This window comes from Tepidamorphus gemmatus, from assembly GCF_004346195.1.
Classification (GTDB): Bacteria; Pseudomonadota; Alphaproteobacteria; order Rhizobiales; family Tepidamorphaceae; genus Tepidamorphus; species Tepidamorphus gemmatus.
Genome location: NZ_SMAK01000012.1, coordinates 1 through 56820, shown reverse-complemented (window position 1 = coordinate 56820; position 56820 = coordinate 1). Strand labels below are relative to the sequence as shown.

At 68.1% G+C, this 56820-nt stretch carries 50 protein-coding genes and 2 tRNA genes; 21 read left to right on the top strand and 31 right to left on the bottom strand.

The annotated features are described in order from the left end of the window. The first annotated feature begins 255 nt into the window (after window positions 1-255). The 3 genes from secA to EDC22_RS15755 all read left to right on the top strand — a co-directional run bounded on the left by secA (window position 256) and on the right by EDC22_RS15755 (window position 6072). Window positions 256-3066, top strand: coding sequence for a preprotein translocase subunit SecA (gene secA, locus EDC22_RS15765; protein WP_132807637.1), 2811 nt, complete (start codon window positions 256-258; stop codon window positions 3064-3066). Window positions 3067-3400: 334 nt separating this feature from the next. After that, window positions 3401-4300, top strand: coding sequence for a lipid kinase (locus tag EDC22_RS15760; protein ID WP_165926942.1), 900 nt, complete (start codon window positions 3401-3403; stop codon window positions 4298-4300). Beyond that, a complete protein-coding gene (locus tag EDC22_RS15755; protein WP_132807635.1) occupies window positions 4297-6072 on the top strand; it encodes an SLC13 family permease in 1776 nt (591 codons plus the stop codon). The genes EDC22_RS15760 and EDC22_RS15755 overlap by 4 nt, the downstream gene beginning before the upstream one ends. A 115-nt stretch (window positions 6073-6187) precedes the next feature. Here EDC22_RS15755 and EDC22_RS18030 read toward each other — a convergent pair whose 3' ends face one another. The 4 genes from EDC22_RS18030 to EDC22_RS15735 form a co-directional block, all read right to left on the bottom strand. Then, entirely contained in the window at window positions 6188-7702 is a 1515-nt protein-coding gene (locus tag EDC22_RS18030) for a L,D-transpeptidase family protein (RefSeq protein ID WP_245499797.1), read from the bottom strand. A gap of 183 nt (window positions 7703-7885) precedes the next feature. Beyond that, window positions 7886-8839 carry an acetyl-CoA carboxylase carboxyltransferase subunit alpha gene (locus EDC22_RS15745; protein WP_132807634.1) on the bottom strand — a complete coding sequence of 318 codons (954 nt, stop codon included), beginning with the start codon at window positions 8837-8839 and terminating at the stop codon, window positions 7886-7888. A gap of 87 nt (window positions 8840-8926) precedes the next feature. After that, window positions 8927-9895, bottom strand: a complete 969-nt coding sequence (locus tag EDC22_RS15740; RefSeq protein WP_132807633.1) for a site-specific tyrosine recombinase XerD — start codon at window positions 9893-9895, stop codon at window positions 8927-8929. Between the two features lie 7 nt (window positions 9896-9902). After that, complete coding sequence (locus EDC22_RS15735; RefSeq protein ID WP_132807632.1) at window positions 9903-10046, bottom strand: histidine kinase; 144 nt, start codon at window positions 10044-10046, stop codon at window positions 9903-9905. 212 nt (window positions 10047-10258) lie between these two features. On the opposite strand from EDC22_RS15735, the gene EDC22_RS15730 reads away from it, so the two are divergent. Genes EDC22_RS15730 through EDC22_RS15720 form a run of 3 tightly spaced genes read left to right on the top strand, consistent with a single transcriptional unit; the run spans window position 10259 to window position 13424 of the window. Further along, window positions 10259-10849: a shikimate kinase gene (locus EDC22_RS15730; protein WP_132807663.1), complete on the top strand. Its 591-nt coding sequence runs from the start codon at window positions 10259-10261 to the stop codon at window positions 10847-10849. Then, entirely contained in the window at window positions 10834-11997 is a 1164-nt protein-coding gene (aroB, locus tag EDC22_RS15725) for a 3-dehydroquinate synthase (RefSeq protein WP_132807631.1), read from the top strand. The genes EDC22_RS15730 and aroB overlap by 16 nt, the downstream gene beginning before the upstream one ends. Further along, window positions 11994-13424: a CNNM domain-containing protein gene (locus EDC22_RS15720; protein WP_132807630.1), complete on the top strand. Its 1431-nt coding sequence runs from the start codon at window positions 11994-11996 to the stop codon at window positions 13422-13424. The genes aroB and EDC22_RS15720 overlap by 4 nt, the downstream gene beginning before the upstream one ends. A 154-nt stretch (window positions 13425-13578) precedes the next feature. On the opposite strand, the gene EDC22_RS15715 is transcribed toward EDC22_RS15720, so the two are convergent. Beyond that, complete coding sequence (locus tag EDC22_RS15715; RefSeq protein WP_132807629.1) at window positions 13579-13848, bottom strand: BolA family protein; 270 nt, start codon at window positions 13846-13848, stop codon at window positions 13579-13581. 111 nt (window positions 13849-13959) lie between these two features. On the opposite strand from EDC22_RS15715, the gene EDC22_RS15710 reads away from it, so the two are divergent. From EDC22_RS15710 to EDC22_RS15695, 4 genes are all read left to right on the top strand, one after another. Continuing rightward, window positions 13960-14595: a J domain-containing protein gene (locus EDC22_RS15710; RefSeq protein ID WP_132807628.1), complete on the top strand. Its 636-nt coding sequence runs from the start codon at window positions 13960-13962 to the stop codon at window positions 14593-14595. A gap of 76 nt (window positions 14596-14671) precedes the next feature. Then, window positions 14672-15658: a cobaltochelatase subunit CobS gene (cobS, locus tag EDC22_RS15705; protein WP_132807627.1), complete on the top strand. Its 987-nt coding sequence runs from the start codon at window positions 14672-14674 to the stop codon at window positions 15656-15658. Window positions 15659-15683: 25 nt separating this feature from the next. Next, a complete protein-coding gene (gene cobT / locus EDC22_RS15700) occupies window positions 15684-17588 on the top strand; it encodes a cobaltochelatase subunit CobT (RefSeq protein WP_132807626.1) in 1905 nt (634 codons plus the stop codon). A gap of 8 nt (window positions 17589-17596) precedes the next feature. Further along, on the top strand, window positions 17597-18643 hold the full coding sequence (locus EDC22_RS15695) for an esterase-like activity of phytase family protein (protein ID WP_132807625.1): 1047 nt from the start codon (window positions 17597-17599) through the stop codon (window positions 18641-18643). A 9-nt stretch (window positions 18644-18652) separates the two neighbouring features. Here EDC22_RS15695 and EDC22_RS15690 read toward each other — a convergent pair whose 3' ends face one another. Both EDC22_RS15690 and rpmB read right to left on the bottom strand, forming a co-directional pair. Next, the gene (locus EDC22_RS15690; protein ID WP_425385536.1) at window positions 18653-19273 is read right to left on the bottom strand and encodes a queuosine precursor transporter; all 621 of its coding nucleotides are present in this window, start codon (window positions 19271-19273) and stop codon (window positions 18653-18655) included. A gap of 286 nt (window positions 19274-19559) precedes the next feature. Beyond that, entirely contained in the window at window positions 19560-19859 is a 300-nt protein-coding gene (rpmB, locus tag EDC22_RS15685; protein WP_132807624.1) for a 50S ribosomal protein L28, read from the bottom strand. Window positions 19860-20165: 306 nt separating this feature from the next. Here rpmB and EDC22_RS15680 point away from each other — a divergent pair, with 306 nt between their 5' ends. From EDC22_RS15680 to EDC22_RS15655, 6 genes are all read left to right on the top strand, one after another. Further along, window positions 20166-21035: a DUF3108 domain-containing protein gene (locus EDC22_RS15680; RefSeq protein WP_132807623.1), complete on the top strand. Its 870-nt coding sequence runs from the start codon at window positions 20166-20168 to the stop codon at window positions 21033-21035. Window positions 21036-21471: 436 nt separating this feature from the next. After that, window positions 21472-24693: a helicase-related protein gene (locus EDC22_RS15675; protein ID WP_132807622.1), complete on the top strand. Its 3222-nt coding sequence runs from the start codon at window positions 21472-21474 to the stop codon at window positions 24691-24693. Continuing rightward, complete coding sequence (locus tag EDC22_RS15670; RefSeq protein ID WP_245499796.1) at window positions 24690-25076, top strand: RNA-binding S4 domain-containing protein; 387 nt, start codon at window positions 24690-24692, stop codon at window positions 25074-25076. Before EDC22_RS15675 ends, EDC22_RS15670 begins: the two co-directional genes overlap by 4 nt. 88 nt (window positions 25077-25164) lie before the next feature. Then, window positions 25165-25503 carry a ferredoxin FdxA gene (gene fdxA, locus EDC22_RS15665; RefSeq protein WP_132807621.1) on the top strand — a complete coding sequence of 113 codons (339 nt, stop codon included), beginning with the start codon at window positions 25165-25167 and terminating at the stop codon, window positions 25501-25503. Window positions 25504-25872: 369 nt separating this feature from the next. Beyond that, window positions 25873-26460, top strand: a complete 588-nt coding sequence (locus EDC22_RS15660) for a CarD family transcriptional regulator (protein ID WP_132807620.1) — start codon at window positions 25873-25875, stop codon at window positions 26458-26460. 150 nt (window positions 26461-26610) lie between these two features. Next, window positions 26611-27474, top strand: coding sequence for an RNA polymerase factor sigma-32 (locus tag EDC22_RS15655; protein ID WP_207903799.1), 864 nt, complete (start codon window positions 26611-26613; stop codon window positions 27472-27474). A gap of 77 nt (window positions 27475-27551) precedes the next feature. On the opposite strand, the gene EDC22_RS15650 is transcribed toward EDC22_RS15655, so the two are convergent. Next, window positions 27552-29066 carry a M48 family metalloprotease gene (locus EDC22_RS15650; RefSeq protein WP_165926941.1) on the bottom strand — a complete coding sequence of 505 codons (1515 nt, stop codon included), beginning with the start codon at window positions 29064-29066 and terminating at the stop codon, window positions 27552-27554. Beyond that, entirely contained in the window at window positions 29050-29844 is a 795-nt protein-coding gene (locus tag EDC22_RS15645; RefSeq protein WP_132807618.1) for a thermonuclease family protein, read from the bottom strand. Before EDC22_RS15645 ends, EDC22_RS15650 begins: the two co-directional genes overlap by 17 nt. A gap of 342 nt (window positions 29845-30186) precedes the next feature. Between EDC22_RS15645 and EDC22_RS15640 the strand changes: the two genes are divergently transcribed. Next, window positions 30187-30263, top strand: a tRNA-Arg gene (locus tag EDC22_RS15640). 119 nt (window positions 30264-30382) lie between these two features. On the opposite strand, the gene lpdA is transcribed toward EDC22_RS15640, so the two are convergent. From lpdA to rplU, 21 genes are all read right to left on the bottom strand, one after another. Beyond that, window positions 30383-31786 (bottom strand): dihydrolipoyl dehydrogenase, encoded by a 1404-nt coding sequence (lpdA, locus tag EDC22_RS15635; protein WP_132807617.1) that lies wholly within the window; start codon window positions 31784-31786, stop codon window positions 30383-30385. Window positions 31787-31882: 96 nt separating this feature from the next. After that, a complete protein-coding gene (gene odhB, locus EDC22_RS15630; protein WP_132807616.1) occupies window positions 31883-33124 on the bottom strand; it encodes a 2-oxoglutarate dehydrogenase complex dihydrolipoyllysine-residue succinyltransferase in 1242 nt (413 codons plus the stop codon). 40 nt (window positions 33125-33164) lie between these two features. Then, on the bottom strand, window positions 33165-36116 hold the full coding sequence (locus EDC22_RS15625; protein WP_132807615.1) for a 2-oxoglutarate dehydrogenase E1 component: 2952 nt from the start codon (window positions 36114-36116) through the stop codon (window positions 33165-33167). A 108-nt stretch (window positions 36117-36224) separates the two neighbouring features. Further along, window positions 36225-37136, bottom strand: a complete 912-nt coding sequence (sucD, locus tag EDC22_RS15620; RefSeq protein WP_132807614.1) for a succinate--CoA ligase subunit alpha — start codon at window positions 37134-37136, stop codon at window positions 36225-36227. Then, window positions 37136-38335 carry an ADP-forming succinate--CoA ligase subunit beta gene (gene sucC / locus EDC22_RS15615; protein ID WP_132807613.1) on the bottom strand — a complete coding sequence of 400 codons (1200 nt, stop codon included), beginning with the start codon at window positions 38333-38335 and terminating at the stop codon, window positions 37136-37138. Before sucC ends, sucD begins: the two co-directional genes overlap by 1 nt. 13 nt (window positions 38336-38348) lie before the next feature. Next, entirely contained in the window at window positions 38349-39320 is a 972-nt protein-coding gene (mdh, locus tag EDC22_RS15610; protein ID WP_132807612.1) for a malate dehydrogenase, read from the bottom strand. A gap of 99 nt (window positions 39321-39419) precedes the next feature. Then, entirely contained in the window at window positions 39420-40586 is a 1167-nt protein-coding gene (zapE, locus tag EDC22_RS15605; RefSeq protein ID WP_132807611.1) for a cell division protein ZapE, read from the bottom strand. A 115-nt stretch (window positions 40587-40701) separates the two neighbouring features. Then, window positions 40702-41094, bottom strand: coding sequence for a carboxymuconolactone decarboxylase family protein (locus EDC22_RS15600; RefSeq protein WP_132807610.1), 393 nt, complete (start codon window positions 41092-41094; stop codon window positions 40702-40704). A 58-nt stretch (window positions 41095-41152) separates the two neighbouring features. Continuing rightward, on the bottom strand, window positions 41153-41668 hold the full coding sequence (locus EDC22_RS15595) for an RNA pyrophosphohydrolase (RefSeq protein ID WP_132807609.1): 516 nt from the start codon (window positions 41666-41668) through the stop codon (window positions 41153-41155). A gap of 77 nt (window positions 41669-41745) precedes the next feature. After that, window positions 41746-42813 (bottom strand): divergent polysaccharide deacetylase family protein, encoded by a 1068-nt coding sequence (locus tag EDC22_RS15590; protein ID WP_165926940.1) that lies wholly within the window; start codon window positions 42811-42813, stop codon window positions 41746-41748. Window positions 42814-42948: 135 nt separating this feature from the next. Continuing rightward, the gene (locus EDC22_RS15585) at window positions 42949-44274 is read right to left on the bottom strand and encodes a S41 family peptidase (protein WP_132807659.1); all 1326 of its coding nucleotides are present in this window, start codon (window positions 44272-44274) and stop codon (window positions 42949-42951) included. Beyond that, complete coding sequence (locus EDC22_RS15580; RefSeq protein ID WP_165926939.1) at window positions 44271-45602, bottom strand: murein hydrolase activator EnvC family protein; 1332 nt, start codon at window positions 45600-45602, stop codon at window positions 44271-44273. Before EDC22_RS15580 ends, EDC22_RS15585 begins: the two co-directional genes overlap by 4 nt. Before the next feature lie 176 nt (window positions 45603-45778). Next, window positions 45779-46246, bottom strand: coding sequence for a 23S rRNA (pseudouridine(1915)-N(3))-methyltransferase RlmH (gene rlmH, locus EDC22_RS15575; protein ID WP_132807606.1), 468 nt, complete (start codon window positions 46244-46246; stop codon window positions 45779-45781). A 26-nt stretch (window positions 46247-46272) separates the two neighbouring features. Further along, a complete protein-coding gene (rsfS, locus tag EDC22_RS15570) occupies window positions 46273-46638 on the bottom strand; it encodes a ribosome silencing factor (RefSeq protein WP_425385535.1) in 366 nt (121 codons plus the stop codon). A 175-nt stretch (window positions 46639-46813) separates the two neighbouring features. Then, window positions 46814-47428 (bottom strand): nicotinate-nucleotide adenylyltransferase, encoded by a 615-nt coding sequence (locus EDC22_RS15565; protein ID WP_165926938.1) that lies wholly within the window; start codon window positions 47426-47428, stop codon window positions 46814-46816. A 15-nt stretch (window positions 47429-47443) separates the two neighbouring features. Beyond that, complete coding sequence (locus EDC22_RS15560) at window positions 47444-48736, bottom strand: glutamate-5-semialdehyde dehydrogenase (RefSeq protein ID WP_132807605.1); 1293 nt, start codon at window positions 48734-48736, stop codon at window positions 47444-47446. 23 nt (window positions 48737-48759) lie between these two features. Next, window positions 48760-49881 carry a glutamate 5-kinase gene (gene proB / locus EDC22_RS15555; RefSeq protein ID WP_132807604.1) on the bottom strand — a complete coding sequence of 374 codons (1122 nt, stop codon included), beginning with the start codon at window positions 49879-49881 and terminating at the stop codon, window positions 48760-48762. Continuing rightward, window positions 49881-50930, bottom strand: a complete 1050-nt coding sequence (gene obgE, locus EDC22_RS15550; protein WP_132807603.1) for a GTPase ObgE — start codon at window positions 50928-50930, stop codon at window positions 49881-49883. The genes proB and obgE overlap by 1 nt, the downstream gene beginning before the upstream one ends. After that, window positions 50927-51496, bottom strand: a complete 570-nt coding sequence (locus EDC22_RS15545; RefSeq protein ID WP_132807602.1) for a GNAT family N-acetyltransferase — start codon at window positions 51494-51496, stop codon at window positions 50927-50929. The genes obgE and EDC22_RS15545 overlap by 4 nt, the downstream gene beginning before the upstream one ends. A 101-nt stretch (window positions 51497-51597) precedes the next feature. Continuing rightward, window positions 51598-51870, bottom strand: a complete 273-nt coding sequence (gene rpmA / locus EDC22_RS15540; protein ID WP_132807601.1) for a 50S ribosomal protein L27 — start codon at window positions 51868-51870, stop codon at window positions 51598-51600. Window positions 51871-51883: 13 nt separating this feature from the next. Then, the gene (gene rplU / locus EDC22_RS15535) at window positions 51884-52339 is read right to left on the bottom strand and encodes a 50S ribosomal protein L21 (RefSeq protein ID WP_132807600.1); all 456 of its coding nucleotides are present in this window, start codon (window positions 52337-52339) and stop codon (window positions 51884-51886) included. 297 nt (window positions 52340-52636) lie between these two features. Between rplU and EDC22_RS15530 the strand changes: the two genes are divergently transcribed. The 3 genes from EDC22_RS15530 to EDC22_RS15520 all read left to right on the top strand — a co-directional run bounded on the left by EDC22_RS15530 (window position 52637) and on the right by EDC22_RS15520 (window position 54262). Beyond that, the gene (locus EDC22_RS15530; protein ID WP_132807599.1) at window positions 52637-53254 is read left to right on the top strand and encodes a 2OG-Fe(II) oxygenase family protein; all 618 of its coding nucleotides are present in this window, start codon (window positions 52637-52639) and stop codon (window positions 53252-53254) included. Between the two features lie 11 nt (window positions 53255-53265). Then, window positions 53266-53910: a 2OG-Fe(II) oxygenase gene (locus EDC22_RS15525; protein ID WP_207903797.1), complete on the top strand. Its 645-nt coding sequence runs from the start codon at window positions 53266-53268 to the stop codon at window positions 53908-53910. Between the two features lie 262 nt (window positions 53911-54172). Further along, window positions 54173-54262, top strand: a tRNA-Ser gene (locus EDC22_RS15520). Between the two features lie 209 nt (window positions 54263-54471). On the opposite strand, the gene pdxR is transcribed toward EDC22_RS15520, so the two are convergent. Beyond that, the gene (gene pdxR / locus EDC22_RS15515; protein ID WP_245499795.1) at window positions 54472-55962 is read right to left on the bottom strand and encodes a MocR-like pyridoxine biosynthesis transcription factor PdxR; all 1491 of its coding nucleotides are present in this window, start codon (window positions 55960-55962) and stop codon (window positions 54472-54474) included. Between the two features lie 17 nt (window positions 55963-55979). Here pdxR and EDC22_RS15510 point away from each other — a divergent pair, with 17 nt between their 5' ends. Next, the gene (locus EDC22_RS15510) at window positions 55980-56603 is read left to right on the top strand and encodes an FMN-binding negative transcriptional regulator (RefSeq protein ID WP_132807598.1); all 624 of its coding nucleotides are present in this window, start codon (window positions 55980-55982) and stop codon (window positions 56601-56603) included. Window positions 56604-56820 lie beyond the last annotated feature (217 nt).

Genomic DNA, 56820 nt, shown 5'->3' with positions numbered 1-56820 from the left:
CGCCTCGACACGATCGCGAAGCCGGCGCGGCGCCAAGCATGCCCAAACCGATCGCGTTGACAAGGCGAAATCCGACTCTTATCTCACCTCACGGTGGCCGGACGGCCGCGCCCGCGCCTGACATCCGTCGGGGCCGAGGACGGCCGCCCGGCCGTGGCGCGTGTCCATTGCGTGCGCCGCGGGCGGACGCTTCATCACATACGGGCTCCCGCGGCGCGACCACCTTCGGCGACGGGAGCCGGAGAGACCGCACTCATGATGGGCCTCAGCACCCTCGCCAGCAAGCTGTTCGGATCGGCCAACGACCGGAAGGTCAAGGGATACCGCTCGCGGGTCGACGCGATTAACGCCCTCGAGGCACAGCTCTCCGGTCTCAGCGACGAGGCCCTGAAGGCGCGCACCGCCGAGTTCCGCCAGCAACTCGCGAACGGCGCCGATCTCGACGATCTGCTGGTTCCGGCATTCGCCACTGTTCGCGAGGCGGCCAAGCGTACCCTGCGGCAGCGTCATTTCGACGTGCAGCTGATCGGCGGCATGGTGCTGCATGAAGGCAAGATCGCCGAGATGAAGACGGGCGAAGGCAAGACGCTGGTCGCCACCCTGCCCGTCTACCTCAACGCCCTGACCGGCAAGGGCGTCCATGTGGTCACGGTCAACGATTACCTGGCCCGCCGCGACGCTGACTGGATGGGCGAGATCTACAGGTTCCTCGGCCTCACGGTCGGCTGCATCGTCCACGGTCTGAACGACGACGAGCGACGCCAGCAATATGCCTGCGACGTCACCTACGGCACCAACAACGAGCTCGGCTTCGACTACCTGCGCGACAACATGAAGTACGAGCTCGCGCAGATGGTGCAGCGCGGTCACAACTTCGCGATCGTCGACGAGGTCGACTCCATCCTGATCGACGAGGCGCGCACGCCGCTCATCATATCCGGCCCCGTCGAGGACCGTTCCGACCTCTACAATGCCATAGACCGGTTCATTCCGATGCTTCGGCCAGAGCATTTCGAGGTCGACGAGAAGACCCGTGCCGCGACGCTGACCGAGGAAGGCACCGAGTTCATCGAGGCCAAGCTGGCCGAGGCGGGCCTCCTGAAGAACGGCTCGCTCTATGACGTCGAGAATGTGACCATCGTCCATCACGTCAACCAGGCGCTGCGGGCCCACAAGCTGTTCCAGCGCGACAAGGACTACATCGTCAAGAACGGTGCCGTGGTCATCATCGACGAGTTCACCGGGCGGATGATGGAGGGCCGGCGCTACTCGGAGGGCCTGCACCAGGCCCTCGAGGCAAAGGAACGGGTGCAGATCCAGCCCGAGAACGTCACCCTCGCCTCGATCACCTTCCAGAACTACTTCCGTCTCTACACCAAGCTCGCCGGCATGACCGGCACGGCCGCCACGGAGGCAGACGAGTTTCTGGACATCTACGGGCTCGAGGTCGTCGAGATCCCGACCAACGTTCCGGTCGCGCGCATCGACGACGATGACGAGGTCTACCGGACCACGAAGGAAAAGTACGACGCGATCCTGGCACTCATTGAGGATTGCAAGGCGCGCGGTCAGCCGGTGCTGGTCGGCACCACCTCGATCGAGAAGTCCGAGATTCTGGCCGATCTCCTCAAGAAGCACGGCTACCGCCAGAAAGATTTTTCCGACCCCGACGTCTTCAAGCCGCTCTATGATGGCGACCAGGGTACGCCGCAGGAGAAGGTTTTCGCGGTTCTCAACGCGCGCTATCACGAACAGGAGGCCTACATCATCGCGCAGGCCGGCGTGCCGGGTGCCATCACCATTGCCACCAACATGGCCGGCCGCGGCACCGACATCCAGCTCGGCGGCAACGCCGACATGCGCATCCGCCACGAGATCGATCCCTCGCTCGAGGGCCCGGAACGCGAAGCGGCCGAGCGCGCCATCCGCGAGGAGGTCGAACGGCTGAAGGCCAAGGCGAAGGAGGCCGGCGGCCTGTTCGTTCTCGCCACCGAGCGCCACGAGAGCCGGCGCATCGACAACCAGCTGCGCGGACGGTCCGGCCGCCAGGGCGACCCCGGCCGCTCCAGGTTCTTCCTGTCGCTGCAGGACGATCTGATGCGCATCTTCGGCTCCGACCGCATGGACGGGATGTTGCAGAAGCTCGGCCTCAAGGAGGGCGAGGCGATCGTCCATCCCTGGATCAACAAGGCGCTGGAGAAGGCGCAGTCGAAGGTCGAGGCCCGCAACTTCGACATTCGCAAGAACCTGCTCAAGTTCGACAATGTGATGAACGACCAGCGCAAGGTCATCTTCGAGCAGCGCATCGAGCTGATGTCGGGCGAGGACGTCGCCGAGACCGTCGCCGACATGCGCCACCAGGTCGTCGAGGACCTGGTGGCCAGGCATATCCCCGAGAAGGCCTATGCCGAACAGTGGGATGCGGCGGGGCTGAAGCAGAAGGTCCGGGAGATCTTGAATCTCGATCTGCCGATCGAGGACTGGGTCAAGGAGGAGGGAATCGCCGACGAGGAGGTGCGCGACCGCATCCGGAAGGCTGCCGACGCCCAATTCGCCCGCAAGGTAGCGGACTTCTCCCCGGCCCTGATGCGGCAGATCGAGAAGGCGGTCCTCCTGCAGACCCTCGACCATCTCTGGCGCGAGCATCTGATCACCCTCGACCATCTCCGGCAGGTCATCGGCTTCCGCGGCTATGCCCAACGCGACCCGCTCAACGAATACAAGACGGAGGCCTTCGCACTGTTCGAGGCGATGCTCGACCGGCTGCGTGAGGCGGTGACCAGCCAGCTGATGCGGATCGAGCTGGTCCGCGAGGCCCCGCCGCAGCCTGCACCGCTGCCGGTCATGCAGGCTCACCACATCGACCCGACGACCGGCGAGGACGAGATGGCGCTGGCCGACAGCGAGCTGGCGATGGCGAATGGCGGTCCGCCGCCCGCGCCGCGCCGCATGATGCGCGAGCGGGTCGCGGCCGATCCCGGTACCTGGGGAAAGGTCGGCCGCAACGAGCCGTGCCCCTGCGGCTCCGGCAAGAAGTTCAAGCACTGCCACGGCCGCTTCGCCTGATCTGCACAGGTCGGCCAACTGTTCGCCGGGTCGTGCCAACGCCGGCATGCCATCGGCACTGCGCCGGCGGAGGGATGCCTCGCCTGGCCGATACGGCATCTGGTGATGGCATCGGGATCGGCGCGCTCGCGGCCGGCGCAGGTGCAGTCGCCGGACCGCTGGCGTCGGTCGAGCCCTTCGGCTGGGTCGACGGCGCATCGCCCATGCTGTGATCCGGCCTGCCATGCTGTGGCGGTTGCAGCCGGGACTCGCCACCGGCGCCGCGAACCTCGCACCGTCATCGGCGTTATGCTAGGTCGCAGCTTCGCGACCCTTTCCTGCCATGGGTCTCTGCATGTCCCGACCACGCCTGCTGCTGATCGCCAATCCCAATGCCTCGCGCTGCAGGGAGGGGCTTGGACCGGCCGTCTCTGCGCTCGCAATGGCCGGATTCGACATTAATCTGCGTTGTCCCGCCTCAAGCGAGGCGATTGCCGGCGTCATCGCGAGCGAAGGCGGTGAGGCCGAGGCCGTCGTGGTCGCCGGGGGTGATGGTACGGTCAACGCGGCAGCCGATGCGCTCATCGCCTGTGGCCGTCCGGTCGGGCTGTTGCCGCTGGGCACGGCCAACGACCTCGCGCTGACACTCGGCATTCCGCAGGATCCGGTCGCGGCCGCCGCCGTCATCGCAGACGGCGCCCCCCGTGCGATCGATGTCGGGCGGGCCAACGGCCATGCCTTTGTGAATGTCGCGTCGATCGGTCTTTCGGTGAAGATTGCCGAGCGCCAGGACCCGGTCCGCAAGCAGCAGTGGCGGACGCTGAGTTATCTCATCACGACCCTGCGGGTGCTCGGCGAGGCAGATCGCTTCGCCGCACGCATCACCTGCGACGGGCAATCCGTCGACGTCGAGGCCTATCAGATCGCCGTGGGCAACGGCGTCCACTATGGCGGTGGCCTGACCGTCGCCGAGAATGCAGCGATCGACGACGGACTGCTCGACGTCTATGCGATCGAGGCAGGATCCCTGGCCGAAGTCGTCGGGCTCGCTCCGGCGCTGCTGATCGGCACCCAGGGCCGCAGCACCGCCGTGACGACCCTGCGTGGCCGGCACGTGGTGATCGAGACCGAACGGCCGATGCCGGTCAACACCGACGGCGAGGTGACGACCGAGACGCCGGTGGAGATGAACGTCGAGCGCGGCGCGCTCCGTGTCTATGCCCCGCCGGTCGAGATGCCGGAGCCCACGTCTTGAACGTCGATCAGATCGTCGTCTTCGCCATCTTCTTCGGGGTCTTCGCCCTGTTGATCTACGGGCGCTGGCGCTACGACCTCGTGGCACTCGGCGCGCTGTTCACCGGTCTCCTCGCAGGCGTCGTGCCGGTGAGCAAGGCCTTTGCCGGCTTCGGCCATCCCGCAACGATGATCGTCGCCATGGTGCTGGTCGTCTCTCGCGGGCTGATGAACTCGGGTGCAGTCCACCACATCGCCCGGCTGGTCGCCGATGGCACGCAATCGGTCAGCCGTCACATCCTGCTGCTGGGCGGCGTCGGCGCGGCGCTTTCGACGGTAATGAACAATGTCGCTGCGCTCGCCATGCTGATGCCGGTCGACATCGAATCGGCCCACAAGGCGGGCCGCAGCCCGGCGGTGTCGCTGATGCCCCTGTCCTTCGCCACCATCCTCGGCGGCATGGTGACGATGATCGGCACGCCGCCCAACATCATCATCGCCCAGTTCAGCCGCGATGCCGGCGGAACGGCCTTCGGCTTCTTCTCCTTCGCGCCCGTGGGGCTGGCTTGTGCCATCGCCGGGCTCGTCTTCATCGCCCTGATTGGCTGGCGCCTGATCCCCAAGCAGCGCGCCGCGGTGAACTCGCCGCAGGCGCTGCTCGACATGAAGGGATACACCGCCGAGGTCGTCGTCGGAGAGGAGTCGCCCATCGTCGGCAAGATGATGCCCGAACTCGACGAGGTGGCGGCGGAGGCCGGCGTCGTCGTTGCCGGCCTCGTGCGGCGCGGCAAGCGGCTCGCCGGACGGGCGCGGCGCGCAAAGGTACGGGCTGGCGACATCCTCGTGCTGGAGGCCTCCCCCGCCGCGATCGACCGGTTCGTCGGATCGCTCAAGCTCGGCTATATCGGCGAGGACAGGCATCGGCGCGAGGCGGGCGCAGATCTGTCACTGAGCGAGGTGGTGGTTCCCCGCGGCTCCCGCCTCGACGGGCGCTCGGCCGACGAGGCGCGGCTGCTCAGCTCCTATGGCATCACCCTGCTCGGCATTTCCCGCCAGGGTAAGCCGTCGCGCGAACGGGTGCGTCGGATACCGATCCAGGGCGGAGACGTACTGCTCCTGCTCGGGCCTCCGGATCGCCTCGCCGAGGTCTCGGCACGTCTCGGCACGCTGACGCTGGCCGATCGCGGCCTGACGGTCACCCGCCACGGCCGCGCCTGGCTCGCGGTCGGCCTGTTCGCCGCCGCCGTCGTGCTCGCCAGCACCGGCCTGGTGCCGCTCGCGGTGGCGCTGATCGGCGTGGTCGTCGCCTACGCCGTGACCGACATCGTGCCGCCGCGCCAGCTCTACGAGAGCATCGACTGGCCGGTGGTGGTTCTTCTCGGCGCCCTGATCCCGCTCGGCACGGCGCTCGAGGAGACCGGTGGAACGGCCCTTCTGGCCAGCGGGCTGGTCGGGCTGTCCGCCGGCTTCCCGGCCTGGGTGGCGGTCATGATCCTGCTGGCGGCAACGATGTCGCTGTCCGACGTGCTCAACAACAACGCGACCGCCCTCGTCGCTGCGCCGGTGGCGATCGAGGTGGCGCGCGCACTCGACGCCCGCCCTGACGCCTTCCTCATGGCGGTCGCGGTCGGCGCATCCTGCGCGTTCCTCACGCCAATCGGACACCAGAACAACACCCTGGTCATGGGGCCGGGCGGCTACTCGTTCGGCGACTACTGGCGCATGGGCCTGCCGCTCGAGCTGATGGTCGTCGCCGTCGGACTGCCCGCGATCCTCATCGTCTGGCCGCTGTAGCGGAACGTCGCTCGGCCCAGCTCCGGCCCGCCATGGCCCGCGATGACGGCACGACCGCGGCCCGGATGCACCGAGCCTCGCGGTGGCCGGGCGTCTCGCAAGGGCGAACCCTGGTCTATTTCCGCCCGATCTCCGCCTGCCGTACCGGCACGGCGCCCTGCGGCACCACGTCGGCCGGAACCATGTCGGCGGGCACCGACACCGCACCAACCGTCGCGAACAGATCGAAGATCGCGAATGGGTCGTCATCGTGCACGATCGGGGCAAAGGCACTGGCCGGTATCAGCCGCGGCAAGCCGGTCTCCGCCGCAGCGCTGCGGCCGGTCGGCCTGTTGCCCGGCAGCGATGCCGGCGCATCCCCCGGCACTGAACCGGTCGTCATCGGGTCGGCGTTATCGGTCTCGGCAGCGGCGGGGTCGGGATCCGGCTGCTCCTTGCCCAGAACGCGCAGACCGCCGGTGATGTCGACCAGCTTGCCCCAGACGCCCGAGAAGGCGGTCGCGACCGCGGGCAGACCGGCCGCGCCGGTCGGCTGCACCGCCACCGGCTCGACGGCCTCGGACTCTGCCGCGGTGGCGGCGCCCGTCGCGGCAGAGGCGACGGCAGCCGGCTGGGCAGCAATCGTCTCGGCCGACGCAGACAGGGTCCGGATGGGGGATGCCTCGGCGATCCGCGTCGACGCCCGTTCCGCCGGAGTCACGGCGTCATAGTCGGCCGAGCCCTGCTCCTCCAGCGAGGCCAGCATCACCGCCTGGCCGTTGGCCGTCTGCTGCTGCTGCAGGCGGATCTCGGCAAGCGCCACCTGGTAGGCGGTCTCGTCGCGCATCTGCTTGGCGGCCACGGCGACCTGGATCTCTTCAGGGATCCTGAGCGGCGGGCAGGCGGCTGTCGGTTCGAGCCGGCGGTTCGGATCGAGAGGCGAGGCGTTGAACACGTAGTCGCGACCGCACACCCCCACCTTGGGCGGGATTCCGGTCACCTCGAAGTGGTCCGAGCCTTCCTTCAGGCGGCGCCAGAACGGCATGTTCGGATTGTCGGCGTGCCTCGCCATGTTGGCGGGCGTCATCCGGAACGGAAACGCCTGGACCTGGAACTCGCGCTGGCCGCCACGAAAGGAGTCGCGGGCAAGCGCGTAGATTTCCGCGATCTGCTCGTCCTCCATCGCGTAGCAGCCAGCCGACGAGCAGGCTCCGTGCACCATCAGGTGCGAGCCGGTCCGGCCATGTGCGCGGTCGAACTCGTTCGGGAAGCCCAGATTGAACGACAGGTAGTAGTTGGAGTTCGGGTTCATCTGCGCAGGCGTGACGGTGTAGAACCCTTCGGGCGCCTGCTTGTCGCCTTCCTTGATCTTCGGGCCGAGCTTGCCGGACCAAGTGCAGATGTCGTAGCTCTTGAAATGCGCGAAACGGCCGTCCCTGGTCGGCTTCCAGATCTCGAGAACGTTCTCTTCCTTGTAGATGCGGACGAGGATCGGATCTTCCTTGCGCATCCCCTTGTCGCTCAGTTCCTTCAGCGTCGCCTGACTGAGCGGCCTGAGATGCTTGGAGCTGCTCGAGCCCTGCTCCATGCAGCCGCCGGCCAGGGCGACGCACAGGGCGAGGGCGAGAAGGCGGGCTCTTGGCAGTGCCATCATGGCTGATCCGAACATCCAAACGCGACTGATACTGCTTGTCGACATCTAGATCGACAGCGTTAAGACTCGGTTTACCGGGAACTTGCCCATCCACGACTCCCGGTGCGGAGTTTCGCCCCTGTCGGCACAATCCGCAAGAGTCAATCTCCCGCTATGATCGCGGCAATTCGACGATGTCGCTCAGAGGTTTCGCCCCATCGCGAGGAATTTCTCGCGCCGGCGGCGGCGGATCTCGTCGGCGTCGAGACCGGCGAATTCCTTGAGCGCGGCGTCGATCGCCCGTCCGGTCGCCTCGATCGCCTCGTCGGGCTTGCGGTGGGCGCCTCCGGTGGGCTCGGCGATGATGGCGTCGATCACCCCGAACCGCTTCAGATCGCTGGCGGTGATCTTCATTGCGGTGGCGGCGTCCGCGGCGCGGGCGGAATCATGCCAGAGGATCGACGCCGACGCCTCCGGCGAGGCCACCGTGTAGATCGCATGTTCGAGCATCAGCACCCGGTTCGCCGTCGCGATCGCGACCGCTCCGCCCGATCCGCCCTCGCCGATGATCACGGCGACATTGGGGGTCCCCAGCATCAGGCAGGCGTCCGTTGCACGGGCGATCGCCTCGGCTTGGCCACGCTCCTCGGCGCCGACGCCCGGATAGGCGCCGGCGGTATCGACGAAGGCGATCACCGGCAGGCCGAAACGGTCGGCCAGTTCGATCAGCCGGACCGCCTTGCGATAACCTTCGGGGCGCGCCATGCCGAAATTGTGCTTGAGTCGGCTCTCGGTGTCGGAGCCCTTCTCATGACCCATCACGACCACCGACGCGCCGCGGAACCGGCCGAGACCGCCGACGATCGCCTCGTCCTCGCCGTACTTGCGGTCGCCTGCGAGCGGCACGAAGTCCTCGATCAGCCTGCGAATATAGTCGAGCGTGTGCGGGCGACCGGGGTGGCGCGCGACCTGGGTCTTCTGCCAGGGCGTGAGCCTCGCATAGAGATCGCGCAGCGCCTGGTCGGCCTTCGCCTGCAGACGTGCGACCTCCTCGGAGATGCCGACGCCGCCCTCGCTGTCCTCGAGGACTTTCAGCTCGGCGACCTTGCCCTCGAGGTCGGCGACGGGCTTCTCGAAGTCGAGATAGGCTTTCATGCGCTCATCTGCCTCCCGGCGGACGGGGGCCGGCGGTGGAGGGATCGCGGCCGGACGGCGGGAAACTGGCCGGGCAGGGGGCGCCTGTCAAGCCGGGCCGCCCCCACCGCGCCGCGCGCCCGACAGCGGATGATGCTCGATCACGGCGCGCTTCAGCCGCTCTTCCAGCACATGCGTGTAGATCTGGGTGGTCGAGATGTCGGCATGCCCCAGAAGCTGCTGGACGATCCTCAGGTCTGCGCCGTTCTCCAGCAGATGGCTGGCAAAGGCATGGCGCAGCACATGCGGCGACAGCATCGCGGCGGGCAGGCCGGCCCGCGCCGCCAGCGCCTTGAGGTCGCGCCCGAAGGCCTGGCGGGTCAGATGGCCGTCCTGCGCGTCGGCGGGAAAAAGCCAGCGGCCCTCCAGACCGGCCGCGCGGCGCGCCAGCGCCCAGGCCTCCAGCGCCTCGATCGCCGTCGCGGTCAGCAGCACCAGCCGCTCCCGCCCCCCCTTGCCGACCACCGACAGCATCGGCCGGCCGCCGCGTGCCGCCGAGGCCGGCAGCGATACCAGTTCGGACACCCGCAATCCCGTGGCATAGAGCAGTTCGATGAGGCAGTGCATGCGGATCGCCCGCAGCCGCGCCGCCGGCCTGACTCCGGGATCGCGAGCCTCGGCCGCCGCCTGCGTCAGGAGCCGCCCGACATCGCCCTGATCGATGATCTTCGGCAGCTGCCGACCGCGCCTGGGGACATCCAGCGCCTGGGTGGGATCATCCGGGCGCATCCCGCCCTCGAGCAGGAAGCGGTGGAATTGTCTGAGCGCCGACAGGCGTCGCTGCTGCGAGGCAGGCGCGAAGCCGCGCCGGGCCAGATCGGCGGCATAGGCGGCGACGGTCTCACTGTCGGCCGAGCCGACATCGCGGCCGTGGCCGGCGACGAACTGCGCGAAATCCTGCAGATCACGCCGGTAGGCGGCGAGCGTGTTGGGTGAGGCCAATCGCTCCGCCGCGATCATCTCCAGGAAGGCCTCGACGAGGGCGCCGCGCGTGCCGCCGCGTGTCTTGGCAGCCATCGCCTTCTCACTGCTGCAGCCGTTCGGCCGGAACCCTGACCGACATTTCCCGCGGCTCCGGATCGACGAAGGTTACCAGGGCGAACATCGCGGCATAGACGATGCCGGCGATGAAGCCGATGATCACCAGGAATCGGAACAGGCTCGGCACCGCAACTCTTCTCCGTCCGGGAGCAAATCCCGCTGTCGGGACCGATGCGGCGCGGCCCGCTTGTGTCGCGTCCCGCCGCCGACTACTGAAATAGCTCCCATGCCCCGCAGCCAAGGGCACCCGGCAGTATCTAGGACAGTTTCGCCTTGCACGCCACCGAGTCCGATCCCGCGCCGCCGGCCGACTGTACAGCCGCCGATCCCCCGGTCAGCATCGCGGATTCTGTACGCCTGCGGAAGGCCCTCGGCACGCGCTCCATCGTGCTGATCGGCATGATGGGCGCCGGCAAGTCCTCGGTAGGCCGCCGGCTCGCGGCGCGGCTCGGACTGCCGTTCGTTGACGCCGATACGGAAATCGAGACGGCCGCCGGCATGACTATCTCCGACATCTTCGCCCGTCACGGCGAGGCGCATTTCCGCGAGGGCGAGCGCAAGGTGATTGCCCGCTTGCTCGGGGGCGGCCCCCAGGTGCTCGCCACCGGCGGCGGCGCCTGGATGAACGAGCAGACGCGTCGGAGCGTCGCTGCCGACGGCGTGTCCGTCTGGCTGAAGGCGGACATCGATACGCTGGTGCGCCGCGTCCGCCGTCGCAACGACCGGCCACTGCTTCACGGCGGCGACGTTGCCGCGAAGCTGCGCCGTCTCAGTCTCGAGCGCGACCCGGTCTATGCGCTCGCCGATATCGTCGTGCGCAGCCGCGACGTTCCGCACGACGAGGTCGTCACCGAGATCATCGAAGCTCTGACCGCCAGGCTCGCTGGCGCTTCACCGGAGGCAAGCCCGACACCATGCCCGACACCGTGAACGAGACCTGCCTGCTGCCCGGTCCGGCTCCGGGCGCGCTGTCGGGCGAGACCGTCAGGGTCGATCTCGGCGACCGCTCCTACGACATCCTGATCGGCGCCGGCAGCCTGGCGGCGATCGGATCGCGGATCAACGCGCTGGCGCCGGGCGCACGGGTGGCAGTGATTGCCGACAGCACCGTGGCGGCCCTGCACGGCGAGGCACTTGCCGCCGGCCTCGGCGGCATCGTGACGCTGACCACGGTCAGCGTGCCGCCGGGGGAATCCTCCAAATGCTTTGCCGAGCTCGAACGCGTCGTCGGCGCGCTGCTCGACGCACGGGTCGAGCGCGGCGACATCGTCATCGCGTTCGGCGGCGGCGTGGTCGGAGACCTCGCCGGCTTCGCGGCCGCGATCCTGAGGCGCGGCGTGCGGTTCGTCCAGGTTCCCACCAGCCTGCTCGCCCAGGTCGATTCCTCTGTGGGCGGCAAGACCGGCATCGACACCCGCCACGGCAAGAACCTCGTCGGAGCGTTCCACCAGCCTGTGCTGGTCGTCGCCGATACGGCGCTGCTCGACACACTGAGCCCGCGCGAATTCCGCGCCGGCTATGCCGAGATCGTCAAGTACGGCCTGATCGACGATCCGACCTTCTTTGCCTGGCTGGAGGGTAGCTGGCGCGAGGTCTTTGCCGGCGGCCCGGCCCGCATTCGCGCCATCGCGACGAGCTGCCGCGCCAAGGCGCGCGTGGTCGCCGCCGATGAGCGCGAGACCGGCGAACGGGCCCTGCTCAACCTCGGCCACACCTTCGGGCACGCGCTGGAGGCCGCGACCGGCTTTTCCGACCGACTCGTCCACGGCGAGGCGGTGGCGATCGGCATGGTGCTGGCGTTCGGCTTCTCCGCCGAGCTTGGCCTGTGCGCCGCCGCCGACGAGGACCGCATCGTGCGCCATCTATCGGCCGTTGGACTTCCGACCCGGCCCTACCATATCAAGGGTGGCCTGCCGGGCGCCGAGCGGCTGCTGACGCTGATCGGACAGGACAAGAAGGTCGAACGTGGCTCGCTCACCTTCGTCCTGGCGCAGGGCATCGGCAGGGCCTTTGTCCGCCGCGACGTCCCGGCCGAGCTCGTCCGCGACTTCCTGGCTCGACGTCTGACGGAACCATGACACTCACCCTCGCCATTACCATTGGCATCATCGCGGCGCTGATCGTTGCCTCGGCCTTCTTCTCGGGCTCGGAAACGGCGCTGACCGCGGCTTCGCGCGCGCGCATGCACCAGCTCGAGAAGACGGATCGTCGCGCCCGCGTCGTCAACATGCTGCTGGAGTCGCGCCAGCGGCTGATCGGCGCCCTGCTGCTTGGCAACAACCTCGTCAACATCCTCGCCTCGGCGATGGCCACAAACGTGCTCATCTCGCTGTTCGGCGACGCCGGCGTGGTCTATGCGACCTTCGTCATGACGGCGCTGCTCGTGATCTTCGCCGAGGTCATGCCGAAGACCTACGCGATCCTGCACCCCGATCGCGTCGCCCTGGCGGTGTCGACGCCGGTGCGGCTGGTCGTCCTCGTGTTCGGCCCGATCGCCAAGGCGATCGACATGATCGTGCGCGGCGTGATGCAGGCCTTCGGCGCCAAGATCGACTCGAGCCAGCAGCTGCTGTCGGCCCACGAGGAGCTGCGCGGTGCCATCAGCCTGCATCACAGCGAAGGTGCCGTGGTCAAGGAGGACCGCGACATGCTTGGCGGCATCCTCGACCTGCGCGACCTCCAGGTCTCCGACGTGATGGTCCACCGCACCGAGATGCGTACCATCAATGCCGACGACCCGCCTGAGAAGATCGTCCAGGAGGTGCTGGCCAGCCCGAATACCCGCCTGCCGCTCTGGCAGGAGGAGCCCGACAACATCATCGGCGTGCTGCACGCCCGCGACATGCTGCGCGCGCTTGCCGCGGCGAAGGGCGATGCCAGCGCCATCGACATCGCCGCGATCATGACGCCGCCGTGGTTCGTGCCCGACACCACGTCCCTTCAGGACCAGCTCAACGCCTTCCTCAGGCGCAAGGCCCATTTCGCCCTTGTGGTCGACGAGTATGGCGAGGTGATGGGCCTGGTGACGCTCGAGGACATCCTCGAGGAGATCGTCGGCGACATTGCCGACGAGCACGACATCGTCGTCCAGGGCGTGCGGCCTCAGCCGGACGGATCGATCATCGTCGACGGCTCGGTGCCGATCCGCGACCTCAACCGCCACATGGACTGGAGCCTGCCGGATGACGAGGCAACGACGATCGCCGGCCTCGTCATCCACGAGGCGCGGCAGATCCCGGAGCCGGGCCAGGCGTTCACCTTCCACGGCTTCCGCTTCCAGGTACTGCGCAAGATGCGCAACCGCATCGCCTCGCTGCGGATCACGCCGCTGGCGAAGCTGCCCAAGCCGGCGGCGGTGAAGCCGGCAGGTGCCGAGCCGGCGGAGCCGAGACCCGCCGAGCCCAGATCGGCGGAGGCGAAGCGGGTCACATCGAAACCCGCTGTCGAGCGGCCGGTGGCGGGGAAGCCCACGGACGAGCAGCCGCCGACCTCGTCCGACCGCTAGCCAGAGCGGTTCACCGCTTCACGCCACCGACGATCCGCCCTGACACTTTGCTTCGTCGCAATTCCTGACGGAGAATCCCGTTCCGCTGCTGCAGCGTTGTCCCGTGGCGCAGATCCGCGCCGCGCCCCGGCCGTTGGTCCGGCCCGCGACCGTCTCAGGGGATGGGCGGCGCCTCGGCGGAGATGGCGAGCGCATGCACCCCGCCGGCCAGCTCCTCGGCGAGCGCCGCGTTGACCATCCGGTGGCGTTCGACGCGAGTCTTGCCGGCGAAGGCGCGCGAGACGATCCTGACCCGGAAGTGGGTCTCGCCGCCCTCGCGCCAGCCGGCATGTCCGTGGTGGCGGTCGGATTCGTCGATCACCTCCAGCGCCTCCGGCGCCAGCGCCGCCGTCAACTTTTCGGCAATCCGATCTCGTATTGTCATGGTGTGTTGGTGCCGCGTCGCCGGATCGCTGTCAACGGCAGTGCTGCCATGCGCGACACGGCGGTTCGGGTCGCTTGTCTCGAGTCAGCTGCAATCCCATAATCGGTCGCGATGAAGCTGGATTCCAAATGGTTCGACAGGATCCGGGTGCGTCCCGACGCCGATCGCGTCGCCGCCGAGCGCGCCCCCGTCTGCGAGGCCAAGGGCTGCCGCCGGCCTGGACCCTACCGCGCCCCGAAGGGACGGTTGCTGGAAGGCCAGTACTACAACTTCTGTCTGGAACACGTCCGCGACTACAACAAGTCCTACAACTGGTTCTCCGGCATGTCGGAGGCCGACGTGATGGCCTGGCTCGAGTCCCGCGCGACAGGGCACCGGCCGACCTGGTCGATGGGCGCCAACGCCCATGCCCAACCCGGCGGCCCGCGCAACGGCAGACGTTTCGGCGCCGGGATGTATCACGACCCGTTCGACTTCTTCGCCGAGGCGCGCCGCCACGACCGTGCGCGCGACGAGACACCACGCGCGCCGCAGCGCCGCATTGGCAACGCCGAGCGCCGTTCGCTCGACGAACTGGGACTGGACGAAACGGCAACGGGACCCGAAATTAAGCTGAGATACAAGGAACTCGTGAAGCGTCACCATCCCGACGCCAATGGCGGCGACCGTTCAAGCGAGGATCGCCTGCGGGCGATCATCGAGGCCTATGGAACCCTCAAGGCCTCTGGCTTCTACCGCGATTGCTGATTATTGTCGCACGGCTTCACGACAGATCCCGACCTGATCGACGGACGGCTCGTGCCGTCCGTGAGCTGGAGGCAGTATGACGAGCGGAATTGCTGAGCCCCATGGCCTGCCCGACATGAAGGTTTCCGTGCGGCAGGTCTTCGGCATCGACTCCGATCTCGAGGTTCCGGCCTATGCCGAGCCCGACGAGCATGTTCCTGACGTCGATCCGGACTACCAGTTCAATCGCGAGACGACCCTCGCCATCCTCGCGGGATTCGCGCACAACCGCCGCGTGATGATCCAGGGCTTTCACGGCACCGGCAAGTCGACGCACATCGAGCAGGTCGCGGCGCGTCTGAACTGGCCGTGCGTCCGCGTCAATCTCGACAGCCACATCTCGCGCATCGACCTCGTCGGCAAGGACGCGATCGTCATCAAGGACGGTCTGCAGGTCACCGAGTTCCGCGACGGCATCCTGCCATGGGCGTTGCAGACGAACACGGCGCTGGTCTTCGACGAGTACGACGCCGGCCGCCCTGACGTGATGTTCGTCATCCAGCGGGTGCTCGAGGTCTCCGGCAAGCTGACCCTGCTCGACCAGAAGCGCGTCATTCGGCCGCATCCTGCCTTCCGGCTGTTCGCGACCACCAATACCATCGGCCTTGGCGACACCTCCGGCCTCTATCACGGCACCCAGCAGATCAACCAGGGCCAGATGGACCGCTGGTCGATCGTCGTGACGCTGAACTATCTGCCGCACGACGACGAGGTGAACATCGTGCTCGCCAAGTCGAAGCACTACCAGAGCGACGCAGGACGCGAGATCGTTTCGCGGATGGTCCGCGTCGCCGACCTCACCCGCAATGCCTTCATGAACGGCGATCTGTCGACGGTGATGAGCCCGCGCACGGTGCTGACCTGGGCCGAGAATGCCAACATCTTCGGCGACATCGGACTCGCCTTCCGACTCACATTCCTCAACAAGTGCGACGAGCTGGAGCGCGGCATCGTCGCGGAATTCTATCAGCGCTGCTTCGGCAGGGACCTGCCCGAATCGACGGTGAACATCGCACTCAACTGACGGGATTGGCAGGCGGCAGGGCGACATGACCAACCGCAAGCCCGGGATGCCAGGCCGCTCGGCCCCGACCGAGCCCTTCAAGCGCGCCGTCGCTGCGGCAACCCGTGCGATCGCCGGCAAGGCCGATATCGAGGTCAGCTTCGGCACCGATCGCGCCGGCGTGTCGGGACGGTCGGTGCGGCTGCCCGAGCCGCCGCGCAAGCTGTCGCCCGAGGAGGCGGCGGTCGCGCGCGGCCAGGCCGATGCCCTCGCCCTGCGTCTCGCCTGCCACGACCAGGCCATCCATCGCCGTCTGCTGCCGCAGGGGCGCAATGCGCGGGCCCTGTTCGAGGCCGTCGAACAGGCGCGCTGCGAGGCGGTCGGCAGCAACCGCATGTGCGGCGTCGCCGACAATATCGGCGCGATGCTCGAGGCCCGCTATTCGCGGATGAACGTCGCCGCCGCAGAATCGCGCGCCGACGTGCCTCTCGAGGAGGCGGTGGCGTTGATCGCGCGCGAACGGATGACCCGTCGCCCGGCGCCCGAGAGCGCGCGGCGCGCCGTCGAGCTGTGGCGGAGCTGGATCGAGCAGAAGGCCGGCGACGAGATGGACCGCCTCGCCGCAGCGCTCGAGGACCAGACCGTTTACGCCCGCATCGTCCGCGAGATGATCGCCGCCTTCGACATGGCCGATGAACTCGGCGCCGAGGAGGAGGATGAGGAGGAGTCCAGCGAGAGCGAGGACTCCTCCGACACCTCGTCCGACTCGCGCCAGGAGAGCGAGCAGGACTCCAGTGACGGCGCTTCAGCCGAGGAATCCATGGACGCCGCCGAGCAGGAGGAAGGCGACGTCGAGGCAACTGACACCCGCGCTGAGGCGCTGGAGCAGGAAGCGGAGTCCGCCGATTCGACCGAATCGAACGAACCCTGGCGGCCCAACTTCCCGTTCTCCAACACCACCGGCGCCAATGCCTACCGCATCTTCACCAGCCGGTTCGACGAGACCGTCTCGGCCGAGGAACTGTGCGACCCGGACGAGCTGGACCGGCTCAGGGGATTTCTGGACAAGCAACTTCAACATCTGCAGGGCGTCGTCACCCGCCTCGCCAACCGGCTGCAGCGCCGGCTGCTGGCACAGCAGAATCGCGCCTGGGACTTCGACCTCGAGGAGGGGGTGCTCGATGCGGCGCGCCTGCACCGGGTGATCATCGATCCGATGCACCCCTTGTCCTTCAAGCGCGAACGCGACACCGACTTCCGCGATACGGTGGTGACGCTGCTGCTCGACAATTCCGGTTCGATGCGCGGACGGCCGATCACCGTCGCGGCGACCTGCGCCGATATCCTCGCCCGCACGCTGGAGCGCTGCGGCGTCAAGGTCGAGATCCTCGGCTTCACCACGCGTGCCTGGAAGGGCGGACAGAGCCGCGAGGCCTGGCTCGCCGCCGGAAAGCCGCAGGGTCCGGGCCGCCTCAACGACCTGCGCCACATCATCTACAAGCCCGCCGACATGCCGTGGCGTCGCGCCCGGCGCAATCTCGGTCTGATGATGCGCGAGGGGCTCTTGAAGGAGAACATCGACGGCGAGGCACTGGCCTGGGCGCACGACCGGCTGATTGCCCGGCCGGAGCAGCGCCGGATCCTGATGATGATCTCCGACGGAGCGCCGGTTGACGATTCGACGCTGTCCGTCAATCCCGGCAACTATCTCGAGCGTCACCTGCGTCAGGTGATCGAGGACATCGAGACCCGCTCGCCGGTCGAACTGATCGCCATCGGCATCGGCCACGACGTCACACGCTACTATCGCCGGGCGGTCACGATCGTCGATGCCGAGGAACTCGGCGGTGCGATGACCGACAAGCTTGCCGAGCTGTTCGAGGAGGGTTCCGGTCCGGTGCATGCCGCGGGCCGCCGGCGCCTCCGCCGCCGGGCGGCCGCCCCGAATTGAACCGCAGCATGCACGGACGCGCGTCCGCCGCGATCGCCGCGGCCCTGTCCCTCGCCCTGTCCCTCGCCCTGTCCTTCGGCCAGCCCGCCGCCGGTCCCGCCCGGGCCGAGGAGGCCGTCACGGTCCGTGCCGCCCCCGTCGCCAGCTTCGATCCACAGCACGCCGATCAGGCCGTGTTTGGCGGGCTGCGCTATCTTGGCGGGCTTCAGCTCGATTCCTCCGACAAGCGCTTCGGCGGTCTGTCCGGCCTCGAGATCTCGCCGGACGGTCATCGGCTGATGATGGTGAGCGATGTCGGCGACCTCTTCTCCGCCACACTCGACCATGCCGGCAGGGCTCCGGCCGGTCTCTCGCAAGTGACGGTTGAGCGCCTCATCGACGAGGACGGTGCGCCACTCGGCGCCAAGTTCGGCGCCGACGCCGAGGCGCTGCGCGCCGTCGGCGGCAACGGCCTGACGAACGACGTCATGGTCGCCTTCGAGCGCGACAATCGCGTCCTGCGCTACAGTTTCGGCCCGGATGGGCGCCTCGCGCGGGCGTCGCCCGTGGCGATGCCCGCGGCGATCGCCGATCTGCCCTACAATCAGGGGCTCGAAGCACTCGCGGTCATCCCGCCCGGCGCTCCGGGCGCCGGCTCGCTGGTCGCGCTGGCCGAATCCGAGAGCACCGCGCGGCCCGGCACGATTCCGGGCTGGGTGATCGCGCCGGACGGCAGCAGCCGCGAGATCGGCCTGATCCGCGACGGCGACTTCAACGTTACCGACGCGGTGGCACTCGCCAATGGCGACGTCATCGTGCTCGAGCGACGCTTCAACGTGCTGACCGGCGTGGCGATGCGGGTGCGCCGCATAAGCGCGGCCGAACTGGCCCGTGAAGAGCCGATCTCCGGCGTGGTGCTGCTGGCCGCCGGCATGGCCTATGCGGTGGACAACATGGAGGGCATCGCCGTGCACACCGACGAGGCCGGCCGCACCGTTCTCAGCATCATCTCCGACGACAATTTCAACACCCTGCAGCGCACCCTGCTGCTGCAGTTCGAACTTCTCGACCCCTGACAGCTGCGGCTACAGCGCGGGGTACTCTCCGACCGCAGGCGCCGTCCGCCGGCGCAGCAGGTGGAACGGACCGAGCATCGCGACGGCATGCACCAGCTTGACCATCCAGTCGAAAACTGCCCAGGCGACCCAGACCGGCAGCACGAGACCCCAGTAGTCGGCCTCGCCGATGCCGGATCCGGCAAAGGCGAGCGAGAAGAACAGCGTCGTGTCGACCGTCGCGCCGATCAGCGAGGAGGCGAGCGGCGCCTGCCACCAGGCTTGCCGGCGCAGCCGGTGGAAGATCCAGACGTCGACGAGCTGCGCGGCAAGAAAGGCTGTGCCCGAAGCAAGTGCGATGCGCGGCGTCGCGAGCCAGACCGACAACGCGACCGCGATTGCGAACCCTGCATAGACCACCCGCCGCGCCGCCACCGGACCGAAGCGGCGATTGGTCAGATCGGTCACCAGGAATGCGAAGGGATAGGAAAAGGCACCCCAGGTCAGGTAATCGGCGAGGCCGAGCGGCGTGAACGGATACTGGACAAGCACGTTTGAAGCCGCGACGACCATCGCCATGGCCGCCACTGGCAACGACAGACGCATCCCCGCGCGGCCGCGCTGATCCTGGAAATCACCACCCGTCGTCATGGCAGGACCATCCCATCCGCCCGATTGCGCCAGTCACAGGGCCCGTAAGGTCCGCATGGCGGAGTCCCGCCGGCGCAGCGATTCCTGCCGCGGGCCTCACCGTCCTGCCGACCGCGAGGAGGCGCATTTGCCCTGCTCCGGCCGCCTGCCGGACCTGGATCGGAGCGCACCCTCCCAGCCGATGTTCCGCCGTTGATCCCTATCGGCCCGCGGCGGTTCGCAAGGACGGAGACAAACGGTTCATAGAAATGACGGGACGTGGCGCCTGTGGCGCCGACCGGCAGGTTCAGGCCGTCGGCGTCGCTGCCGCTGCGGCCTTGGCGATATCGCGCTTCAGACCCTGCGCCCGCTCGGACAGCTCCTCGTCGCGCGCCTTCATCAGGAAGGCGTCGAGACCGCCGCGATGTTCCACGCTGCGCAGCGCATTGGCCGAGATGCGCAGCCGGAAGCTGCGGTTCAGCGTGTCGCTCATCAGCGTCACGTTGAGCAAGTTGGGAAGGAACCGACGCCGGGTCTTGTTGTTGGCGTGGCTCACATTGTTGCCGGACATGACCGCCTTGCCGGTCAGCTCACAACGCCGGGCCATGGTACTATCCTCGAAATGCTTGCGGCCGCCTGACAGGGTCGGCGGACCGGGCGGCCTTGCCGTTCTGGGAATTCAGCGTGAGCCTATAGACAGCGCGCGGCACAGCGTCAAGTCGGCCGAGGGCGGCCGACAACCGGGCGGGGTTGCCGTTCCGACATCAACGCGCCAGATTCGGCGTCCATGCTGTCGGGTGACAGGGGTTCGCTAACCGAACCTTAACCATACCAAGCGAGCCTGCGCGGCATGGCCTGACGGAATGTCGAGGCGGTTGGCGGGTCTGGTCCTCCGGTCGATGAGGCGAGTGCGATGAAGTCGGTTGCGTGGAGCGCCAGGCTGGCGAAGCGGATCTCGGTCGCCGCGGTTGTCGGGCTGGCAGCCGTCACTGTCGCCACCGCCGACGAGGCCGATTACCGGTTCCAGCTGAACTACCGAGTCAGCCTCGGCGCTCTGCCGATCGGCAATGCCACCCTCGTCGGCACCTTCGAAGGCCCGAAATACCGGATCGACGGGTTCGGCAAGCTTACCGGCATCGCCGGCGTCCTCTACGAGTACAGCGCCAGCGCCTCGTCCGCCGGCAGGCTGCAGCACGGCAGGACGCAGCCCAGCGCCTTCTCCGTCAATGCCACCGACGGCAAGAAGACCGCGACGATCCGCATGACGATGAACAGCTCGGGTGTCCGCCAGCTCAGGATCACCCCGACGCCGACGCCCTATCATGTCAATCATCCCAATCGCGTGAAGGTGACCGAGGCCGACAAGCGCGGCATCATCGATCCGATCAGCGCGCTGTTCTTTCCCGGCGGCTACTCGGTCGACGGCTTCGACAAGCGCGCCTGTGAGCGCAGCGTACCGATCTTCAACGGCCAGGAGCGTTTCGACGTCAACCTCGAATACCGCGAGATCCAGCCCGTCTCGGGCGGCGTCGGCTTTGCCGACGAGGTGCTGGTGTGTAACGCCCGCTACCGGGCGATCGCCGGCCACCGCACCGACAAGGACGAGGTCAAGACGGCCGAGAAGATCACAGCCGAGGTGATGCTCACCCCCGTGCCCGGCTCGGACATTCTCGTGCCCTATCGCGTCACCATTCCAACGCCGCTCGGCGCTGCGGTGGTGCAGGCCACCGAGCTGACCGCCAGCGGCGCGCTGCAGACCCGCGCGGCGGCGCTCGCCGACTGACGGACGACTCGGACGCGTGCTCCAGGTCTGCGCCAGCCGGGAGAGGTCGTGACGCGGGCGGATGATGGGGACCTGCACCGGCTCCAGTTGACGGCGTCCGCGGCGACGGGGCGCGTCGCGCGCCGACGGCCTCGAACCATTCCGTTAACGGATCCCGTATCGGCATCCCGGTTCCGATTCCAGATATGGTGGACCATTTCCATTTGCACTCCATATCTCGCCGGGAACGAATCGCGAAGCGGGACGAGTCAGCGATTCGGGCGGGATTTGTTCCGTTCGCGTTCCAGCCGTGAATCGTGCCAGCGGACCTGTGCCGGATCGGGACAACCGGGCATCGCTGCGGCGCGGATACTCCGATTCCGCCTCTTTACAGGCAGCGGGTAAGATGCGACACGGCTTTGGCCCAATGGCCGGGGGCATCGCCACGGGAGGCGTCATGACCAACCTGCCGGATGTCGGCCGCCACCCCGCCGCGCGCGGGCGGACCGTGACCGCGGTGCTCGGTCCGACGAACACGGGCAAGACTCATCTTGCCATCGAGCGGATGCTCGGACACGAATCCGGCGTCATCGGGTTGCCGCTGCGGCTGCTCGCGCGCGAAGTCTACGGCCGCGTCGTGGAGCGGGTCGGCGCCGAGGCGGTCGCGCTCGTTACCGGCGAGGAGAAGATCAAGCCGGCCAATCCGCGCTACTGGATCTCGACGGTCGAGGCGATGCCGCGCGATCTCGATGTCGCCTTCGTCGCGATCGACGAGGTGCAGCTTGCCGCCGATCTCGACCGGGGTCATGTCTTCACCGATCGCATTCTGCGCCGGCGCGGCCGTGAGGAAACGCTGCTGCTCGGCGCCGGCACCATGCGCCCGATCCTGACCCGGCTGATGCCGAACCTCAACGTGGTGACCCGGCCGCGGCTGTCGCATCTGGCCTATTCGGGCCAGCGGAAGATCACCAGATTGCCGCGCCGCTCCGCCGTCGTCGCCTTCTCGGCCGAGGAGGTCTACGCCATTGCCGAGCTGATCCGGCGTCAGCGCGGCGGCGCGGCGGTGGTGCTCGGGGCGCTGAGCCCGCGCACACGCAACGCCCAGGTCGGCCTCTACCAGTCCGGCGAGGTGGATTTCCTGGTGGCCACCGACGCGATCGGCATGGGGCTCAATCTCGACGTCGATCATGTCGCCTTTGCCGCCAGGCGCAAGTTCGACGGATTCCACTACCGCGATCTCACCCCCGCGGAGATGGGCCAGATCGCCGGCCGCGCCGGGCGGCACCTGCGCGACGGCACGTTCGGCGTGACCGGCCGCGTCGACCCGCTCGCCGACGATCTGGTGGGCCGGCTGGAGAGCCACGATTTCGAGCCGGTCCATCTGCTGCAGTGGCGCAATGCCGACCTCGACTTCTCCTCGCTGACGGCCCTGCGCGCCAGCCTGGCGGCGGCTCCGCGCGAGGATGGGCTGACCCGGGCACCCGCCGGCGATGACATCCATGCCCTGGAGGCTGCGGCCTGCGATCCTGAGATCGCCGACATCGCCCGCGGCCATCATGCGGTGGAGCGGCTCTGGGATGTCTGCCAGGTGCCCGACTACCGCAAGATCGCGCCCGCCAACCATGTCGAGCTGGTGGCGACCCTTTATACGCAGCTGATGCGCCATGGACGGCTGTCGGAGGACTGGTTCGCCCGGCAGGTCGCCGAATGCGACCGCAGCGACGGCGACATCGACACCCTGTCCAACCGAATCGCCCACATCCGCACCTGGACCTTCGTCGCCAACCGACCGGACTGGCTGGCCGATCCTGCCGGTTGGCAGGAGCGCACCCACGCCGTAGAGGACCGTCTGTCGGACGCCCTGCACGAGCGCCTGACGCACCGTTTCGTGGATCGCCGAACCAGCGTGCTGGCCCGCAGCCTGAGGGAGAACGCCACAATGGAAGCCGATATCGATACCGGCGGCGACGTGACCGTCGAAGGCCATCATGTCGGCCGTCTGGACGGTCTGCGCTTCACACCCGATCCGGAAGCCGACGGCAACCATCTCAAGGCGATCTCGGCAGCGGCGCGGCGCTCGCTGGCCGGCGAACTCCAGGCGCGCGCCGAGCGGCTGGCCAGGGATGCCGACGAGGTGATCTCGCTGACCCTGGACGGCACCTTCATGTGGCGCGGCGCGCCGGTCGGCCGGCTCGAGAAGGGTGATGTCCTGCTCGCTCCGCGTATCGCCCTGCTCGCCGACGAGCAGCTCGCCGGCGCGCCGCGCGACAATGCCGCGGACCGGCTTGGACGCTGGATGGCCGACAGGATCGCCCAGCGTCTGGGGCCGCTGAAGGCGCTCCTCGAGGACGACAGCCTCGCCGGCATGGCGCGCGGCATTGCCTTCCAGCTCGGCGAGGCGCTCGGAATCCTCGAACGTTCGAGGATCAGCGACGAGGTGCGGGCGCTGTCCCAGGACGACCGTGCGGCCTTGCGCCGCCACGGCGTGCGCTTCGGCGCCCATCACATCTACCTGCCGGCCCTGCTGAAGCCCGGACCGCGCGTCCTGGCCGCCCAGCTCTGGGCGCTGCATCATGGCGGACTGCACCAGCCCGGCCTCGATCACGTCGCGGCGTTGGTCCAGAGCGGACGCATGTCAGTGGCGATCGAGCCGGGCACGGCGCGCGGGCTGTATCGCGCCTTCGGGTTCCGCCCCTGCGGCGGCCGCGCCATCCGCATCGACATCCTCGAGCGGATCGCCGACCAGATCCGCGCCGCGCTCGCCTGGAAGCCCGGCAGCGCCTCCCGGCCGCCCGGTGCGGTCGACGGGCGCGTGTTCACCGTCACCGAGCAGATGACGTCGCTTGCCGGCTGTGCCGGCGAGGATTTCGCCGAAATCCTGAAGGCGCTCGGCTACCGCAGCGAGACACGGCCAGCGCCGGCGGTGCCCACCGCCTTGGCGCGGGTCACATCTGCCGAACGCCCCGCTGCCGGATCCTCCGCAACCACCGCCGAAGCCGCCGTCGAGGCCCGTGGCGGGGATGAGGGCGGCAACGATGCCGACGACACCGATCCCGGTTCGCCCGAAGCATATGCGCCCGCGACCGGGGAGCTGTCGGAAGATGCGGCGGTCGAGGCGCCGGCGCAGGCCGCCGATGCGGACCAGCCCATGCCGCACGCCATGTCCGGCGCCGACAGATCCGAGCCGGTGCCGGTCCGGCCTGCGGTCGGCGAACCGGACGCAGCCGCAGTCGATGCACCGGGGGAAGCGCCGACGGACACAGCGGTCGACACACCGACCGGAGTGACCGCCGGGCCGGCGGTGGCGACCGAGATCATCGTCTGGCGGCCCGGTCGTCGTCCCGATGCCGCGCAGCGGCCGTGCGGGCGGCGGGACGGTCGGCCGACCGGTCCCCGCACCGGGATCGCAGCCGAGGATGGGACCGACGGCGGCGGGCTGCGCCGCCTGCGCGGACCGGACCGCCACCAGGCCGACCAGCGCGGCAGCAAGGGGCGACCCGGCAAGGGCCGGCCGCCGCGCAAGGGTGGCGAGCGCAACGATGACCGGCGGGTGGCCGCCCCACCTCCGGCCCGGTCAGGCGGGCGGCGCGAGTCTCGCGAGCCCGACCCGCTGTCGCCGTTCGCCGCGCTCAAGGGGCTTCGCGACGCCCTCGCGGAACGGGACAGGCGCGACGCTTGATCGACTGCCAGCGCATCGACCGGTGGCTGTGGCATGCAAGGCTGGTGAAGACCCGCAGCCAGGCTGCCGCCCTGGTTGCCGCAGGCCACGTGCGGCTCAACCGGATCCGCATCGTCAAGCCGAGCCATCCGGTCCGGCTGGGCGATATCGTCACCGCCAGCCTTTCCGGCGGTATTCGGGTTCTGAGGGTTGAGGCCTTCGCCGACCGGCGGGGGCCAGCGACGGCCGCGCAGGCGCTGTTCGCCGAGTTGACCTTGCCGGCGCCGACCGAGCCGGCCGCCGGCCCGCCGGCGGCACGCGAGCCCGGTGCCGGTCGGCCAACCAAGCGTGAGCGGCGACATCTGGTCGCGTGGAAACGCAGTCTCCCGGCTCCAGATGATTGAGAAATCTAATCCCGTCCGCCCGCTTGAACCGTTCCGGCAAAAGCGATAGGCACCACGTCCGGTTGGCTGCCCGCCCCTGGAGAATGGCATGACCTACGTCGTCACCGACAACTGCATCCGCTGCAAATACATGGATTGCGTGGAAGTCTGCCCGGTGGACTGCTTCTACGAGGGCGCCAACATGCTGGTCATTCACCCCGACGAATGCATCGATTGCGGGGTCTGCGAGCCCGAATGCCCGGCCGAGGCGATCAAGCCGGATACCGAGCCAGGTCTCGAGCGCTGGATCGCCCTCAATGCCGAGTATGCGGCAAAATGGCCTAACATCACCGTGAAGCGCGAGCCGCCGGCCGACGCCAAGGAATGGGACGGGGTCCCCGGCAAGCTGGAGACGCAGTTTTCTCCCGAGCCTGGCCAGGGCGACTGAGCGCCCGAACCGCCTTCATCTCGGCGCGAGGGGGGGGCGCCGACGCAACGTCGCGGCGCGGCAATGCCGAGAGCAGCGGACGGCCCGCCGCCGGCAGCGTGCGGGCCTATTGCGCTGCAACACTTGGATTTCCCCGAATACTGTGATATATGTAAGAGATCGCTGGTGAAATCCCTCACCTGATCCGCCCGTCGAACGGGCGATATTTTTGGGCGTCGGGACGTTGTTCCGACGATCGCCGGTTGTGTTGCCGGCTCGCCCCCGAGGGAATTCCGGCTCGTGACATAACGTGGCGGACCGAGCAGGACTGCCAGCGTCGTGTTTGGCCCATGCGTCGCATCCGCGACGTTCAGGAGTTCAGATAGAAGAATGACCACCCGCAACAACAAGAAGTCGGCATCGCGTCACGGATTCCGGACCGCAGAGTACATCGTCTATCCCGCGCACGGTGTCGGGCAGATTACGGCGATCGAGGAACAGGAGGTGGCAGGCACCAAGCTCGAACTGTTCGTGATCAACTTCGAGAAGGACAAGATGACGCTGAGGGTTCCCGTCGGCAAGGTCGCCAGCGTCGGCATGCGCAAGCTCTCGGAGGAAGCGGTCGTCGCGCGGGCGCTCGAGGTGCTGAAGGGTCGTGCCCGGGTGAAGCGGACGATGTGGAGCCGCCGCGCCCAGGAGTACGAGGCAAAGATCAACTCCGGCGATCTGATCGCCATCGGCGAGGTTGTGCGCGACCTGCACCGCTCCGATGCACAGCCGGAGCAGTCCTACAGTGAGCGCCAGCTCTACGAGGCCGCGCTCGACCGGATGGCGCGCGAGGTCGCTGCCGTGAAGCGGCTGACCGAGACCGAGGCGATTCGCGAGATCGAGGCCATGCTGGCCAAGGGGCCGCGCCGCGGCGCAGCCGTCGAGGCCGACGTCGAGGCGGACGACGAGGAACGCGACGAAGCAGCGTGACATAACGCGACTGTTACAGGCGCATGCCAGCAATGCGGGCCGCCCGGCTTCAAGCCGGGCGGCTTTTCTGGTTTGATGCAATGAACCGTGCCGGTGCCTCGCACGTAATCTCTACGGAGACACAACTCGCCATCCGGTGGATGTGACGCCATGCAGAGCACCATGAGTCCTCGTCGCCGCTTCGTCCGGGCGGCCATGAACGCGCCCTACCTGGACAAGGACGAGGAGCAGTTGCTCGCCCAGCGCTGGCGCAACGACCGCGACGAGGCGGCCCTGCACCGGCTGACCCACGCACACATGCGCCTTGTGATCGCCATCGCCGCGCGATTCCGGCATTTCGGCCTCGCCATGTCCGACCTGATCCAGGAGGGCCATGTCGGACTGCTGGAGGCGGCGGCCCGGTTCGAGCCGGACCGTGACGTCCGCTTCTCGACCTATGCGACCTGGTGGATCCGCGCCTCGATCCAGGATTACATCCTGCGCAACTGGTCGATCGTACGCGGCGGAACCAGCTCGACGCAGAAGGCCTTGTTCTTCAACCTGCGTCGCCTGCGCGCAAAGCTCGGCCAGGGGCCGTCACCGCTGTCGGAACAGGAACTGCATCGACGCATCGCCGAGGCGATCGGCGTCTCGGAAAGCGACGTGGCGATGATGGATGCCCGCCTGTCGGCGCCCGACACCAGCCTGAATGCGCCGGCCATCGAGTCCGAGGGCAGCGCCGAGCGTCAGGATTTCCTCGTCTCCGACGCACCCCTGCAGGACGAGACGGTCGGCGAGGCGATCGATGGCGAGAAGCGTAGGCGGCGGCTGCGGGCGGCGCTGGAAGTCCTCACCGAGCGCGAGCTGCGGATCGTGCGCGAGCGGCGGCTGCGCGAGGAAGGCGCGACGCTGGAGGCTCTCGGCCTGGCGCTCGGCATCTCGAAGGAACGCGTCCGCCAGATCGAGAGCCGGGCCCTGGAGAAGCTGCGCGCCGCGCTGATCGATCAGGAACCGGACGCCGGCGCGCTGATCTGACGACGTGGTGAGCCGCGACGCCGCGAGGACGGCGCTCTAGGGACACTGCCGCGCCTGCGCGTGCGCGGTGGCCAGTGTCACTGCACGACGATCTTGACGAGCTGGCCGGGACTGAGACGATCTCCCGGGGACAGTCCGTTGAGCGCCCGGAATCGTTCGATGCGATGATCGTCGAACGCCATGCGGTTCGCCATCGTCTCGACCGTGTCGCCGGGCGCGACCTGGACCACCGAAATGCGCTGCTGGCGGATGCGGCGCGCCACCTCCTCCGGCACGATCCGGAAACTCTGCGCTGAGGTCAGCAGCTCACGCTCGCGCTCCGCGTTGAGGTCGCGCGTGGCCAGGATGAACCGGTAGACCCTCGCCCCCTGCCCGCGGATCGCCGCGACCTTGAAGCTCCACCCCTCGCTCGTCACCGTCGCTGTCGCCGCCGGCAGTCCGCCGATCGTCATCGGTTCGATCTGCGTGACCTGACCGCCGCGCACGGCGTCGGTGGCCAGATACTCGGTCAGGCTGACGCTCGCCGGCACGCTGACGGCGTCGAACCGGATGATGTCGCCGGCCTGCGAGAAGCCCACAACGGCCCGTGAGGTATTTTCGAGCCCATAGCCTTCGGGGGCGGTGAACGTGATGCCGAGCTGCGGATGCACGAAGGTGCGGCCCTGCACGAAGCCCTCGCGCGGATCGTCGCCGAACGGCAGCCCGTCGATCACGCGGAGATAGGCAGCCCTGTCGCGGCGGAATTCCGTCGTGCGGGCCACCTGCTGAGCCTCGCGCTCGGCGGCGAGAATCCGCTGCGGCGTCGCCGGATGGCTTGCGAACAGGTCAACCCGGCCGGGATCGTAGGCCTGGTTGAGCACACGCGAATGCAGCTCCGTTTGCCGCTCCAGCGCGCGCAGGAAGTTGACCGAGCCTTCTGGATCGTAACCGGCCTTGGCGGCGGTCCTGATGCCGATCACGTCGGCGTCAAGCTCCTGCTGGCGGGAGAACTGCGCCAGCCGCCCCTTGGTCAATGCGAGGGCGGCCTGACCGGTCTCGGGGTCGCGGATCGCGTCGGTGACGACCTGGCTCATCACCGCGACGGAACTCGCCTGCTGCTCGCGCTGGATCGCATGCCGCTGCGTGATGTGGGCCATTTCGTGCGCCAGCACGTTGGCGATCTCCGAGGTGTCGTTGGCCAGCGCCAGCAGGCCGCGCGTCACATAGACGTAGCCGCCGGGCAGCGAAAAGGCGTTGATGGACGGCGAATTCAGCACCGTCACCGTGTAGCTGAGGTCCGGCCGCTCGGAAACCCTCGCCAGATCGGCGACCATCGTGTCGAGGAAGCGCTGCAGATCCGGGTCCACATAGGTGCCGCCGAAGGCGGCCACGATCTTCGGATGCTCGCGCTGGCCAAGCGCGATCTCCCGGGCATCGAAGCCGGATGAAGCCACGGACGGCCGGGTCGGCGGCGTGATGGTCGGCAGGACGGTCGACTCGGCATCGGTCAGGCTGCCGCCCGAACACGCTGACAGCGCTAGGGCGAGCGTCGCCGCCGCCAGACCGCGCCAGCTCCGCTTCAGACAGGCTGTATGATCACCGCGTTCCGACAATGTCCAGCTGCCCCGGATGCGTGATCCGGATGGCCGGTCCCCTGTCGTCCCGGATCCATCCGCGTACGCGCACCCATCGTCCTTCAAGATCGCCGACGACCAACCCGGCGGCCTGCAGCCGCGGCAGGTCATCCGCCTCGATCAGAACGGTGAAATCCTCCACCCAGTTCACGCCGAAATTGAGATATGTCCTCCGTCGGCGTTCCCCTACCGACACGATGCGACCTTCCACAATGGCGAAGTGACCGGTGCGCGCCGCAAGCGCGCCCGGGTCTCCCGCCTGCCATATAGTGCCGATCTCGGTCGACCAAAGTCCCCTGCGTTCTGATCGCGCCGCCGCTTCGCGCCGCAACAGATCGCCGATGCACGTCGGATCATCCAGCAACGCCGAGACCTGCGCAAGTCCCGACTCGACCAGCCGACCCTGCAGCCAACCGCCGCCCCGGCCCGGTGTCTCGACATTGGCCGGGATCCGTCCATGCCGATCCGGGCGTGCGGCGAGCGTCCGGATTGCAAGCCGACCGCCAACCTGCGCGACAGCCTCCGCCACGCTCCGTTGCGCCGCAGCGGCGATCCGCGCAGCAGACTCCCCGGCAGCGGCCGGTTCGATCAGCAGTTGCGCAAGCCGGATCCGGCGGCCGTCCGCGAGGCGAAGCTCGGTGGCCGATATGACCTCGGCCACCTGCACCGTCTCGACCGGGCCGGTCGGACAGGCCACCGCACCACCCTCGAGGGCGATGATCATCACCGCCACTGCAGCTGCCGGCAGCCTCGACATTCCCCACAGCCCCGGGAACCGCCACCACGCCACCGCCAGACCTTCCCTGCGACACCTGTGTCACCGGTGCCCTGCCGGCCGCCCGATTGTCCGGCGGGAGGTGGCCGACATCAAGGCTCCTTCACGCCGCACCGGGCCGGGACTTGCGGGCAGCAACCGCGCATCTGCCTGACGTCCGATCCATGATCCGGAACGTCACGCCGGACTGCGCAGGTCCGGCAAGCGCCCGCCGATATGAGGGCTTCTCTGTCGGCGCCCGTCAGGGCGTGCCCGTGCTTGGCTTGGCCGTGCTTGGCCGTGCTTGATTGTCCGGTGCCTGACGGGTTAGACGATGACGGCAGCGGCCCGGTAGCTCAGCAGGATAGAGCACCGGTTTCCTAAACCGGGTGTCGGGGGTTCGAGTCCCTCCCGGGCCGCCAGTCTTCCCCGGTACGACCCGGGGACATGGGTAACAGTTTGTACCTGAGACATGGGTGACACCCTCGTGCCGAACGGGGTGTCGCCGGATCGTCGCGGTGACCGTCAGGACGGCGCCGGCTCAGATGTGGATCGCGCGCCGGGAGACGCCGAGTGCTGCTTCGCGGATCGCCTCGGACAGCGTCGGATGGGCGTGACAGGTACGCGCCAGATCCTCGGAGGAGCCACCGAACTCGATCAGCACCGCCAGCTCGGCGATCAGTTCGCCCGCCACCGGCCCGATGATGTGGGCGCCGAGCACCCGGTCCGTCGTCTTGTCGGCGAGGATCTTCACGAAGCCGTCGGTCTGGTTCATGGCCCGCGCCCGCCCATTCGCGGTGAACGGGAACTTGCCGACCGAGTAGGCGATGCCGGCCGTCCTGAGCTCCTCCTCGGTCCGGCCGACCGACGCGACCTCGGGCGAGGTGTAGACGACCGAGGGGATCGCGTCGTAGGTCACGTGGCCCGCCTGGCCGGCGATGATCTCGGCAACGGCGATACCCTCGTCCTCGGCCTTGTGGGCCAGCATCGGCCCGGCGATGACGTCGCCGATGGCATAGATGCCTTCGACATTGGTGCGGTAGTGCGCATCCGTCCTGACGCGGCCGCGCTCGTCCAGCTGGATGCCGGCCTCCTCCAGCCCGAGGCCGTGCGTGTAGGGCACACGGCCGATGGCGACCAGCACGACATCAGCCTCCAGCGTATCGGCCGCGCCGCCCTGGGCCGGTTCCACGGACACCTTCAGCAGCTTGCCGCTGCTGTCAACGGCAGTGACCTTGGCCCCGAGCCGGAAGGTGAAGCCCTGCTTCTGCAGGATCCGCTGGAACTGCTTGGCGACCTCACCGTCCATGCCCGGCAGGATACGGTCCAGATACTCGACGACCGTCACCTCGGAGCCGAGCCGCGACCATACCGAACCCATCTCGAGGCCGATCACACCGGCCCCCACCACGATCAGCTTGCCGGGCACCCTGGCAAGCGACAGCGCGCCGGTTGAGGTGACGATGCGCTTCTCGTCGATCTCGATGCCCTTGAGACGGGCAGACTGGGAGCCGGTGGCGATCACGATCGCCTTGGTCTCGAGCGTCTGCTTGTCACCCTTATCGGGCGTCACCTCGACCTTGCCGGCCGAGACGATGCGCCCGATGCCGCGGATGCCGTCGATCCTGTTCTTCTTGAACAGGAAGGCGACGCCGTTGACGTTGGCCTCGACCGTCGCGTCCTTGTGGGCCATCATCGCCTTCAGGTCGAGCTTCGGCATGCCGACCTTCACGCCGAGCGCCTCCAGCGCGTGGCCCGCCTCGTGGAACTTTTCGGAGGCATGGAGCAGCGCCTTGGAGGGAATGCAGCCGATGTTGAGGCAGGTGCCGCCATAGGTCGGCATCTTCTCCACCACCGCGACCTTCATGCCGAGCTGTGCCGCACGGATCGCGCAGACATAGCCGCCCGGGCCGGAACCGATGACGACGAGATCATAGGTGGACATTGGGAGAGCCTCTCGATTGTGAACGCCGCGGCCGGCGGCGCGACCGTTGCCCGGGCGCCGGCTACCTGTCCGACCCCCGTCCTTCCGACCCCCGTCCTACAGATCCAGCACCAGCCGCTGCGGATCCTCGATGACCTCCTTGACGCGGACAAGGAAGGTCACCGCTTCCTTGCCGTCGACGATGCGGTGGTCGTAGCTCAGCGCCAGATACATCATCGGGCGGGCGACGATCTGCCCCTGGCGCACCACCGGGCGCTCCTCGATCCGGTGCATGCCGAGAATGCCGGACTGCGGCGCATTGAGGATCGGCGTCGACATGAGCGAGCCGTAGACGCCGCCGTTCGAGATCGTGAAGGTTCCGCCCTGCATATCCTCGATGGCGAGCTTGCCGTCGCGGGCACGGCGGCCGAACTCGTTGATGGTCTTCTCGATCTCGGCGATGCTCATCCGGTCCGCATCGCGCACCACCGGCACAACCAGCCCCTTGTCGGTCCCGACGGCGACACCGATGTTGTAGTAGTTCTTGTAGACCAGATCGGTGCCGTCGATCTCGGCGTTGACGGCGGGAATCTCCTTCAGCGCCTGGATGACGGCCTTGACGAAGAAGCCCATGAAGCCGAGCCGAACACCGTGCTTCTTCTCGAACAGGTCCTTGTAGTCGCGCCTGAGATCCATCACCGCGCCCATGTCGACGTCGTTGAACGTCGTCAGGATGGCGGCGGTGTTCTGCGCGTCCTTGAGCCGCTGGGCGATGGTCTGGCGCAGCTTGGTCATCCTGACCCGCTCCTCGCGCGCGGTGTCGGCGGGAGCTGACGGCGCACGGGCAGCCGCAGGGACGGAGGGCGCGACGGGGGCCGAAACGCCCACCTCGAGCGCCTTCAGCACGTCCTCCTTGAGTATCTGGCCACGCTTGCCCGACCCCTCGACCTGATCGGTGGAGATGCCCTTCTCCTCCATCATCTTGCGGGCCGACGGAGCGGGAGGCATATCCACCTTCCCGGCGGCGGGTGCAGCGGCCGGCTTCCCGGCCGCCCCGGCATCGGACGTCCGGGCCGGAGCCGGCTTGTCCTCGGCCCCGGCCGCGGGCCTAGGCCCTTCGCCAGCCTCGGTCAGATGCGCGAGAAGCGCGCCGACCTCGACCGTCTGCCCCTCCTCGACCAGGATCTCCGAGAGGGTTCCGGCCGCGGGCGCCGGCACCTCGACAGTCACCTTGTCCGTTTCCAGTTCGACCAGCGGCTCGTCGACACTCACCGTGTCGCCCGGCTTCTTGAACCATTGCCCGACGGTCGCCTCGGTCACCGATTCGCCGAGGGTCGGTACGCGGATTTCCGTCGCCATGCTTTAGGGTCCCGTTGCTCTGGTCGTGGTCGTGGCGGTGTCAGGCGGCGAAGGCTTCCTCGAGGAAGGCCTCGAGCTGGGCGAGGTGCTTGGACATCAGGCCGGTCGCGGTCGCCGCGGAGGCCGGGCGGCCGACATAGCGTGGTCTGCGGTGGTCGGCCTCGATCTGGTTCAACGACCACTCGATGATCGGCTCGATGAAGCTCCAGGCCCCCATGTTGCGGGGCTCCTCCTGGCACCATACCATCTCTGCCTGCCGGAAGCGGCCGAGCTCGGTGACCAGCGCCTTCACCGGAGCCGGATAGAGCTGCTCGACACGCAGCAGATAGATGTCGTTGATGCCACGCTTCTCGCGCTCCTCGTAAAGGTCGTAATAGACCTTGCCGGAGCACAGGATGACCCGGCGTATCTTGTCGTCGGGGACGAGCTTGATCGGCTCGCCCTTCAGCACTTCGGCGTCGTCCCACAACAACCTGTGGAAGCACGACTGGGGGCCGAACTCGGCGAGCGTCGAGGTAACCCTTTTGTGCCGCAACAGCGATTTCGGCGTCATCAGGATCAGCGGCTTGCGGAAGTCCCGCTTCAGCTGCCGGCGCAGGATGTGGAAGTAGTTGGCCGGCGTCGTGCAGTTGGCGACCTGCATGTTGTCCTCGGCGCACAGCTGCAGGAAGCGCTCGAGCCGCGCCGAGGAATGCTCCGGCCCCTGGCCCTCGTAGCCATGCGGCAGCATCATGACGAGCCCTGACATTCTCAGCCACTTGCGCTCGCCCGAGGAGATGAACTGGTCGACCACCACCTGCGCGCCATTGGCGAAATCGCCGAACTGGGCCTCCCAGATGACCAGCGCCGTCGGTTCGGCCAGCGAGTACCCGTACTCGAAGCCGAGCACCGCCTCCTCCGAGAGCATCGAGTTGATGACCTCGTAGCGCGCCTGGTCGGGCGAAAGGTTGTTGAGCGGGATGTAGCGCTCTTCGGTCTCCTGGTCGTAGAGCACCGAATGGCGCTGCGAGAACGTGCCGCGCTCGCAGTCCTGTCCGGACAGCCGCACGACGTGCCCCTCGACACACAGCGTCCCGAAGGCGAGCGCCTCTGCGGTCGCCCAGTCGATGCCCTCGCCGCTCTCCATCATCTTGCGGCGGTTGTCGAGAAAGCGGCGGATCGTCCGATGGACCCGGAACCCCTCCGGAACCTCGCACATCTTCAGGCCCAGCTCGCGCAGCCTGTCGAGGGCGACGCCGGTATCGCCGCGGCGCGGCCCCTCGTCCTGGGCGACCTTCAGGCCCGACCAGCGGCCGTCGAGCCAGTCGGCCTTGTTGGGCTTGTAGCTCTGCCCGGCCTCGTATTCGGCGTCGAGCTTGGCTCGCCAGTCGGCCTTCAGCCGCTCGACCTCCTCGGCGGTGACGAGGCCCTCGGCGATCAGCTTGTCGGCATAGATCTGCAGCGTCGTGGGATGCTCGCGGATCTTGCGGTACATGATCGGCTGGGTGAAGGCCGGCTCGTCACCCTCGTTGTGGCCGAAGCGGCGATAGCAGAACATGTCCACCACCACCGGCTTGTGGAAACGCTGGCGGAACTCGATGGCGACCTTGGCAGCGAACACCACGGCCTCGGGATCATCGCCGTTCACGTGCAGGATCGGTGCCTCGATCATCTTGGCGACGTCCGAGGGATAGGGCGAGGAGCGCGAGAAACGCGGATTGGTGGTGAAGCCGATCTGGTTGTTGATGATGAAATGCAGCGAGCCGCCGGTGCGATGGCCCTTCAGGCCCGACAGGCCGAAGCACTCCGCCACCACCCCCTGTCCGGCGAAGGCGGCATCTCCGTGGATGAGCAGCGGCAGCACGGTCGAGCGCTCGAAATCGCCGGCCTGATCCTGCTTGGCGCGAGCCTTGCCGAGCACCACCGGATCGACGATTTCCAGATGCGACGGATTCGCGGTCAGCGACAGGTGCACGCGATTGTTGTCGAACTCGCGGTCCGACGAGGCGCCGAGATGGTACTTCACGTCTCCCGACCCCTCGACGTCGTCCGGCGAGGCCGAGCCGCCCTTGAACTCGTGGAAGATCGCGCGGTGCGGCTTGCCCATCACCTGGGCGAGCACATTCAGCCGGCCGCGATGCGCCATGCCGATGACGATTTCGGTGAGCCCCAGATGGCCGCCGCGCTTGATGACCTGCTCGAGCGCCGGCACGATCGACTCGCCGCCATCGAGGCCGAATCGCTTGGTGCCGGTATACTTCACATCGAGGAACTTCTCGAAGCCCTCGGCCTCGACGAGCTTGTTCAGGATCGCCTTCTTGCCCTCGGGCGTGAAGGTCACCTCCTTGTCGGGTCCTTCGATTCGCTCCTGGATCCACGCCTTCTCGGCGGGATCGGAAATGTGCATGAACTCGACGCCGATCGTATTGCAGTACGTGCGCCGAAGGATCGCCAGCATCTCGCGAATGGTGGCGAATTCGAGACCCAGAACATGGTCGATGAAGATCTTGCGGTCGTAGTCGACCTCGGTGAATCCGTAGGATTCCGGGTCGAGCTCCGGATGGCTGCCGCGCGGCGTCAGCCCCAGCGGATCTAGGTTGGCAGCCAGATGGCCGCGCATCCGGTAGGCGCGGATCATCATCAGCGCGCGCACAGAATCGCGCGTGCCGCGCATCAGCGCCTCGCTGCTGAGCTCGACGCCCTTGGCCTGAGCCTTCGCCTGGATCTTCGCGCCGAAATCCTTCTCAAGCGGCATCCAGTTCGCATCGAACGCGCTGACCAGTTCGCCGTTCATCGGGATCGGCCAGTCCGGCCGCTTCCAGGAGGCGCCGCGTGCCTCCTTCATCACCGTGTCGCGGTCATCCTTGAGCGCCTCGAAGAAGGTGCGCCAGCCGGCATCCACCTGATCGGGGTTCTGCTGGTAGCGGGCGTATTGATCCTCAATCCATCCCGCATTCGTCCCGTACAGGAACGACGTCAGTGCGAAGGCTTCGTTAGCCTCGTGCTTGGCCATGACCGCAATTCGGGCCCGAAAGGGCCTCTCCTCCTCGCATCCGGCCGCACCGCGCGGCCGGATTCAACGCTGCCCTGCCATATAAGCCCGGGCCTTCCTTCAATAAAGTTAGCCCTTCAGCACATCGGCGAGAGTCTTGCCGAGACGGGCCGGCGACTCCGAGACATGGATGCCGGCGGCCTTCATCGCCTCGATCTTGTCCTCCGCACCGCCCTTGCCGCCCGAAATCACCGCGCCGGCGTGGCCCATGGTCCGGCCGGGCGGTGCGGTGCGCCCGGCAATGAAGCCGACCATCGGCTTGGCGCGCCCCTTCTTCGCCTCGTCGCGGATGAACCGGGCGGCGTCCTCCTCGGCCGAGCCGCCGATCTCCCCGATCATGATGATCGACTGGGTCGCCGCATCGGCCAGGAACATCTCCAGGACATCGATGAACTCGGTGCCCTTTACCGGGTCGCCGCCGATGCCGACGGCCGTGGTCTGGCCGAGGCCGGCCATCGTCGTCTGGTAGACCGCCTCGTAGGTGAGTGTGCCGGACCGCGACACGACACCAACCGAGCCCTTGCGGAAGATCGAACCCGGCATGATGCCGATCTTGCATTCGTCGGCGGTCATCACGCCAGGACAGTTCGGTCCGATCAGACGCGACTTCGATTTGACGAGCTTGGCCTTCGCCCGGACCATGTCCATCACCGGTATCCCCTCGGTGATACAGACGATCAGCGGAATCTCCGCGTCGATCGCCTCCTCGATGGCCGCAGCCGCCCCGGCCGGCGGCACGTAGATCACCGTGGCGTTCGCCCCGGTCCGCTCCTTCGCCTCGGCAACGGTCGAATAGATCGGCAGCTGCCGCTCGCTGCCGTTGACGTGACCGGTCCACATCTCGCCGCCCTTCGCGGGATGGACGCCGGCCACCATCTGGGTGCCGTGATAGGCGAGTGCCTGCTCGGTATGGAAGGTGCCCGTCTTGCCGGTGAGACCCTGCACGATGACCTTGGTGTTGCGATCGACCAGGATCGACATCAGCGAGCCCCCTTCACGGCATTGACGATCTTCTGAGCGGCATCGTCGAGATCGTTGGCCGCCACCACGTCGAGGCCGCTTTCGTTGAGGATTCGCTTGCCCTCCTCGACCTTGGTACCCTCGAGCCGCACCACCAGCGGCACCTTCAGACCGACCTCCTTCACGGCGGCGACGACGCCTTCGGCGATCGTGTCGCAGCGCATGATGCCGCCGAAGATGTTGACCAGAATGCCCTTCACGTTCGGATCGGCGGTGATGATCTTGAATGCCGCCGTCACCTTCTCCTTCGACGCGCCGCCGCCGACGTCGAGGAAATTCGCGGGCTCCGCGCCATAGAGCTTGATGATGTCCATGGTCGCCATGGCAAGACCCGCGCCGTTGACCATGCAGCCGATGTTGCCGTCGAGCGCCACATAGGCGAGGTCGTACTTCGACGCCTCGATCTCCTTCTCGTCCTCTTCCGTCTTGTCGCGCAGCGCGACGATGTCGGGATGACGGAACAGCGCATTGTTGTCGAACGAGACCTTGGCATCGAGGACGCGCAGGTGACCGTCCTTCATCACGATCAGCGGATTCACCTCGAGCAGGCTCATGTCCTTCTCGGTGAAGGCCCGGTAGAGGATGTCGGCGAGCTTCGTCATCTCGCCGCGCGCCGGCTCCTCGAGCTTCAGGGCATCGGCGATCTTCGCCGCGTCGGCCGCCGTGACCCCCGTGCACGGGTCGATCGCCAGGGTGACGATCTTCTCCGGCGTGTCGTGCGCGACCTGCTCGATGTCCATGCCGCCCTCGGTGGAGACCACGAAGGCGACGCGGCCGACGGTGCGGTCGACGAGAAGCGACAGATAGAGCTCGCGGGCGATGTCGGCGCCGTCCTCGATGTAGAGGCGGTTGACCTGCTTGCCGGCAGGACCGGTCTGCTTGGTCACCAGCGTCCTGCCGAGCATCTCGCGGGCATTGGCGACGACCTCCTCGACGCTCTTCGCAAGCCGGACGCCACCCTTAGCGTCGGGTCCCAGCTCCTTGAAGCGGCCCTTCCCGCGGCCGCCGGCATGGATCTGCGACTTGACGACCCACAGCGGCCCGCCGAGCTGCCTGGCAGCCTGTTCCGCCTCCTCGGGCGAAAAGATCGCGACCCCGGCGGCGACCGGCGCCCCGTAGGCCTTGAGGATGGCCTTGGCCTGGTATTCGTGGATGTTCATCGGCGCGCCCGGTTCACTTGCTCTTGCCGAGATCCGGCGCGATGGCCTTGCAGGCCTCGACCAGCGCCTTCACCGCCTCGACCGACTTGTCGAAGGCGCTGCGCTCGCTGCGGTTGAGCTCGATCTCGACGACCCGCTCGACCCCCTTGGCACCGATCACCACTGGCACACCGACATAGAGGTCGTTCACCCCGTACTCGCCCTTCAGATAGGCCGCGCAGGGCAGCACGCGCTTCTTGTCCTTGAGGTAGGACTCGGCCATGGCGATCGCCGAGGCTGCCGGCGCGTAATAGGCCGACCCGGTCTTCAGCAGGCCGACGATCTCCGCGCCGCCGTCGCGGGTGCGCTGGATGATCTCGTCGAGCCGCTTCTTCGTGGTCCAGTTCATCTTGACGAGGTCCGGCAGCGGGATGCCGGCAACCGTCGAGTAGCGGGCGAGCGGCACCATGGTGTCGCCGTGACCGCCGAGCACGAAGGCGGTGACGTCCTCGACCGAGACATCGAACTCCTCGGCGAGGAAGTAGCGGAACCGCGCCGAATCGAGCACGCCGGCCATGCCGACGACCATGTGCTTGGGCAGACCCGAAGCCTTCTGCAGCGCCCAGACCATGGCGTCCAGCGGGTTCGTGATGCAGATCACGAAGGCGTCCGACGCATACTTGCGGATGCCGGCGCCGACCTGCTCCATCACCTTGAGGTTGATTCCGAGCAGGTCATCGCGGCTCATGCCGGGCTTGCGCGGCACGCCGGCGGTGACGATCACCACGTCGGCGTCCTTGATGGCCGCGTAGGAGTTGGTTCCCGCGAGCTTCGCATCGAACCCGTCGACCGGGGAGGACTGGGCAATGTCGAGCGCCTTGCCCTGCGGAGTGCCCTCGGCGATGTCGAAGAGGATGATGTCGCCCAGTTCCTTGAGTCCGGCGAGATGGGCGAGCGTGCCGCCGATCTGACCGGCGCCGATCAAAGCGATCTTGTGTCGCGCCATGAGGTTCCGTGGTCCCGATTGAAGGTCGTGAGGGAGCTCTGCGTCAGCCCGCGCAGTCACTAGCCCGAATGCCTGAAGCGTTCAAGTAATGCGATCGTCCTAGAGCACAGAGACCTCGGCGGGTGCCACCGATTCCGGCCCCTGCGCGCCGTGCGGCGCGGCCAGGTAGTCCTGCGAGCGCATCTCGTAGAGGCGCGAGGCCGTCCGCCGGAACTCGACCGCCGCGTCGCCTGAGGTATTGAGCGCATCCGGCTCGGCATCCGCCGACATGACCAGCTTGACGCGCTGGTCGTAGAGGGCGTCGATCAGCAGCACGAAGCGCCGCGCCGCGTTGCGGTCGGCCGGGCCCATCATCGGAACGCCGTCGATGAACACGGTCCGGAACGTTCGGGCGATCTTCAGGTAGTCGCTGGATCCGAGCGGCTGCCGGCACAGGTCGGCGAAGGAGAACCTCGCCGCGCCGCGCACCGCCAGCGGCACCGCAACCTTCCGACCCTTCACCTCGAGCTCCATCGGGCTGCCGGGCCGCGCGTCGGTCACCGCCGCCCAGGCCCGGTCCATCGCGGCCCGCGCCGCCGCATCCGCCGGCGTGAAATAGACCTCGCCACCGGCCAGACGGCCGAGCCGGTAGTCGGTCCGGGCATCGAGACAGACGACGGCGGTGCGTTCCTTGAGCAGGGCCACGAAAGGCAGGAACAGCGCCCGGTTGAGGCCACCGGCATAAAGATCGTCGGGCGCCGTGTTCGACGTCGTCACCAACACCAGCCCGCGGTCGAACAGGCGCGTGAACAGCCGCCCGAGGATCATGGCATCGGTGATGTCGTCGACATGGAATTCGTCGAGACAGAGCAGCCGGGTTTCGTCGGCGATCTCGGCGGCGACCGGCGGGATCGGATCGTCGCCCTTGAGCGCGCCTGCGGCGATGCGCTGGCGCGTCCGGTGCACGCGCTCGTGAACATCGGCCATGAAGTCGGCGAAATGGGCGCGACGCTTGCGCCGGACGCTGACGGCCTCGAAGAACATGTCGACCAGCATGGTCTTGCCGCGGCCGACCTCGCCATAGATGTACAGTCCCCGGACGGGGGTGGCGTGGTGGCGGCGCGCGAACAGCCAGCCGAGATGCGAGGTCTTGTGCGCGAGCCGCCGGTTCTCCAGCTCGATCGCAAGCCGGCTCAGCCGCTCCGCCAGCGCCTCCTGCGCCGCATCGAAGGCGATCTCGCCGCGGGCCACGAGAGCGGCGTAGCGCTCGCTGGGAGTCTGGCTCATCCGGTGCCGGAAACTGCGCGCAGGGGTCGGGGAACCTTCAATACCAGCGGCTGCCGGCACACCGCAAGGCGCGGCGGCGTGGCGGCGCGGCGGAATGCCAGTGCCCGCCATCCGGCTACCGGAACGCCTCGTCCACCGGCACCTGCAGGCCGTTCGCCAGCCGATTGGTCTCGTTGGCCATCCCGACCACCGCGAGCAGCTCCATCAGCATGGCGTCGGTCATGCCCTTGGCGCGGGCGGAAGCGGTGTGGGAGCGGATGCAGTATTCGCAGTTGTTGGTCGCCGAGACCGCGACATAGATCAGTTCCTTGACCAGCGGATCGAGCGCGCCCGGCGCCATCACCTCCTTGACGCTGTCCCAGGTTCGCTTCAGCAACACCGGGTCGTTCGCCAGCGCCCGCCAGAAATTGTTGACGAAGTCCGTGTTGCGGGTCTTGCGGATGTCGTCGAACACCGCCCTGGCGGCCGGACTGAGGTCTTCGTCGGAGAGAAGTGGGACGGTGGACATGCGATCGCTCCCTCATGCGCAGCTGACTGGACAATGGTAACGATCGGCCGCCAATCTCTCAGCTGCGGCCGATGATGCCCTCGAATTCCCGGACGATCTGCGCGTAGACCGCGCGCTTGAACGGCACCACGAGGGCGGTCAGTTCGTCGGGGCGCGCCCATCTCCAGGCGTTGAACTCGGGCTTGTGGTGACCGCCGCCGGGATGGAGGATGTCGATCTCGCTGTCCTCGCCGGTGAAGCGCAGCGCGAACCACTTCTGGGCCTGGCCGCGATAGCGGCCTTTCCAGGCCTTGCCGATCAGGTTCGGCGGCAGATCGTAGCGGATCCAGTCGCGGCTCTCGGCAATCAGGCTGACCGAGCGGATGCTGGTCTCCTCGTAGAGCTCGCGAAAGACGGCTGTGGCCGGATCCTCGCCCTCGTCGATTCCGCCTTGAGGCATCTGCCACCAGGTGCCGGGGCCTTCCGGCTCTTCTGGCCCGTCGGCGCGATGGCCGATGAACACGAGACCGTCGCGGTTGATGACCAGCGCCCCCACACAGGGGCGGTAGGGAAGATCGGCGATGTCTGCGGCCATGGCGGCTCCCGACGTTGCGAAGTCTGCGCGCCGCGAGTTGGCGCGCCGCCGCCCCGCCTGTCAACCGGGCACGCGGTTCAGATCGCCCCGCCGCCGACCAGCGCACTCGCCGGCACGAGGGTCACTCCGCGCGCCTCGAGGCCGCGGGCCCATTCGCGGATCGCCTCGATGCTCACCGGCAGCGCCGAGCCGATGCCGAGCGCAGAACCGGTTTCGCGTGCGCTGTCCTCGAGCTGGCGCAGCGCCTCGTCGATGGCCGCGCGCGTCGGCACCGCGTCCACCACCCGCGTCGCCACCGCCACCGACAGCCCGATCTCGCGGGCAACCTTCGGCACCGCGCTGCGTGGCGACGTTCCGTCGTCGATATAGACGAGTCCACGGTCTCGGAGCTCGCCGAGAAACGGCCGCAAGGCGTCCTCGCTCGCGGTGAAGCGGGCGCCCATGTAGTTCAGGACCCCGGCATAGCCGGAGAACCGGCTCATCAGCCAGTGCAGACGGTCGCGATTCTGTTCCGGGTCGAGCCCGGTCAGCAGCGTGTGCGGCCCGGGATCGCTGTCGGGGTAGTCGTAGGGCTCCAGCGGAACGTGCAGCAGCAGTTCGTGGCCAGCCTGGCGGGCGCGCGCGCTCAAGCGCTCCAGCTCGTCCCCGTAGGGCGCAAAGGCCAGCGTGATCTCGGCGGGAAGCCGGTCGATCGCCGTCTCGGTGGTCAGCGTCGAGAGCCCCAGCCCGCCAAGCACGATGGCGATGCGGGGTCCGGTCGGTGGAACAGCTCCGAGCGGACGCGCATAGGCATCGAAGGGCCGGCGTCCGTCCGGGGCGATCGCCGGGATCGGGCCGTGGCGGCTCATCTCGACCAGGCCGATTTCGCCGCCACCGGTTGCCGCTGACGGTGTCAGCGGATCGCCGATCACGATGTCGGCAGGTGGCAGCGCCTGGTCGTCCGGCAGGCTTTCGGGCTGTTCGGACTCGAGCGTCGCGCGCATGCCGGTCGTCTCGCCGGTATTGGCCCGCGAGGCCGGCAGGCTGTCGAGCTGCACCACCGCCACCGGTTCGCCGCCAAGCGGATCGTCGAACAGCAGAAGTCGGCCGGCCAGCAGCACGGCTGCCGTGGCCGCCAGAAGCAGGACGACCTTGCGAACGCTCAAGCCCCGCAAGGTCCTGGCCAGGCGTCCGCCGCCCGTTGATCCGTCGCCGCCCAGTGCCGCCATGGTCGGTCCAATCAGTCCGCCGCGCAATGTCCGCCGGCCCGGGCGGGACTCCCGCGGCGTTCGGCCGGTGCCTCAGTTCGGCACGCTCGCGTTGGGATCGGGCGGGAACGAGCTGTGCACCTGGACCCCGCGCAGCAGGTCAAGCGCATAGTTGAGCTGCTTGTCGTCGGCCTTGTCCGGGGGAATGTACGCGGACGATCCGCCCTGCTCCTCGCCATCCTGCGATTCGAGGTGCCCGCGCAGCGAGGCTTCGCCCCGTGATGTGGTCTGCCCGCGCAGTTCCTCGGGAACGTCCTGTTCGACCACGATGTCCGGTTCGATGCCGGTCGCCTGGATGGAACGGCCGGACGGCGTGTAGTAGCGGGCCGTCGTCAGGCGCAGGGCGCCGTTCGACCCCAGCGGGATGATGGTCTGCACCGACCCCTTGCCGAAGGAACGGGTTCCGACGATGGTCGCACGGCGATGGTCCTGCAGGGCGCCGGCGACGATTTCCGATGCCGACGCCGAACCGCCATTGATCAGGACGATGACCGGCTTGCCCTTGGTCAGATCGCCGGATCGGGCATTGTAGCGCTGCGATTCGTCGAGATTGCGCCCACGCGTCGAGACGATCTCGCCGCGATCCAGGAATGTGTCGGACACGGCGATCGCCTGATCGAGGAGCCCGCCCGGATTGTTCCGCAGGTCGATGATGAAGCCCTTCAGCCGGTCGGCGGGAATTTCCTGCTCCAGCTTCTCGATGGCGAGCTTCAGGTTCTCGAAGGTCTGCTCGTTGAACTGTGTGATGCGGATGTAGCCGACATCATCCTCGCTGTTGAAGCGGACGGCACGGATCTGGATGATGTCACGCACGACCGTGATCTTCAGCGGCTCGCCTTCGCCGCGCTGAATGGTCAGCTCGATCGGGGTATTCACCCGTCCGCGCATCTTCTCGACGGCCTCGGCCAGTGTCAGCCCCTTCACCGGCTCGCCGTCGAGATGGGTGATCAGGTCTCCGGGCAGGATGCCGGCGCGGGCGGCGGGCGTGTCGTCGATCGGCGTGACGACCTTGACCAGTCCGTCCTCCATCGTGACCTCGATGCCGAGGCCACCGAACTCGCCGCGCGTCTGGACCTGCATGTCGCGGTAGTCCTTCGGCGACAGATAGCTCGAATGCGGATCGAGCGAGGTCAGCATGCCATTGATGGCCGACTCGACCAGGGCCGCGTCGTCGGGCTCCTCCACATAGTCGGACTTCACCCGCTCGAAGACGTCGCCGAACAGATTAAGCTGGCGGTAGGTGTCGCTCTTGCCCGCAGCGATCGCATCACCGGTGATCAGTGCCGGCTGCGAAACGACAAAGCCAGCCGCCCCGCCCAGCAACATTCCAAGGAGGAGAATTGACGTCCTGCGCATTATCCGCCTGCTCCATTGCGGCCGCTTGCCCACCACGGGCCCGGATCGATGGACTGACCATCCTGCCGGAATTCCACATATAGGAGGGGCTGGCTGCGGCCGACAGTCACGTTCGCGGCACTTGCCAGCACCACCCCGCCCATTTGCCCGACCGGTTCACCGGCCAGAACGAACTGGCCGAGATCAACGGCAATTGCGTCCATGCCGGCGAGTAGGACATGATACCCGTCGCCGACATTCAGTATCAAGAGTTCCCCATAGGATCGGAACGGCCCGGCGTAGACGACCCAGCCGTCGGCCGGGGCGATGACCTGGGCGTTTGCGCGCGTTGCGATCGTGATCCCGCGCGAGGCCGTCCCGAATTCGTCCGGCGCGCCGAATTCGCGCACGACAGCGCCGGCCGCCGGCATCGGCAACAGCCCCTTGGTGTCGGCGAACGGCATGGCAGGTTCGAGGCGGGCCGGATCGCGCAGCGCGCCGAGCGCTTCCTGGGGCGACCTCGTTGCCGAAGCGGCCGCCACGCGTTCAGCCACCGCGATCTCCCGGTCGAGCGAGGCGATCAGTTCCTCCATGTCCTGCGCCCTGGCTGCGAGCTCCTCGGCGCGCCGGCGCACGCTTGCGAGCTCCTCGGCACTCGACGCCGCCACCAGCCGCTTGGCCTCGATCAGCAGCGCAATCCGCGTGCGCTGTTCGCCGAGTGCCCGCGTCTGTGCCAAAAGCCTGGCTCTCTCGCCGTCGATCTCGCGCTTCAGCCGGGTAAGCTCGGCAAGATCGGTGGCCAGGGCTTCGGTTTCCAACCTCAGACCGGGCAGAACGGCACCAAGCAGCATGGCGGTGCGCACCGTCTCCAAGGCATCGCCCGGGCTGATCAGCACCGCCGGCGGCGGCCGCCGGCCCATGCGCTGCAGGGCGGCGATCAGTTCGGCAAGGACTCCGGATCGGCTGCGCAGCGAGGACTTCAGGTCATTCTCGCGCTCGACCAGCGCCGTGATCCGATTCTCGACGTGGCCGAGAACGGTCTCCAGCTCGCCGATCCGTCCGGCCGTCGCAAGCAGTTCGGCATTCAGCGCGGCCCGATCGGCCTCCAGCGCCGCCACCTCGCCGGCAATGCGCGCCTCCACCTCACGCTGCCGCTCGAGGTCCTCGCGCAGCGTCGCAAGCGCCCGCTCCGTCTCTTCGCGCGCGGCTTCGGGTCCGGCCGCCGGTGCCGCCGCACCCGCCGAGTCGGCCGCAGGCGTGTCTTCACCGGCCGCAGACGCGACCAGCGCGAGGATTGCGACCAGCGCCGCTGCGAGGGTCCGGAACCCGCCGTGATGGAGAGTGGTCAGCATGGACGGATGCATAGCAGGCTCCGGTTTAACGCACCGATAACCGTAGGATTGCGGCAACAGCGAGATGATCCCTGGAGCCGTCACGGAGATGTCGGAACCGGTCCCCCGCCAGGATGCGGCACGAAACGGGGTTTCGGAGCGGATCGTCGCGGCCGCGGACCAATGAACTGCTCAATCTAATCGCGATGATAGGGATGGCCGCCGAGGATCGTCACGGCACGGTAAAGCTGTTCGGCGATCAGCGCGCGCACGAGCTGATGCGGCCATGTCATCGGGCCAAGCGACAGCACCAGATCGGCGCCCGTCCGGACCGAGACGTCGTGACCGTCGGCACCGCCGATCAGAAACGCCGCCGCCGAGGCCCCCTCATCGCGCCAGCCAGCGATGCGGCGGGCCAGTTCGCGGCTGGACAGCGCCCGGCCGCGCTCGTCGAGCACGATCCGTCGCGCCCCGGCCGGAAGACGGGCGAGAAGCGCCCGGCTTTCGGCGGCCACGTCCCGCCCCTCGCCCACTTCGGCGACCTCGAACCCGGTGAGCCCGACCACGCGACCGGCCGCTGCGGCGCGGTCGAGATAGCGCGCCACCAGCTCCCGTTCCGGGGCGCCCGCCTTCAGCCGTCCGACCGCGAGGATCTCGACGCGCATGCCGGCCGGCGCACGATGCGCCTGGTTCAGATCGCCAGCCGCTCGCGCGGCGTGTCCGAGGACCACATCTTCTCGAGATTGTAGAAGGCGCGGACCTCTGGCCTGAACAGATGCACGATCACGTCGCCGGCATCGATCAGCACCCAGTCGCAGGTCTGCATGCCCTCCACCGCGACGCGGCCGAAGCCGGCGTCCTTGAGGCTGCGCAGCACGCGATCGGCGATCGCGCCGACCTGCCGGTCGGATCGCCCGGAGGCGATGACCATCGTGTCGGCGATCGACGATTTACCTGCCAGGTCGATGGTGACCACATCCTCTGCCTTGCCGTCTTCCAGCGCGGCGAGGATCGTTTCGAGCAGACTGTCCGACGACGGCTGCGGCCGGACAGTCACAATGGGAGGCGCGCCGCGAGCGACGCCCTCAGCGGACTTCGATGGTGTCAGCGGGGTTTCCTCTCGTCATACCATCCAAGCTTGTCGCGATTGGCATCACCGGATGCTTGACCGCAACGCAGACAAGATAGTGCACGTTTCGTGAACTTTTCAATAATCGCGGCCCCGGTCGTGGTCAGCGCGTCTGGTCCGCCCTGAGCTGGGTCGAGGAGAGCGGCGAGCGGCGCCCGTGAAGGAAGACCCAGGCGGGCGGGTCGAGGTCCGCGAGCAGCGCCGCGTCCGCCTCGTCGATCCGCCTGGATGCCATCCAGTGCGCGGCAGGGCTGGCGACTGCGGCGAGGCCGTAGCCCGGCCGGTCGACGACGGCGATGGGGACGGTGCGGGCGATCTCCCGCCAGGCGTACCAGTGGTGGAAACTGGCCAGATTGTCCGCCCCCATGAGCCAGACGAAACGCGCGGTCGGACAGCGCCGGATCAGATATCGCAGCGTATCGCGTGTGCGCGATGCGCCGATATCGGCCTCGACCGCCGTCACCTGGATGCGCGGATGCGCGGCGATCCGTGCTGCCTCGGCGATCCGCGCCTCGAGCGGCCGTAGCGCGCGCGGGTCCTTGAGCGGATTGCCGGGCGTTACCAGCCACCAGATGCGGTCGAGCCGAAGACGCCGCAGGGCCATGTCGCTGACCAGCCGATGGCCGCCATGTGGCGGGTTGAACGATCCGCCGAACAGACCGATCCGTTGTCCCGCCCCGCAGGACGGCAGGTTCGGCCAGCCTCCGATGCCGCCCAACTCAGCCGGCCCCGCTCACGGCCGCGTCTGGCCCGAGCCGCGCACGCGGTACTTGAAGCTGGTCAGCTGCTCGACCCCGACCGGACCGCGCGCATGCATGCGGCCGGTCGCGATGCCGATCTCGGCCCCCATCCCGAATTCGCCACCGTCGGCGAACTGGGTGGAGGCGTTGTGCAGCAGGATCGCCGAATCGACCAGCGCAAAGAATCTGTCCGCAGCCGCCTGGTCGTCCGTCACGATCGCCTCGGTGTGGCTGGACCCGTACCGCTCGATGTGCTCGATCGCCGCCTCAAGACCGTCGACGACCTTGACCGCGATGATCGCGTCGAGGAACTCCTTGCCGTAGTCGGCCTCGCCCGCCGCCACCACGCGCGGATCGGCGGCCTGCGTCTCGGCATCGCCTCGGACCTCGCAGCCGACGGCGATCAGGTCGGCCAGGATCGGCGGCAGATGCGTGGCGGCCAGCGCCCGGTCGACGAGCAACGTCTCGGCCGCGCCGCAGATGCCGGTGCGGCGCATCTTGGCATTGACGACGATGCGTCGGGCCATGTCCAGATTTGCCGGCGCGTGCAGATAGACGTGGCAGATGCCCTCCAGATGCGCGAACACCGGCACCCGCGCCTCGCCCTGCACCCGCTCGACGAGGCTCCTGCCGCCACGTGGCACGATCACGTCGATCGCGCCATCGAGCCCACCGAGCATCGCGCCGACGGCGGCACGGTCGGTGGTCGGGACGATCTGGATCGCGTCGGCCGGCAGGCCCGCCGCTGCGAGCCCCTCGGCCAGACAGGCATGGATCGCGCGTGCCGAACCGGCGCTCTCCGATCCGGGTCTGAGGATCACGGCGTTGCCGGCCTTCAGGCACAAGGCACCGGCGTCCGCCGTGACGTTCGGTCGGCTCTCGAAGATCACCCCGATAACCCCCAGCGGCGTGCGCACCCGCTCGATATGCAGTCCGTTCGGCCGATCCCATTCGGCGATCACCGTGCCGACCGGATCGGGCAGTGCAGCGATCTCTTCCACTCCCTTCGCCATCGCCTCGATACGGGACGGATCGAGCTTCAGCCGGTCGAGGAACGAGCCGGCCGTGCCGCGCGCTTGCGCCGCCTCGAGATCGCGGGTGTTGGCCGCGAGGATGGCCGGCGCGTCGCGCCGGATCGCCGCCGCCATGGCCGCCAGCGCACCATCCTTCGTCCGGGCGTCGGCGCGGGCCAGCACGCGCGCCGCCGCCCGCGCGCGCCGGCCCATCGCCAGCATCGTGTCGGCGAGGTCGCCACTCCGGATCGTCTGCCTTGCCTCGACGCTCATCACGTCCGCCTCCGTTCGCCTCCCTATTCCTGCCTGAGCGCCATGTCGTCGCGATGGATCATCTCGGCGCGCCCAGCATATCCGAGGATGCTCTCGATCTCCCGGCTGTTGCGACCGATGATGCGCTCGGCATCGCTGCGATCATAGGCCGTCAGGCCACGGCCGAGTTCGCGGCCGGCGAGATCGCGGATCACCACGGCGTCGCCGCGGCAGAACCCGCCCTCGACCCGCCGCACCCCCGCCGGCAGCAGGCTCTTGCCCTGCCGCAGCGCCTGGGCCGCGCCATCGTCGACGACGACCGTGCCGCGCGGCTCGAGCGTACCGGCGATCCAGGTCTTGCGTGCCGCCACCGGATTGCCACGCGCCCGGAACCAGGTCGCCCGGCCGCCGGCGTCGATCGCCGCGAGCGGATGGTCGATGCGCCCCGACGCGATCACCATCGTCGCGCCGGCTGCGGTCGCGATCTTGGCCGCCTCGATCTTGGTCAGCATGCCGCCGCGCGACAGTTCCGAGCCCGCCGATCCCGCCATCGCCTCGATCTGCGGCGTGATCGCGTCGACCTCGGGGATGAAGGCGGCGTCCGCCCGCACCCCCGGCGGGGCGGTATAGAGGCCGTCGACATCCGATAGCAGGACCAGGCAGTCCGCGCTCAGCATGGTGGCGACGCGGGCCGCCAGCCGATCGTTGTCGCCATAGCGGATCTCGGAGGTCGCCACCGTGTCGTTCTCGTTGATGACGGGCACCGCCCTGAGCTTCAGGAGCATCGTCACCGTCGAGCGGGCGTTGAGATAGCGGCGCCGCTCCTCGGTATCGCCGAGCGTCAGCAGGATCTGTCCGGCCACCAGGCCGTGACGGCCGAGCGCCTCCGCCCAGGCCCCCGCCAGCGCGATCTGGCCGACGGCGGCCGCTGCCTGGCTCTCCTCGAGCCGCAGCGGCCCGCGCGGCATCGCCAGCACCGAGCGGCCGAGCGCGATCGCCCCCGACGAGACGATGATCGGTTCCGCCCCGCCGGCCGCCAGCCCGGCAATGTCGGCGGCCAGCGTCGCAAGCCAGTCCCGCTTCAGGCCCGCATTCGGATCGACCAGCAGGGAGGATCCCACCTTGACCACGATCCGGCGGTGGCCGGTCAGACGCTTTCCCGACATCACGGTCTCCAGCCGCGCTCCCTCACGACCTCGGCCTCCTGGCGTGCGGCATCCTCGGCCCTGGCCGCGTCGATTTCCGCCATCAGCCTGGCGACCGCCTCGCGCACCCCGGCCCCGGTCGCTGCCGAGACCATCAGCACGTCGCCGCCGCAGGCCCTGGCCAGCGCCCGGCGCTTCTTCTCGAGATCCTTCGGCTCCACCGCATCGCATTTCGACAGCGCGACGACTTCCCGCTTCTCGTCGAGACCCGCTCCATATGCCTCAAGTTCGCTACGCACGATCCGGTAGGCTCTGGCGACCTTCTCCTCGGTGGCGTCGACCAGATGCAAGAGCACCCGGCAGCGCTCGATATGGCCGAGGAACCGGTCGCCGATGCCGATCCCCTCGTGCGCCCCCTCGATCAGACCGGGAATGTCGGCTAGCACGAACTCCCGGGTGTCCAGCCGCACGACTCCGAGATTGGGATGCAGCGTCGTGAACGGATAGTCGGCGATCTTCGGCCTGGCGGCCGAGACCGCCGCCAGGAAGGTCGACTTGCCCGCGTTCGGCAGACCGACGAGCCCGGCATCGGCGATCAGCTTGAGGCGCAGCCAGATCCAGCGCTCCTCGCCGGGCAGTCCGGGATTGGCGCGCCGCGGCGCCTGGTTGACCGACGACTTGAAGTGGGCATTGCCGAATCCGCCATTGCCGCCGCGCGCCAGCAGCACCCGCTGTCCGACCTGCGTGAGATCGGCGATCACCGTCTCCTGATCGTCCTCCAGGATCTCGGTGCCGACCGGGACCTTCAGCACCACATCGGCGCCCTTGGCGCCGGACCGGTTGCGGCCCATGCCGTGGCCGCCGGTCTTCGCCTTGAAGTGCTGCTGGTAGCGGTAGTCGATCAGCGTGTTGAGCCCGTCGACGCATTCCGCCCAGACGTCTCCGCCGCGCCCGCCGTCGCCGCCGTCCGGACCGCCGAACTCGATGAACTTCTCCCGCCGGAACGACACCGCTCCCGCACCGCCGTCGCCGGAGCGCACATAGACCTTGGCCTGGTCGAGGAACTTCATTCGCCCGCCCCCGGCTCGTAGACGAACACCGGCGCGTTCTCGACGTCGCCGCAGGCGCGCGCCGGCGCGCGGCAGGTCCCCGTGCCGCGCCGGATGAAACCGGCCTTCTCCAGCACCCGCTGCGAGGCGACATTGTCGGGGAAGGTGTGGGCGCCGATCAACGCGCCCGGCCGCCAGAGACGACCGGCGGCGGCGGCCGCGGCGACCGCCTCGCTCATCAGGCCCTGCCCCCACCATGGCTGACCAAGCCAGTAGCCCAGTTCAACGGCGCCGCTGTCGGTCTGGCGCAGCTCCACCATGCCGATCAGGGCGTCCGGCGCGTCCTTGAGGCAGATCGCGAAGACGAGCGCCTCGCCGGCCGCGCGCCTGCGGCCTGCTTCAGCGATGAACTCTTCGGCTGCACCGTCCGGGTAGGGATGCGGGATCGCCGCCGTCCAGCGCGCCACCCGCTCGTCGCCGGCGAGCCGTGCCATCGCCGGGGCGTCGGCGGCAACCGGCGGGCGCAGCAGCAGCCTTTCGGTCCTCAGCGTCTCGTCGATCCGGGTACTCGTGGGCCGGGAACTCATGGCATTGATCCATACGAAATCAGGGGAGACGGTGTCCCGTCTCCCCTGGCTCGTAACCTGATTTTTCGCCGGGTTGAAGGGACGCCGGCGGTTGGCCGCCGTTACTCTGCCGGGGCAGGCGACGGCGCGACGACGGAGACGTACTGGCGCCCGCCCGCGACCGTGCGGAAAGACACCGTGCCATCGGTCAGCGCGAAGATCGTGTGGTCCTTGCCCATGCCCACATTGGCGCCGGGATGCCACCTGGTGCCGCGCTGGCGGATGATGATGTTGCCGGCCACGACGTGCTCGCCGCCGAACTTCTTGACGCCGAGGCGCCGGCCGGCTGTATCGCGGCCGTTGCGGGACGAACCGCCTGCCTTCTTGTGTGCCATCGGTCGATACTCCTCAGTTCTGCGCGGCCGCCGTGTCGGCCGCAGTCTCGGGCGCGGCCTCCGGCGCAGGCGTCGCCGACGCCGCCTCGACTGCCGGCACCTCGTCCTTCGTCTCGCCCTTCGCCGCCTTGGCCTTCTTCGCCGCCGGCCTGGCACCGCCGGTCAGGATGTCGGTGATCTTCACCACCGTCAGCTGCTGCCGATGCCCCGCCGAACGGCGATAATGCTTGCGGCGCTTGCGCTTGAAGATGCGCACCTTGTCGCCGCGGGTCTGCTCCAGCACCTCGCCGGCGACGCTCGCGCCGGCGACCAGCGGCGTGCCGATCGTCGTCGCCGCGCCATCCACCACCATCAGCACCTCGCCGAAGGTGATCGCCGCGCCTGGCTCGCCGTCCAGCTTCTCGACGGTAATGACATCGTCGGCGGCGACGCCATACTGCTTCCCGCCGGTCTTGATGACCGCGAACATGTCGATCCAGTCCTTTTCTCTCGCCGCGCCCTTCGGTGCCGCGCCGTGCCGCCACGAAACGGCCGGACGTCGCGGTCTTGGTGGCTCGCCCTGATGGGCAGCGAAACCTCGGACAGCGCAATTGAGCGCGGGAGTTGCCTGCCCGCGCGATCGGGCCGGAATATACGTGGCGCGGCCGCGATGTCAATGCGAAGGACGGCCTCGCCCACGGCACCCCGACGCGGCTTGATCCAGCGCAAGGCGGGCGGCCGAGCCGGCTCTAGCCTGACGCGCACGCACCGAACACCGAGGCGGCACATGCTCGATCTCGAGGCCATTCGCCGGACGCGCGTCGTGCGCGAGCCCTTTGCACATTTCACCGTATCGGACACGCTGTCGGCCGACGCGCTCGCGGCGATCCGGGCGGATTTCCCGGCGATCACCCATCCCGGCATCTTCCCGCTGTCGGAACTCGCCTACGGACCCGCCTTTGCCGCGCTGATCGAGGACATCCGCAGCGCCGATCTGGAGGCGATCCTGTCGGAGAAGTTCGATGTCGACCTCTCCGACAGGCCGCTGATGATCACGGTGCGCGGTCACTGCCGGGCAAGCGACGGCAGGATCCATACCGATTCCACCTCCAAGGTGGTCACCTGCCTGCTCTACCTCAACGAGCCGTGGGCTGAGGACGGTGGCCGTCTGCGGCTGCTGCGCGATCCGGACGACATCGATTCGGTCATCGTCGAGGTGCCGCCCGACGGCGGGACCTTCGTCGCCTTCCGACGCACCGACAATTCCTGGCACGGCCACAAGCCGTTCGAGGGGCCGCGCCGCTACGTGATGTTCAACTGGGTTACCTCGCAGGCCGCCCACGACCGCGAGATCGGTCGCCATCGCCTGTCGGCGCGCCTCAAGCGCCTCAATCCCTTCGTCTGACGGGGACCGCCATGCTCGAGTCGCCGATCGACCGCACCATCGAGACCTTCACCGGGGCGCTCGCGCGGGCAACCCGCAACGACAGCCCGTGGCGCCACTGGCTGCTGCGTGACGCGCTGCCCGGCGACGTTATCGACCGCATTCTCGCCCTGCCGTACCGGGCACCCGTCAAGGCGCGGTTCGACGGGCGTCGCGAGACCAACAACTCGACCCGCGTGTTCTTCGACCGCGATGCCCAGGCCCACCACCCGGTCTGCGCCGAACTCGCCAGCGTCTTCCGCGATCCCCGCACCGTGGCGGCGATCGAGGCGACCTGCGGCGTCGATCTGTCGGCGGCGCGCGGCCGCATCGAATACACCCAGGACGTCGACGGCTTCTGGCTCGAGCCGCACACCGACATCGCGGTGAAGCTGTTCACTATGCTGATCTACCTGTCGGACGACCCGGCGCTGGCGGATGCCGGCACCGACATCTACGACGCAACCGGCAAGGTGCATCTGGGCGCGACCCCCTACGGCCGCGGGCTCGGCCTGATCTTCCTGCCGGCCGGCGATACCTGGCACGGCTTCGAGCGGCGACCGATCCGCGGGGTGCGCAGGTCGCTGATCGTCAACTACGTGTCGCCGGAGTGGCGGGCGACCGCGGAACTGATCTGAGCGGCCGCCGGGCTGGCGACATTGCCGCGCGCCTGCACGGTTCGCGTGTGGGGGCGGCCCTGCGCCCCGGCATCGGCCCGGAATCGGTTGTACGCAGTCCTTGCGCGCCACGGGCGGCTTCGCGCGGGGGAGCCCGGCGGCCTGCCGGTCCCGTAGGGGTTGCCTGCCCCCCCGCATCACGTCGGCCGCGTCTTGCCGCTTGCGGACACACGGCCCTTGCCCCCGTGGGGGTCGCTCGTGTAGGTAGGCTCGCCCGTGACGCGGAGAGGTGCCGGAGTGGTCGAACGGGGCGGTCTCGAAAACCGTTGAGCGCGCAAGCGTTCCGAGGGTTCGAATCCCTCCCTCTCCGCCATTACCCAGAGGTACAACCCTCTCCTCTTTGCTCGGTTGCGCTCTGGCCGACGCGAACGGGGGCAGCTTGGGCGTTGGTACCTTGGCCATGGCTGATTTCAAGCCGACCCGAGCGGCTCTCCGAAGCGGACATTTGGGATGTGAGCCGCTTCGGCTGGCTTGGGCGGAAAACAGACCGCGGCGCACGGTGAGCGAGCGTTCCGGCACCATTCATCGGCGGTGCTCGGCGAGGACCGCCGCCAGCACCGCAACGCCCCGTCGCAGTGCGTCGGCGTCAAGCCCGGCATAACCGAGAATGAAACCGGCCGCCGCCGGCCGGGACTCGGGTGGGTCATACAGCGGTGAAACGGGATACAGGCCGACCCCGGCTGCTCTTGCGGCCTCGACGATCGCGGGCTCGCGGTCGGCAGCAACGCCGTTGATCCAGATGACGACATGCAGTCCTGTGTCAGCTCCCGCGATGGTGACCGACGAGCCCAGATTGTCCGCCAACGCCTGCAGCAGCACCACCCGTCGCTCGGTGTTCTTTCGGCGGATACTGCGGACGTGACGTTCGAAGGCGCCGCTCGCCAGCAGGTCGGCTAACGCGTCTTGCTCCAGCATCGGAGTATGCCGGTCGGTCAGACGCTTGGCCTCGCTGAACGCCCGAGACAAGGTAGTGGGGACGACGAGGTAGCCGAGCCGCAGGGTCGGTGAGAGCGTTTTGGACAGCGTGCCGACATAGATGACCGACTCCGCGTCGAGTGTCTGCAGAGGCGGTATCGGGGCGATGTCGTGACGGTACTCGCTGTCGTAATCGTCCTCGACAACGTAGGCGCCTGTATGTGCAGCCCAGGCCACGAGGGCGCGCCGCCGCGCCGCCGAAAGTACGCCGCCAAGCGGAAACTGGTGCGAGGGCGTCACATAGGCCAGACGGGCCAAGGGCAGCGAATGCGTCCTGAGTCCCTCCCCGTCGACCGGAATCGGAACTGGAACACCACCTGCCGCCGCGAAGGCCTGCCGAGCCAGGAGGTAGCCAGGGTTCTCGATCACAAAGGGATCGCCGGGGTCGAGCAACAGCCGCGCGCAGAGGTCCAGGCCTTGCTGCGAGCCGTTCACGACGACGATCTGGTCGGGCGTGCACCTGATGCCGCGGGCACGCCAGAGATAGCCTTGAAGCGCGGTGCGGAGGGTGGCAGTTCCCTGAGGGTCGCCGTAGCGCAGCCTCGCGGTGCGCCGGAGGCTCGCCTTGTTCAAACTGCGCCGCCAGGCCAAGACCGGAAAGTCCGAACCGGACAGGTCTCCGTAACGAAAGTCTGCAACCCGGACCGCCTGCGCTACTGCTGGCGAAGGCAGAGCGAGCAGGCGTTGCGCGAACGCTGAGAGATGCCGGGGTGCAGCAGCCGTGGAGCACATCGGCGCTGCCGCAGTCCCGAGCCCCTGGGCTACGATCGCACGCGCCCCGGGCCGGGTGGTCAGATATCCTTCGGCGGCAAGTTGGCCATAGGCCGCCATCACCGTCGTGCGGGATACACCCCATTCGGCCGCAAAGGCCCGGGTCGACGGCAGGCGGTCACCGGGTCGGTAGACCCCGCCGTGGATCTGCTCCTTGATCGCCGCGATGATCCGGCGCGCGATGCCGTCCTTCGACAACTGGACCACATCAAATCTTCCAAACTGGCTATTTTCAACAAGCCAGATTGCCGGCATCTGTCCCTGCATCGCAAGGAGTTTCCGATATGTACACGCCTCCCGTCTTCCGCGACGACGACAAGGAGAGCCTGCGGGCGACGATCCGCGCGGCGCGGCTGGCACAATTCCTCACCGCCACCGCGGACGGCCCGGTAGCGACACCACTGCCTCTCTACCTCGACGAGAGCGCGGGCGAGCATGGCGTGATCTATGGCCACCTCGCGAAGGCCAATCCCCACTGGCGCGTTCCGCCGCTGGGAGACGGTCTGGCGATCTTCATGGGGCCGGACGCTTACGTGACGCCGGCATGGTACGCGACGAAGCAGGAAACCGGGAAGGTCGTGCCGACCTGGAACTACGTCGCCGTCCATGCCTATGGCCCGGTCGAGTTCTTCGACGATCCGGGCAGGCTGCTGGAAGCCGTGAGTCGTCTGACCGACCTCCACGAGGGCACGCGCGCCGCGCCCTGGGCCGTATCGGACGCGCCGCCGGATTTCGTTCAGGCGCAACTGCGCGGGATCGTCGGCTTGCGCATGCCGATCACGAGGCTCGAGGGCAAGCGCAAGATGAGCCAGAACCGGCACGCGGCCGACCGCGCCGGCGTGGCTGCGGGCCTCGCAGCGAGCGAGCGGGCATCTGACCGCGAGGTGGCCTCTCTCATCCCCTTGTGAAACGCGCAGCACAGGCAGTTATGCTTCTCCGCTCGCCGCCGCGGCACCGGAGAATATCGACATTCAGCGGGTAATGACCGCAAACCTTGGCGCGGCATTCCACCGGGCCGCCCGTTCAGTGATTGTAACACTTCCACTCATCGGTGCGATCCTCGGCTAAGGTGAAGCACCGGTTGCTGGGAGAGGGTCGCCGCAGCGTGGTCGGGGGTTGTTCCCT

Bases quoted from the DNA above. Each gene is read 5' to 3' on its own strand.
- secA (WP_132807637.1), top strand. From the start codon at position 256: ATGATGGGCCTCAGCACCCTCGCCAGCAAGCTGTTCGGATCGGCCAAC.
- EDC22_RS15760 (WP_165926942.1), top strand. From the start codon at position 3,401: ATGTCCCGACCACGCCTGCTGCTGATCGCCAATCCCAATGCCTCGCGC.
- EDC22_RS18030 (WP_245499797.1), bottom strand. From the start codon at position 7,702: ATGGCACTGCCAAGAGCCCGCCTTCTCGCCCTCGCCCTGTGCGTCGCC.
- EDC22_RS15745 (WP_132807634.1), bottom strand. From the start codon at position 8,839: ATGAAAGCCTATCTCGACTTCGAGAAGCCCGTCGCCGACCTCGAGGGC.
- EDC22_RS15740 (WP_132807633.1), bottom strand. From the start codon at position 9,895: ATGGCTGCCAAGACACGCGGCGGCACGCGCGGCGCCCTCGTCGAGGCC.
- aroB (WP_132807631.1), top strand. From the start codon at position 10,834: ATGCCCGACACCGTGAACGAGACCTGCCTGCTGCCCGGTCCGGCTCCG.
- EDC22_RS15720 (WP_132807630.1), top strand. From the start codon at position 11,994: ATGACACTCACCCTCGCCATTACCATTGGCATCATCGCGGCGCTGATC.
- EDC22_RS15715 (WP_132807629.1), bottom strand. From the start codon at position 13,848: ATGACAATACGAGATCGGATTGCCGAAAAGTTGACGGCGGCGCTGGCG.
- EDC22_RS15710 (WP_132807628.1), top strand. From the start codon at position 13,960: ATGAAGCTGGATTCCAAATGGTTCGACAGGATCCGGGTGCGTCCCGAC.
- cobS (WP_132807627.1), top strand. From the start codon at position 14,672: ATGACGAGCGGAATTGCTGAGCCCCATGGCCTGCCCGACATGAAGGTT.
- cobT (WP_132807626.1), top strand. From the start codon at position 15,684: ATGACCAACCGCAAGCCCGGGATGCCAGGCCGCTCGGCCCCGACCGAG.
- EDC22_RS15695 (WP_132807625.1), top strand. From the start codon at position 17,597: ATGCACGGACGCGCGTCCGCCGCGATCGCCGCGGCCCTGTCCCTCGCC.
- EDC22_RS15690 (WP_425385536.1), bottom strand. From the start codon at position 19,273: ATGACGACGGGTGGTGATTTCCAGGATCAGCGCGGCCGCGCGGGGATG.
- rpmB (WP_132807624.1), bottom strand. From the start codon at position 19,859: ATGGCCCGGCGTTGTGAGCTGACCGGCAAGGCGGTCATGTCCGGCAAC.
- EDC22_RS15680 (WP_132807623.1), top strand. From the start codon at position 20,166: ATGAAGTCGGTTGCGTGGAGCGCCAGGCTGGCGAAGCGGATCTCGGTC.
- EDC22_RS15675 (WP_132807622.1), top strand. From the start codon at position 21,472: ATGACCAACCTGCCGGATGTCGGCCGCCACCCCGCCGCGCGCGGGCGG.
- fdxA (WP_132807621.1), top strand. From the start codon at position 25,165: ATGACCTACGTCGTCACCGACAACTGCATCCGCTGCAAATACATGGAT.
- EDC22_RS15660 (WP_132807620.1), top strand. From the start codon at position 25,873: ATGACCACCCGCAACAACAAGAAGTCGGCATCGCGTCACGGATTCCGG.
- EDC22_RS15655 (WP_207903799.1), top strand. From the start codon at position 26,611: ATGCAGAGCACCATGAGTCCTCGTCGCCGCTTCGTCCGGGCGGCCATG.
- EDC22_RS15645 (WP_132807618.1), bottom strand. From the start codon at position 29,844: ATGTCGAGGCTGCCGGCAGCTGCAGTGGCGGTGATGATCATCGCCCTC.
- lpdA (WP_132807617.1), bottom strand. From the start codon at position 31,786: ATGTCCACCTATGATCTCGTCGTCATCGGTTCCGGCCCGGGCGGCTAT.
- odhB (WP_132807616.1), bottom strand. From the start codon at position 33,124: ATGGCGACGGAAATCCGCGTACCGACCCTCGGCGAATCGGTGACCGAG.
- EDC22_RS15625 (WP_132807615.1), bottom strand. From the start codon at position 36,116: ATGGCCAAGCACGAGGCTAACGAAGCCTTCGCACTGACGTCGTTCCTG.
- sucD (WP_132807614.1), bottom strand. From the start codon at position 37,136: ATGTCGATCCTGGTCGATCGCAACACCAAGGTCATCGTGCAGGGTCTC.
- sucC (WP_132807613.1), bottom strand. From the start codon at position 38,335: ATGAACATCCACGAATACCAGGCCAAGGCCATCCTCAAGGCCTACGGG.
- mdh (WP_132807612.1), bottom strand. From the start codon at position 39,320: ATGGCGCGACACAAGATCGCTTTGATCGGCGCCGGTCAGATCGGCGGC.
- zapE (WP_132807611.1), bottom strand. From the start codon at position 40,586: ATGAGCCAGACTCCCAGCGAGCGCTACGCCGCTCTCGTGGCCCGCGGC.
- EDC22_RS15600 (WP_132807610.1), bottom strand. From the start codon at position 41,094: ATGTCCACCGTCCCACTTCTCTCCGACGAAGACCTCAGTCCGGCCGCC.
- EDC22_RS15595 (WP_132807609.1), bottom strand. From the start codon at position 41,668: ATGGCCGCAGACATCGCCGATCTTCCCTACCGCCCCTGTGTGGGGGCG.
- EDC22_RS15580 (WP_165926939.1), bottom strand. From the start codon at position 45,602: ATGCTGACCACTCTCCATCACGGCGGGTTCCGGACCCTCGCAGCGGCG.
- rlmH (WP_132807606.1), bottom strand. From the start codon at position 46,246: ATGCGCGTCGAGATCCTCGCGGTCGGACGGCTGAAGGCGGGCGCCCCG.
- EDC22_RS15560 (WP_132807605.1), bottom strand. From the start codon at position 48,736: ATGAGCGTCGAGGCAAGGCAGACGATCCGGAGTGGCGACCTCGCCGAC.
- proB (WP_132807604.1), bottom strand. From the start codon at position 49,881: ATGTCGGGAAAGCGTCTGACCGGCCACCGCCGGATCGTGGTCAAGGTG.
- obgE (WP_132807603.1), bottom strand. From the start codon at position 50,930: ATGAAGTTCCTCGACCAGGCCAAGGTCTATGTGCGCTCCGGCGACGGC.
- EDC22_RS15545 (WP_132807602.1), bottom strand. From the start codon at position 51,496: ATGAGTTCCCGGCCCACGAGTACCCGGATCGACGAGACGCTGAGGACC.
- rpmA (WP_132807601.1), bottom strand. From the start codon at position 51,870: ATGGCACACAAGAAGGCAGGCGGTTCGTCCCGCAACGGCCGCGATACA.
- rplU (WP_132807600.1), bottom strand. From the start codon at position 52,339: ATGTTCGCGGTCATCAAGACCGGCGGGAAGCAGTATGGCGTCGCCGCC.
- EDC22_RS15530 (WP_132807599.1), top strand. From the start codon at position 52,637: ATGCTCGATCTCGAGGCCATTCGCCGGACGCGCGTCGTGCGCGAGCCC.
- EDC22_RS15525 (WP_207903797.1), top strand. From the start codon at position 53,266: ATGCTCGAGTCGCCGATCGACCGCACCATCGAGACCTTCACCGGGGCG.
- pdxR (WP_245499795.1), bottom strand. From the start codon at position 55,962: ATGCAGGGACAGATGCCGGCAATCTGGCTTGTTGAAAATAGCCAGTTT.
- EDC22_RS15510 (WP_132807598.1), top strand. From the start codon at position 55,980: ATGTACACGCCTCCCGTCTTCCGCGACGACGACAAGGAGAGCCTGCGG.